We start from the raw sequence: 57671 nt of genomic DNA on the forward strand, positions 1-57671 counted from the left end.
GTAGATGTATATAATTTCTATAGCTCCGATGCCACTCATTGTGTAGCTCAAGGAAGGGATATAAACTTTGCTTGTTTAGGACCAGGAGTAGATGCATCCCATCATTACGAAAGAACTCATATCTTATCTATAGAAAATACGACAAATCTTTTGAAAAGCTATATGTTAAGTGATTAATAAATGATTCTAAGCCTGATAAGGTTCTTCTTAAATCAAAACTTTATCAGGTTTTTTATATTAATTATAAATAATAAATAAAGGTGTGAAGATTTATGATGTGGGGAGACAAGAGATATCTTTCATTAAATTATGAACTTAGGAAGACATTTGGAACAAAGGTGATAAAACTTTCATTAGATGGGGGATTTACCTGTCCTAATAGGGATGGAACTATTGGAAATAGGGGTTGTATATTTTGTGGAGAAGAAGGTTCTGGTGAATTTACTTCATCTAGGAAACTTTCTATAAAAGACCAAATAGAAAGTCAGAAGAGATTTCTATCTAAAAAATGGCCGGAAGGAAAGTATATTTCTTTTTTTCAAAACTTTACAAATACCTATTCAACGGTGAAAGATTTAAATAAGAAATACTCAGAGGCTATTTCCCAAAATGGAGTAGTAGGTTTAGCAATAGCTACAAGGCCAGATTGCTTATCGGAAGAAGTGCTAAAATTACTTGAAGAATTCAACAAAAAGACTTTTTTATGGGTGGAATTAGGACTTCAAACTATACATGGCGAAACTGCTAAGTTTATAAGGAGAGGTTATGAACTAGATTGTTATGAAAAAGCAATAATAGAGCTAAATAAAAGAAATATAAAAGTGGTAACTCATCTTATATTTGGACTTCCCAATGAAACAAATAAAGATATGTTGGATTCAGTTAAATACATCTCAAGTACCAATACCTGGGGTATTAAGTTTCACAATTTATATATACAGGAAGGAACAGATCTATATAATTATTATATAAAAAATCCGTTTCACATACTATCTATAGATGAGTATATATCACTAGTAGTAGATAGTATAGAGTTATTACCACAAAATATGGTTGTTCATAGACTTACAGGGGATGGAAAAAAAGAGTTATTAGTAGAGCCTAGATGGACACTTAATAAATTAAAAGTGCTTTCAAGTATAGATAAAGAACTTAAACAAAGAAACACATATCAAGGGATATACTATTAATTAAAACAATGTTTTTTTAACACTTAACCTTTTTTTACATAATATATATTGAAGAAAATTATAGTAAAGAAAGGTGGTTAAAATGAATAATTCTATTGATATGCAACAAAGATGTCCAGCAGGAAGTTTTCCTTATACAATAAGGTCAGGAGATACTCTTTACGAACTAGCTAGGAGAAATGGTACTACTGTTCAAGCAATAATGGCTATAAATCCAGGAATAAATCCAAATAATTTAAGAGTGGGTCAGATAATATGTATTCCAGGGGCAGTACCACCACAACCAGTACCATGTCCAAATGGATTTTATTATACAATAAGATCAGGAGATACTCTTTATAGTATAGGTCAGAGATATGGTGTATCTGTACAAGAATTAATGGCAGCAAACCCAGGAATAAATCCAAATAATTTAAGAATAGGTCAAACAATATGTATTCCAAGAGCTGTATCACCACAACCAGTACCATGTCCAAATGGATTTTATTATACAATAAGACAGGGAGATACTCTTTATAGTATAGGTCAGAGATATGGTGTATCTGTACAAAGCTTATTAGCAGCAAATCCAGGAATAGATCCAAATAATTTAAGAATAGGTCAATTGATATGTGTTCCAAGAATAATGTAAGATTATAAGTATGAAAACTTTAACACTTAGCCCTTTCTTTGCATAATATAATATTGAATAAAATTATAGCAAAGAAAGGTGGTTAAGATGTACGATTCTGTTGAAGGTAAAAAAACATGTCCTATGGGAAGTTTTCCCTATACAATAAGATCAGGAGATACCCTATATAAGTTAGCTAAAACGTACAATACTACAGTTGAAGCAATAATGGCTATAAACCCAGGAATAGATCCAAATAATCTACAAATAGGCCAGGTAATATGTATTCCGAGGGCAATGCCGCCAGGACCTCCCCCATGTCCAAATGGATTTTACTATACAATAAGATCAGGAGATACTCTTTATAATATAGGCCAAAGATATAATGTATCAGTAGAAGCATTGTTGAGAGCAAATCCAGGAATAGATCCAAATAATCTACAAATAGGTCAAGTAATATGTATTCCAATGGCAATGCCACCAGTACCTCCTCCATGTCCAAATGGATTTTACTATACAATAAGATCAGGAGATACTCTTTATAATATAGGCCAAAGATATAATGTATCAGTAGAAGCATTGTTGAGAGCAAATCCAGGAATAGATCCAAATAATCTACAAATAGGTCAAGTAATATGTATTCCAATGGCAATGCCACCAGTACCTCCTCCATGTCCAAATGGATTTTACTACACAATAAGATCAGGAGACACTCTTTACAATATAGGCCAAAGATATAACGTATCAGTAGAAGCATTGTTGAGAGCAAATCCAGGAATAGATCCAAATAATCTACAAATAGGTCAAATAATATGTATTCCAAGGCAAATGCCTCCAGGACCTCCCCCATGTAGAAATGGATTCTATTATGTTGTAAGACGAGGAGATACTTTTTATAGCATAGGCAGAAAGTATAATGTATCAGTGGAAGCGTTGATGAAAGCAAATCCAGGGGTAGATCCAAATAATCTACAAATAGGTCAAATAATATGTGTTCCAATAGCTAAGCCATTAAGTGAAGAGGAAGATAAATAAATATTTTTACCATAAAAAGCCTAGATTATCTAGGCTTTTTATGTTTGTTTTATCATAAAAGACAATATAAGGCTGAAACATATGAATATTAATATACTTATTTTCAAAGGTTTGTTAAATATTTTTTCCTTTGAAAATCTCTTTTTATTTTTTAGTTTTATATTATTTATACTTGCTAATTTATATATTAAAGAACATACGACTATTAAAGATAGTATAACTATTGTTCCAAAAAATAATAAATTTAACTCCTCTTTAGTGTCAGGTGCTGTGCTTTGAATTGGAATTATTAGATCCATAAGTATTGGAAAGCTGTTATTTATAAGATGTATTAGCATAGAAGAATATATGGAATTGGTACTATATACTAAAAAAGAAGCAACAATTCCAGCAACGAATGTATGGGAGAATTGGAAAGTATTTAAATGTAACATACCAAACATTAATCCATTTATTATAGAAGCAGTAAATATATTTTTATATCTATATCCATCTAATATGATTCCTCTCATAAAGACTTCTTCAATAATTGCCGGAGTAAAAGCTGTAAAGATAAAGGTAGAAATGAGATTATTAGTAGTTTCTTCAAAGATTATATTTGCAAGAGCATCCCCAAAAAGATAATTATATACTGTTATTATAAACAATGAAAGTGGAAGCATGAAAATCCATATGATAGGTATAAGTAATAAGCTTTGCTTATTTAATGGATTAAGTTTTAAAATTCTTTTTATATCTTTTTTATTTAAAATAAGATATATAGATACTGGAATTAATAAAGCTACATATTGATATAATTTATCATCAATAGGTAAGAATTGAGTAATTATTGCCCAAATAAGCGTAATTAAATAAAACAAATTAACTTTATATATGGACCTATTTTTTAAGGTTACTTTGTTTTCCATGTTTTACTCCTTTCAAATATATATTAGTAAATTATATCATAGTTATGACTTATGTAATAATGGTTCCTTAAATTCAATTATATAAAATTGAAGATATTATATCATCAGTCTTAGAAAGTTTTCGAAGATTTGTGGCATATATAATAAAATCAATGAGGATAGTATTGTTTAAAGTGCATATTAAAGGGATTGGATTCATATAGATGAGTATGATTTGAAAAAACTTATATTTTTCGTTATTTAAGCTATTTAACAGGGATTACTTTATTTGTTTATTGTAGAAAGTTGTGCTAGAATGTATATAAAGTTAAAGAAAATTGAGTAATGAGTATTGGTATTTGGCGGGAGTCATTTTACCAATTTTTTTGTATAAAGAAATATAAAGGGGGTAAATAGCCTGCTAAGGCTGTGTATCTATGAAAAAATTATACTTAGGATTAGATGTAGGTTCAACAACAGTCAAATTAGTGGTTTTAAACGAAAATTTTAAAATACTTTATAGTAATTATAAGAGACATTTTTCCGATATAAAGAGCAGTGTAAAAGGACTTATATTAGAAGCTTATAGTAAATTTAAGAATGAAAAAATTAGCATAATGGTAACTGGCTCAGGAGGGTTGTCTGTAAACAAATGGCTTCAAATTCCTTTTATTCAAGAAGTGGTAGCCTCTACAACTGCTATTAGAAAATTCATACCTAGAACTGATGTAGTTATAGAATTAGGTGGGGAAGATGCAAAGATAATATATTTTGATGGTGGAATAGATCAAAGGATGAATAGTATCTGTGCTGGAGGAACAGGAGCTTTTATTGATCAGATGGCTTCCTTACTTCAAACAGATGCAGGAGGATTAAATGAACTTTCTAAAGGTTATAAAGCTATATATCCAATAGCTTCTAGATGTGGAGTATTTGCAAAGACCGATGTTCAGGCTTTAATAAATCAGGGAGCTTCTAAAGAAGATATTGCAGCTAGTGTATTTCAATCTGTTGTAAATCAAACTATAACTACCCTTGCTTGTGGAAGACCTATAAAAGGAAATGTTGCTTTTCTAGGAGGACCATTACATTTTCTATCGGGACTTAGAGAAAGATTTATAGAGACCCTAAAGTTAAAAGATCATGAAATAATATATCCTGAAAATTCTCAACTATTTGTAGCTATAGGTGCTGCTATAGCTTCAGCAGATGAAGATAGTATTACATTTGAGGAGTTGAAGAATAGATTTGTACATTTAGATAGACCTATTGATACAGATGTAAAAAGAATCAGACCTTTATTTAAGAGTGAAGATGAGCTTATGGAGTTTAGAAAAAAACACAGGACTCATAAGCTTGTTGAAAAGGATATAAGGAATTTTAAAGGAAGATGTTTTCTAGGCATTGATGCAGGGTCAACTACTACTAAAGTAGTCCTTATTGATGAAAATAAAAATATACTGTATTCATATTATGGAAATAATAAAGGGAAACCTTTAGATTTAGTTGTACAAATTCTAGAGGAAATATATTCACTGCTACCTAAAGAAGCCACTATTAGTTATTCTGCTGCAACTGGATATGGTGAAGAACTTATAAAGGCAGCATTAAATGTAGATGAAGGAGAAGTTGAAACTATAGCCCACTATAAGGCTGCAGATTATTTCCTTCCTGGAGTAGATTTTATTCTTGATATTGGTGGCCAGGATATGAAATGTATGAGAATAAAAGATGGTGTTATAGAAAGTATACTGCTCAATGAAGCATGTTCCTCTGGATGTGGTTCTTTTATTGAAACCTTTGCCCATTCAGTAAATATGAGTGCTGAAGAATTTTTAAATGAAGGTCTTATGGCTGAAAATCCTGTAGATTTAGGTTCAAGATGTACAGTATTTATGAATTCAAAGGTAAAACAAGCTCAAAAAGAAAGTGCTACAGTTGGAGATATTGCAGCAGGACTTTCCTATTCAGTCATTAGAAATGCTTTACAAAAAGTAATTAAAATAAGGGATCCGGAAGAAATGGGAGAAAAAATAGTAGTTCAAGGAGGAACTTTTTATAGTGATGCTATTTTAAGAAGCTTTGAATTGGTTTCAGGTAGAGTTGCAGTAAGGCCAGATGAACCAGGGCTTATGGGAGCTTTAGGAGCAGCTTTAATAGCAAAAGAGCGTTTTGAGCCAAAATCTAAATCATCTTTGTTAAGTAGAGAAAATTTAAAGAGTTTTTCTTATGATACAAAGATGAGAAGGTGTGGTGGGTGCGGAAATAATTGTTTATTAACTATAAATATGTTTTCAGACGGAAATAGATATATTACAGGGAATAGATGTGAAAAAGGGGCAGGATTAACTAAAAAGAAAAAGGATATTCCTAATTTATATGATTATAAATATAAGAGAACATTTAATTATGAACCATTAACTAAGGATGAAGCAAGAAAAGGAACTATAGGGATTCCCAGAGTTCTTAATATGTATGAAAACTATCCATTTTGGTTTACATTTTTCACAAAATTAGGATATAGAGTAGAACTGTCAGATCATTCAACAAGAGAATTATATGAAAAAGGGATAGGAAGTATACCAAGTGAAACTGTTTGTTATCCTGCTAAACTAGTTCATGGTCACATTATGAATCTAATAAAAAAGGGAGTAAAAATTATATTTTATCCTAGTGTATTTTATGAGCAAAAGGAAGATCATGAGTCAAATAATCATCTAAACTGTCCAGTTGTAACTTCTTATCCAGAAGTTATTAAACATAATATAGATGAGATATATGAAGAAAATATTACTTTTTTAAATCCATTTTTAACTTTTGATGATAAAGAAGGACTTAAGAAAATTCTTAAAAAAGAGCTAAAATCTTTATCAATATCTAAAAAGGATATTGATAAAGCAGTTGAAAGTGCTTGGCATGAAAGAGAAAGATATAGGAAAGATATACAGAGAAAAGGTGAAGAGGTTATTCAATATCTAAAGAAGAATAATATGAAAGGAATAGTCCTTTCAGGACGTCCATACCATATTGATCCAGAAATAAATCATGGTATTCCAAATTTAGTTACTTCACTTGGAATGGCCGTCCTTACAGAAGATTCGATTTCACATCTTGAAGATGTAGAGAGGCCATTGCGAGTAGTAGATCAATGGACATACCACTCTAGGCTTTATAGGGCTGCTAGTTTTGTAGCTAAAAGTGAGAATTTAGAATTAGTACAGCTTAATTCATTTGGATGTGGTTTAGACGCGGTAACTACGGATCAAGTTCAGGAAATATTGGAAAACTATGAAAAAATATATACCGTTCTTAAGATAGACGAAGTAAGCAATCTTGGAGCAGCAAAGATAAGATTACGTTCTTTAAATGCAGCAATAGAAGAAAGAGAGAAGGTTAATTTTAAGCCTGTTAGAACAGGAGAACCTCTTGAAAGGATAGTATTTACAAAAGAAATGAGAGAAAACCATACTATTCTTGTTCCACAAATGGCACCAATCCATTTTAAACTTATAGAAGAAGCAGTAAATACTTGTGGATATAATATTGAAATATTACCTTCAGTAGATAAAGAAGCTATAAATGAAGGACTAAAGTATGTAAACAATGATGCTTGTTATCCCTCTATTATAGTAGTTGGACAATTTTTAAATGCATTAAAATCTGGAAAATATGATTTGAATAATACATCAGTTTTAATGAGCCAAACAGGAGGGGTTTGTAGGGCTTCAAATTATATAGGATTTATAAGAAAGGCATTTAAGGATGCAGGATTTGGACATATTCCAGTTATAAGTGTGAATCCTTATGGTATGGAATCAAATCCAGGCTTTACTTATTCTATGGAATTAGCTAGGAAGTCAATTATGGCCGTAATGTATGGAGATCTTCTTATGAGAGTTCTCTATAGAATTAGACCTTATGAAAAGATTAAAGGATCTACAAATATGTTATTTGAAAAATGGATGGATAAATGTATTGAGGCAGTAAAAGTTGGAGATAAGAAAGAATTTAAAGAAAATGTACAGGGAATAGTTAAAGATTTCGATGAGTTAGAAATAAAAGATGTAAAAAAACCAAAAGTAGGAATAGTAGGAGAAATACTTGTAAAATATCATCCTACAGCAAATAATGATATTGTAGAAGTGCTTGAAAGTGAAGGAGCAGAAGTAGTAGTATCAGATTTAACTGACTTCCTAATGTATTGTGCGTACAATGAAACATTTAAATTTAAACAATTATCAAAATCAAGATTGAATAAGTTCGTAGGAGATATGGCTATACTTTATATGGAACACTATAGAAAGCCATTGAAAAAAGCATTAAATAACAGTAAAAGGTTTAGTTCCCCACTGAAGGTTCAGAAATTGGCAGAGCTAGTTACTCCAATGATTTCAGTAGGAAACCAGGCAGGAGAAGGATGGTTATTAACTGCAGAGATGATAGAGTTAATAGAAAATGGAGCTGAAAATATAATATGTGTACAGCCTTTTGGTTGTCTTCCAAACCATGTTACTGGAAAAGGTATGATTAAATCAGTAAAAGAAAAATATCCAAAAGCAAATATTGTTGCAATAGATTATGACCCTGGTGCAAGCGAAGTAAATCAATTAAATAGGTTAAAACTAATGTTATCAGCAGCCTATGATAATCTTGAAGAAAAAGAAGGACAAGGAAAACAGTATGAAGAAATATTAGAGAGTTCTTTTGATTCAATTTAAAGTTTAATATATTTTTAAGACTGGAATGCTAAGATTTAGTATTCCAGTCTTAATTTTATTATTTCAAAAACTTTTTTACAATATTTAGTTTGTTACCATAAGGAGGGTATCTAAAATTAGGATCGATTATATTACTTTTTTCTAGAATGCTTTTATAATGGGTAAAAGTGTCAAAACTTTTTTTACCATGATAAGAACCCATACCACTTGTGCCTACTCCTCCAAAAGGAAGATATGGGCTTGAAAGGTGCATTATAGTATCATTTATACATCCGCCGCCAAATGAAATACCATTTATAATTTTTTCAGCATTTTCCTTATCATTAGAGAAAAAATAAAGGGCTAGTGGTTTTGGATGAGAATTTACTATGTCTATAACCTCGTTTAATTCTTCGTATTCTAAAATAGGGAGTATGGGACCAAATATTTCTTCACCCATTATTGGATCATCCCAATTTACATTGTTCATTAAAGTAGGAGAAATATAAAGAGAGTCTTTATCATAATCTCCTCCATATATTATTTTATTATTATCTAATAGTTTAATAAGTCTATTAAATTGTCTTTCGTTTATTATCTTTGTATATTCTTCGCTATGTAGTGGATTTTCTCCATAAAATGTTTTTATGTAGTAAATTATATTATTTATCATTTCGTTCTTAACATTTTTATGAATGAACATATAATCAGGAGCAACACAAGTTTGACCAGAATTCAAGAATTTCCCCCAAACAATTCTCTTTGCAGATAAATTTAAATTTGCTTTACCATCTACTATACATGGACTTTTTCCTCCTAATTCCAATGTAACAGGGGTCAAATATTTTGAGGCTTTTTTCATTACTATTTTTCCAACGGGAACACTTCCTGTATAGAAAATATAATCAAAATTTTCGTCTAAAAGCTTTTTTCCTCTTTCTCCAGTGATAACATGAATATAACCAGTATCAAAATTTTCATTTATAATTTCTTCTATTATTTTACTAGTATAATAAGAGGTGCTAGAAGGTTTAAGTATAACTGTATTACCTGCAGCTATACTCCCAATTAAAGGTACAATAGATAATTGAAAAGGGTAATTCCAAGGTGATAATATCAAAGTATTTCCATAGGGTTCAGGATATATATAGCTACTAGATTTAAAATTAGTTATGGGAGTTTTAACTTTTTTAGGTTTAGCCCACTTTTTTAAATGTTTAGTTATAAAGCTTATTTCGCTCAATACTATGCCTAATTCTGTTGAATAAGATTCAAAATTTGATTTGCCTAAATCTTTTTTCAATGCTTCCATTATATATTGTTCATTTTTTTCAATGTTTTTTTTCAATTTATTTAAATTTTCTATTCTAAATTTAATATCTTTAGTTTTTCCAGATTTGAAAAATTCTTTTTGTTTTTTTAAAGTATCTTTATTATAATACATAAAATTCACTCCTTAAGTTTATATACCTATTTTAATTATACCTTTAAATGAAAGTAATCAAAACTAATTTATAAAGTATAAGGGATTTTTTAACATAAAACCATTTTTGTAACTACTTTTAAAATAGTATTTGATATATTTATAATGAATTAAAAAATTAAAATGGTGCTAGAGTCCAATAAAAAACTAAAACGATGCAAAAAATTTCTATATAATGTATAATAAAGAAGGAATGAAATTATAAATAATGAAAGAGGTAATGGTATGAAAAAAAAGAAATATTTGTTTTTGATTCTTGGCTTAATAATAATAATATTTGTTTCCAGTTGTACCTCTAAAAATAGCATTGTAAGCAAAGAAGATTCTAGCGAAAAAACCAAAGAAGAGTTAAAAGAGTCTAAAAAAGAAAAGCAAGAAAAAGTTATGATAGAGTTTAAAGCTTTAATATCGGAGAATAAAGAACCTTATCAAGTTATAGAATTTATCGATGAAAACATTGAGAAAGTTTCCAAAAAAGAGTCAGTAGAAATGCTGGAAGATTTTGAAAAACTACAAGAAAGCTATATTGATTTATATACCGATGAATTAAGTAAAGAAAACAGACAAAATATTTTATCTCAAACATATTCAAATTCTGAAATTGATCCTAATAAAATAGAAGAGATAAAAGACGATGAGTTGAAAGAACTAGTTTCTAAGATAGTAAAGGGAAGATATAAATTGGTTGAAAAAGAGGGTTCTTATTGTCCAGTAATTAACTATGTAAGTTTTAAAGATTATGAAAAATTTCTATCAGATGAATTAAAAGAGTATTTGAATATTAAAATAATAGAATCTGAAGCACCTGCTATTTTAGATGGCAAAATAGCTATAACTTGGGATGAGTTAGGAAGTAGATTAATAAGAATAGAGAAATATTTAACAAAATATGAAGAAGGAATAAAGGATGAAGAATTAACAAGGTTATATAGTGAATATCTACTTATGTATATATCAGGTTCAAAAAATACTCCTATATACAATGATGAAAACAAGAAAATATCTAAGGAAATACTTGATGCTTATAAAAAAATGGCTTCTAACAATAAGAAGACAATTACAGGAGAAATTATAAGGGAATATTCACAGCTAATAGAGGATAATGATTATTTAGTAGATGATACGGTAACATCTAGATTGTTAGAAGTATACAATGAAGCTATAGGAAGACTTGAAGAAAATAAATAAGCCCACCACTGGCATAGTTCTGAAACCCCTTCAATAAATAGGAACTATGCCTATTTTATTGATATGGAACAATTTGATTAATCTGCAATACTATGGTATATAATAATTAAATAAGAATTTACAGTCCTAAATTTATACATAAAGAAATTTGGGATTTTTTTATAAAAATATGTTTAAAGGAGGGGTTTTTTTGAAAAAAGTATTGCTTATGTTAGCCGAAGGGTTTGAAGAGGTTGAAGCTCTTACAGTAGTAGATTATTTAAGAAGAAAAGATATAGAATGTGATACTTGTTCTATTACTGAGGAGAAGAAGGTAGAAGGTGCTCATAGAATAGTAGTAGAAGCTGACAAATGTTTAAAAGATATAAGTGATAAAGATTATGATGGAATAATTCTTCCAGGAGGACTTCCAGGGGCTACAAATTTAAGAGATGATGATAGGGTTATAGAACTAATAAAAGAGTTTAATAAAAGTAAAAAATTAATTGCAGCAATATGTGCAGCACCAATTGTGCTGGAAAGAGCTAAAGTTATAGGTGGGAAAGATGTAACTTCTTATCCGGGAACAGAAAATGAGCTCACAAGTGGAAATTATAAAGAGGATTTAGTGGTAAGAGATGGACATATTATAACAGCAAGAGGTCCTGCTGTAGCTGTATATTTTGCTCTAGAAATAGTATCTTATTTTTTAGGGGAAGATATAAAAGAGGATTTAGGGAAAGAAATACTACTAGATATGGTTGAAAATAAAGTAAAAAAATAATATAACAAAAAAGCGGATTTTTCCGCTTTTTTATCATATTGTAATAAATCTGTTAGAATAGAGCTTGTGAGTAAATACGGTGATTATCTGGGAGGCAAAAAATGAAATTAGATAGGAATTTTTATAATAGGGATACTTTAGTGGTTGCTAAAGAACTATTGGGAAAGATTTTAGTACATAAAATAAATGGAAAACTATTAAGTGGAATGATTGTAGAAACAGAAGCCTATTTAGGGGTTAATGATAAAGCTGCCCATGCATATGGTGGTAGGAGGACTAAAAGAGTAGAAACTATGTATGGCCCACCAGGTAGAGCTTATGTTTATATTATATATGGAATGTATAATTGTCTAAATACAATAACAAGGGAAGAAGGTGTTCCTCAAGGAGTTTTAATTAGAGGAATTGAACCTATCGAAGGGCTGGATTATATGGCATTAAATAGATTTAATAAACCATTAGAAGAATTGACAAAAAACCAAATAAAAAATTTAACCAATGGTCCAGGTAAGTTATGCCAGGCCATGATGATTGACAGATCATTAGATAAAGAGGATTTATGTGGTGAAAGACTTTATATAGAGAAAGGAATAGATAGAAATTTTGATATAGTTGAGGCTAAAAGAATAGGAATAGATTATGCAGAAGAGGCAAGGGATTTTTTATATAGATTCTATATTGAAGGGAATCCTAATGTATCCAAGTTTAAATAAGTATTTGAAAAAGAATTTTTATAGGAATATAATAAAAAAGAAGGAGGGATAGGAATATGGAAGTATTAGTAATTGTATTAAACAAGATAGATTTATTAGAGGATTTAATGGTGGAATTTAAGAACAATGACATAAGAGGGGCAACTATTATAGATAGTATGGGAATGATTAGGGTTCTTGCAGATGAACATCCAGAAGATTTACCACTATTTGGTTCTCTGAAAATGATGCTCAATGAAAATAGACCTTTTAACAAAACTATATTTACAGTATTAAATAGCGAAAAAATACCTATTGCAATGGATTGTGTTAAGAAAACTGTAGGGGATTTAAATAAAAATGGAGTAGGTATAATGTTTACTATTCCAGTAAATATAACAGAAGGAATATTAAAGTAAAGGGATGATTTTAGATGCACATGTTGTTTTATATAGCTATTGTACTATTTGCAGGAATGTTCTTTGCAAAGATTTTGGCAAAGTTTAAATTGCCTAATGTAACTGGATATTTAATTGCAGGCCTTATTATAGGACCTTCAATATTGGGAATTATACCAAAAGAAGGGGCTGATAAACTTTCCATTATTTCTGAGGCAGCTCTATCTTTTATAGCTTACAGCATTGGAAGTGAATTTAATATAGAAAACCTAAAAAACGTAGGCAAGGGGGTTATTGTTATAACCATTTTTGAAGCTTTAACAGTTGTAGCTTTAGTTGATATATCTATGATTTTTATATTTAAACAACCTGTTCCTTTTAGCCTGGTACTAGGAGCAATAGCTGCAGCAACAGCACCAGCAGCAACGCTAATGGTCATTAGACAGTATAAGGCAAAGGGACCAGTAGTAAATACACTATTGCCGGTAGTAGCTATGGATGATGCTGTAGGAATAATAGCTTTTGGCATTTCAACTACTATTGCAAAAGCTATATTAAATAATTCTACTAATATCTCAGTATTTAAGATAATATTTATTCCACTATTAGAAATATTTTTTGCATTGCTTCTAGGTTTTATAATGGGAATTATTTTAACTTATTTATCAAAAAAAGCAAGAGGAGAAGATAGTTTACTTTCCATTATTATAGCTGTACTTTTTGCTACAACAGGTATTGCTATAAGATTTGAACTTTCTTCATTACTTGCATGTATGATGGTAGGAGCTACTTTGATCAATATAGATCCAAATAATAAAAGGGCTTTTACAACTGTTGAAAGATTTACTCCACCTGTTCTTATTTCATTTTTTACTATAGCTGGAGTTCAATTAGATTTATCTATTCTTAAAGATGTAGGATTTTTAGGAATAGCCTATGTAATTATTAGGGTTGCAGGCAAGATGTTGGGAGCTTATTTAGGAGCTAGGATTTCAAAATTCCCAAGTACAGTTCAAAAATACTTGGGATATACATTAATTCCACAAGCAGGAGTGGCTATAGGACTTTCTATGGTAGCTCAAAATACATTACCAGACCCTTATGGGGTTCGAATAAGGACTATTGTTCTTGCAGGTACAGTTATATATGAACTTGTGGGGCCTATGATTACAAAAATGGCTTTAATAAAAGCAGGGGAAATTCAAGTAGGCAAATAGCCTACTTAGTTTGTTTTTTGGAATAATAAAAACAACAATAATATTTTTTTAATTGCAAAAAAATGTTTATTCTAGTATTATTTAATCTAAGTACTCTAACTTTGAGGTGAAATCATGAAGAAAAATTTTTTAAAAGCTTTTTTTATATCTTTAATTTGTTTTATTTTAGCTTATATTGGTATTGGGTATTTTATTTTAAATAATGGAATAAAAAGCCCTAGAGGAAAAGATAGCGCAAACAATAAAAATGAAATATTATTTTTACTTTTAGGAATAGATGCTCAAGACTTAACACAAGAAAAAGGTGCCAGAACTGATACTATGATGTTAGTTAAAGTAAACCTTTCTACTGAAGGAGTTGACATACTTTCAATTCCAAGAGATACAAGAGTAAATATTGATGGAAGAAAAGGTAGAAGCAAAATAAATGCAGCTCATGTCCATGGAGGACCTGAATTAGCAGTTAAAACTGTAAGGCAACTTTTAGGGCTAGAACTGGATTATTATGTAAAAGTGGATTATAAAATAGTTGAAGAAGCAGTAGATGCTATAGGTGGCGTTGAAGTGGAGGTTCCACAAGATATGTACTATGAGGATCCTTCAGCAGATCCACCTCTTATTATAGACTTAAAGGAAGGCAGGCAAGTCTTAGATGGACAGAAATCTCTTCAATTTTTAAGATTTAGAAAAGGTTACAAGGATGCGGATTTAGGAAGGATTAGAGCTCAACAGCAATTTATGAAAGCTTTTATAGAACAAGCATTAAGGCCTAAAAATTTATTTAAACTTCCTAGAATGGTACCTTCATATTATAGAAATGTAGATACTAATATACCTATGAGCACTTTAACGAAGATGGCATTAAGTGCTAGGAAGATAAATACAGATAATATTAATTTAAGTACTATCCCTGGCAATGGGAAGTGGATAGATGGAGTTAGTTATTATATATATGATGAGAACCAATTAAATATAATAGTAAGAGAAATGTTTGGGGATTATATCTATGATAATAGATAATAGAATAATTAAATTAATGTGAGGTTTTATTATGAAAAAGATTGAAGAATTTAATAGCCGAAAGAATAGGAAGATAGAGCATATAAAATTTTATTTAAAATCGGAACATGAAAACAGTACTTTATTTGAAGACATATATTTAGAACATAACGCTTTGCCAGAGTTAAGTTTTGAGGATATAAATACTAAAACTTTGTTTTTAAACAAAAAAGTAGATTATCCTATTATGATTAATGCCATTACTGGAGGTACAGACTTTTCTCAGGAGATAAATAGGCAACTTTCTTGTATAGCGTCAGAATTCAACATTCCTATAGCAGTAGGTTCTCAAACTATAGCATTATATGATGAAAAAAGTAGGGAGTCTTTTAAAGTTGTAAGAAAAATAATGAAAGATGGTGTAGTAATAGGGAATTTAGGCTCTACAGCTACAGTTGAGGAAGCTAAAGTTGCTATAGATATGATAGAAGCAGATGCTCTACAGCTTCACCTTAATGTAGCCCAAGAACTTATAATGAACGAAGGAGATAGAGATTTCAAAGGTATATTAAATAATATAGAGAATATAGTTAAAAATATAAATAAACCATTAATAGTAAAGGAAGTAGGGTTTGGCATATCAAAGGATGTAGCTAAAAGATTGAATGACATAGGGGTTTCATATATAGATATATCAGGATCTGGAGGAACCAATTTTATTGAAATAGAAGGAATAAGAAGAGATGATATAGATTTTACAGACCTCTATTCTTGGGGAATACCTACTGCTTTAAGTCTTATAAAATGTATAGCTGTAAATAAAAATTTGAATATTATTGCTAGTGGCGGAATAAAAAGTTCCCAAGATATAGTTAAATCTTTATGTATTGGGGCTAGTATGGTAGGAATAAGTGGGGAAATTTTAAAGAGGCTATTGGAAGGAGGATATGATTTAGCTTACAACTATATAGAAGGACTTACTCATAAATTAAAGATTTTAATGCTCCTCCTTGGAAAAAAAGATATTGAAGAATTAACAAAAACTCCATATAAGGTAAAAGGGGAATTAAAGGAGCTTATTTAAAATCCACCAGCTCCTCCACCACCAGCTCCAGTACCTCCACCTCCAGAAAAGCTTCCTCCACCACCAATACTACTATTATAATTCGATATAGGGTTGAAAGCTTCTTCCATACTTTCATGAAGTATATGTTTATTACCAGAAAAAAAGTACCAATAAATCCAGCTATTATTTATATAGTGTTTATTAGAAACTACACTTTTAAAATTATCTAATATATCTGTATTTAAGCCTAAAGCTATGGCATATATCAAGGTCATATCCAATGGATATATTAAATCTTCTTTATTAATATTTACTTTTTTAGTGTTTTTTATATATCTTATAAATTTTCTCCATTTTTTGTATTGTGCATGCCCTTCATCACTTTTCCTAGATAATAAGGTTAGACCATATATGAAAACAATAATAGAGATTATAAGCGGAAAAAGTCCATATATTACTCCATATGCTATAGTGGCTATGGAGATAATAAAGAATATAATAGAAAAAACAGTTAATATATATCCATACTTTTTAACTCTCAAATCCAAATAACCTTTATCTTCTGTTTCTTTTTTTACTAAGCCTTGCCATTTATTAAAGTCTTCTAAAAATTTATCATTATAATTTTCCCCATATTTATTTATGCTTTCAATGTCTACACTATTTCCTGTACCGATAGTATCTATGATCCATTGAATAAAAAAGCTTTCATGTTTCAACAATCCTTCATCTTGGTCTTTAATTTTTATAATATTTAGGTTGGTAGATTTTCCTTCTTCTTCATTGTTTTCTATTTTGAAATATCCTTTTCTTACTAAATCAAGAATTGTGGCTACTACAACTTCTGTATTACTAGATGAAAGGGTTAAGTAAGAGGCTACAGCAGGGCTACAGTCTTCTGGAATAATATTAGAACTTGTTTTTTCATAGATATTTATTTTCCTTTTCAATTTTGAAAGGAAAAATGCTAAAGTTATAATACCAATTCCACCAGCAATTAAGGAAGCATAGCTTAGTACTTTAGTTATTTTTTCTTTTTGCAGTTCTTTTTTTTCTATATCTTTAATAAGGGCTTTTTCCTCTTTTAAAATATTATTATAATTGCTTTTGTTTGACAAATTAGATGATTTGGGAATAAAATTGTTTGGGAAAAGAATTCTTCCCTCTACAAATGTATTTTTTGGTACATCTTCAACTTCCATGTGAATTAAGTTCTCATCTTTAAAATCAGTCATTCCATTTAAAGGTCCATGAGCAAATATTTTAACTTTATTATTTCTGTTTTGTGGTAGTTTAATATTAACTGAGAAAAACTCTATAGGTGTCTTATTTTCACTTCCTAAGAACTGATAATTCAATTCACCAGTATCATTATGTTTTATTGCTACATTTTTCACTGTATATTTAATTTTAAAAGTTTTCTTTTGGTCTTTTGAAGGAGAATATATAGTTATAGTTTTTGAGTTATTATTAGTATCTATGGTGAATACATTAGAATTACCCTTTTTTCCTTTATTGATATTATCGTATTTTATTTCTTCTCCATCTATTATTTCACCTACTTCTATATTTTTAACGCCACTAGTTTTTTCTAGAACTATTTCTCTAAAAACCCCATTAAATTTGCCTGAGAAATCAAAGGTTATATCTTCCTCAATATATAGATCTCCATTTTCTAGTAGTTCAGATTCGATTAACCATCTAGAAATAGATAGGGAGTCCTCAGCATAAGGTTTCAATGGAAAAGATAATACCATAATAAGTATTAAGAATATAATTGAAAATTTTCTAGTAGAATTTATTATTTTGCACATCTCCTTTCTATTTGTCTATTTAAATTATTTTACCATTATTTTGTATTTAGTGTCAAATTTTAAACAGAGTATGAAAAGTACATATAGTTATAATATCTTAGAATTTAAATATAAGATAGAGGGAAAAATTAATATATGAAGAATATATAGATTAAAGGATTAAATTATACCTAGTTAAAAAACAAGACATAGAAGGGGATTTTAATGAAAGAAGGAATATTAAAATTATTAAAAGAGAATAATGATGACTTTTTATCAGGAGAAAAAATCAGTGAATATTTTAATGTAAGTAGGGCTGCAATATGGAAACATATAAATACTCTAAAAGAAGAAGGCTATGAAATAGAATCAGTTCCAAGAAAAGGATATAGACTTATTTCTTCACCAGATATACTTACTTATGGAGAGATAGAGAAATATTTAGATACAGAATTTATTGGAAGAAAAATATATTATTTTGATACTATAGATTCAACAAATAAAAAAGCTAAGGAAATAGCTTTAGAAGAAGTTGAGGGGACCATAGTTATTTCAGAGGAACAGACTCTAGGCAGAGGAAGACTTGGAAGAGGTTGGGTTTCTCCAAAAGGAAAGGGTATATGGATGTCTATTATACTTAAACCACAGATAGATCCAATGAAGGTTGCAAAAATAACCCAAATAGGAGCAGCAGCAGTTTCGTTAGCACTAGAAGATTTAGATATTAAATCCTATATTAAATGGCCTAATGATATAGTCATAAATAGAAAAAAAGTATGTGGTATTCTTACCGAAATGAGCTGTGAATTGAATATGATCAATTATGTAATAATGGGTATTGGAATAAACGTAAATTTAGATAAACAAGATTTTAGAGGAGAAATAGAAAACGTTGGAACATCCCTTAAAGTAGAAACAGGTAAAAAAATAAGTAGAAAAAAACTTCTAGGACTATTTTTAAATAGATTTGAGGAATTATATACTTCTTTTATAAATAAAGATAATTTTGAAGACACATTAAAAATTTGCAGAAATAAATCAATACTTATAGGCAAAGAAGTAAGAATTATAAAGGGGAGAGATGAAAAATCAGGAAAAGTAGTAGGTATAAATGATGAAGGGGAATTGTTGGTGGATTATGGAGAAAATAAAGTGGAAAACATTATGTCTGGAGAGGTATCTGTGAGAGGGCTTTACGGATATGTATAGCCCTCATTAAAGATTTCTAAGCTTCTATCTATTATTCCATTTAAATAGGCTAACACTATTCCATAATTAGTTATGGGAATAGTGTTTCTAGCACATATTTTCATTCTATTTTCAATTTCCTTCCTATTTACCATACAGCCTCCGCAGTGTATAACAAGATCATAATTTTTAATGTTTTCGCTAAAATCAAATCCTGATTTAAAGTGAAAATTAAAGCTTTTATTTGTTTTCTCTTTAAGAAGCTTTGGAATTTTAATTCTCCCTATATCTTCATGACTAGTATTGTGTGTACAATTTTCAGCTATAAGTATATCTGCTCCACTTTCCAATTTTTCTATAGCTTTTATGCCTTTAATAAATTCTTTTAAATCACCTTTATGCCTAGCAAATAGAATAGAGAAAGAAGTAAGCTTAATTTCTTTAGGAACTGTATTGTCTACTTTTTTAAATATTTGAGAATCGGTTATTATTAAATCGATATCATTTAAGTCCTTTAGAGCAGATTCAAGCTCTGTATCTCTTACAATATAGGATTTAATTCCATGGTCTAAACAATCCCTTATAACCTGTGCTTGTGGAAGAATAAGTCTTCCCTTTGGGGCTTGTTTGTCAATAGGGATTACAAGTACTACTTTTCCATTATAAGGGACTAAATCTCCTACAATAGGCAATTCTTTTTCTGTATCTTTAATTGTATCGATTAATATATTTTTAAGTATATCTATATTTATCTTCTCAGTAGAAGAAATAAATATGGCTTCAGGATATCTAGATTTGATTATTTCAAGAAATTTATTATTGACAGTATCTATTTTATTTATTACAAGAATATAGGGTATATTATATTTTTTGAACAATAATTCCATATGTTTAATAGAATTATTATCTATATCGTTTATATCTACAATATGTAGGGCTATATTAGTTCTTCTCATAATATCTATACTTTTTTCTATTCTTAAATTACCCAATTCAGTATCATCATCAATTCCAGCTGTGTCTATAAAAAGGACTGGACCTATAGGGTTTAGTTCCATAGCTTTTTTAACAGGATCAGTAGTAGTACCTTTTACAGGGCTTACTATAGATATTTCTTGATTTGTTAAGGTATTAAGTAATGAAGATTTACCTGCATTTCTTTTTCCAAAAATAGATATAACTATCCTATTTGAATTTGGTGTATTATTCATGTTTTCACCTCTTATAAATATATATCTCGTATACCTTTTTCAATAAGCTCTAGTTTTTCCTCAATATCATTTTTTTTCTTTAAACTTTTTTCCCCTATTTTTTCAAGTTCTCTTTGAATTAATCTTTCTCCAGAATTTTTAGTTGTAGTTGAAGCATAGTCTAAAAGGTACTCTTTAAATGTGAGTATTCCATTGGCTTCACAGTAGTTTTGTATATTTCCAAGTTTAGCTACACACATAAAGTCTTTTCCTGTCCTTTTAGATCTATAGCAGGCTGTACAGAAAGAAGTGAGAAAACCGCAATCATTCATTTCATTTATAACTTCATCTAAGGAGCGATTGTCTCCTAGTTGGAATTGTTCTTTTTCAGGCATATGATCTTCTAATGTATATCCACCTATTCCAATATTTGAACCTGCATCTATTTGTGATATTCCAAGAGGAATTATTTCTCTTCTTACTTGAGAAGTCTCTCTAGCAGTTAAAATCATTCCAGTATAGGGAACAGATAGGCGCAGTATGGCAACAATTTTTTTAAAATCTTTATCAGAAACCCTATACTTAGTTTGATTGTAAAATTTAGTATCTATAGCAGGTTCTATTCTAGGAAAAGAAATGGTATGTGGTCCTACTCCGAATTTTTCTTCTAAATGTATAGTATGTTTTAAGAGTCCCATAACTTCAAATTTCCAGTTATAAAGTCCAAACAGTGCACCTATTCCTACATCATCAATACCTGCTTCCATAGCTCTATCCAAACCGTATAGTCTCCAAGTATAATCTCCTTTTAAATCTGTTGGAGGGTGTAGTTTTTCATAGGTTTCATGATGATAAGTTTCTTGAAATATTTGAAAAGTGCCTATTCCCGCTTTTTTAAGTATTTTATATCCTTCAATATCTAAAGGTGCAGCATTTATATTTACTCGTCTAATTTCTCCCTTATTTTCTTTTGTACTATAGACAGTGTTCATAGTATCTGCTATGAACTCTGCATCATAGTCAGGATGCTCTCCATATACTAATATAAGTCTTTTATGCCCTTTATTTTCAAGGATCCTTACTTGCTCTTTAAGTTCTTCTTTGGTTAGAGTTTTACGTACTATAGAGTTGTTAGATCTTCTAAATCCACAATATAGACAGTTATTTATACATTTATTACCTATATATAGAGGAGCAAAGAATACTATTCTATCACCATATATGTCTTGTTTTATTTTTCTAGCAGCTTCAAATATATCTTCTAATAATTTTTCATCTTCAACTTGGAGCAGTTTAGCAGTTTCTTCTGGTTCTAGACGAGTTTTACTTAAAGATTTAGCTATAATCTCTTTAATTTCAGCTTCATCTGATTTTTTTCCATTTTCAAGAAGCTGAAAAATTTCATCATCGTTGATAAAATCTTCTCTATACATTTTTATTCCCCCTAAAATTTAGATTATCTCCTCTTTCCATATCTACAATGAAACCAATTTTTTTAGCTCTTTTTCTAAAAATATCTAGTTCTTTAGCATCTTTAGTTTCTTTATTTTTATAAATTTCATATTTTTTTCTAACGTAATTGGGAGATATATTTAGCATGATTACATTACCACCAGCTAAAACTCCACTTTCAAAACCATATTTATAAATGGTATTTAGTGCAGTAGTTACTGGAATTAAGGCTTCAGGAAGAAGTAGTCTTGTAAGGGCAATAAGTATAATAGTCTTTTCTGGAGATCCTATTTTTTCTTTTTTGAGAGGTGTATTGGGATGGGGTATTAAAGGACCTATTCCAACCATAGCAGGTTCTAATTCTTTTAAAAAAAGTAAATCTTCGGCTAATACTTTGTTAGTTTGTTCAGGCAGTCCTACAATAAATCCAGCACCTGTTTGATATCCAATTTTTTTTAAATCATAAAGGGACCCTTTTCTTCTATTCCAATCCATGTCTGGATGAATATTATTGTAGATTGTTGAATTTGCAGTTTCATGTCTAAGTAGAAATCTATCGGTTCCAGCTTTAAAAAGTTTTTCATAAGACTTAAAACTTCTTTCTCCAATAGATAATGTAAGGGCAATTTCTGGATATTTGAGTTTTATTTCTTTTATTAAGTCTTCAAGGTATTCATCAGTATAATATATATCTTCTCCGCTTTGCAGTACAAATGTATTATATCCTAATCTACTACTTTCACTAAGTGATGAAAGTATTTCTTTCTTACTTAGCCTATACCTATCTACATTTTTATTATCTTTTCTTATACCGCAATAGATACAATTATTTCTACAGTAGTTAGAAAACTCTAAAAGACCTCTTACAAAAACCCTATTTCCATAGGTCCTAAATAAGGTTTTTCTAGCTAGTTTAAAGAGATAAGATTCCCACTTACTATTTATATTATCTAATATAAAAATTATTTCTTCTTTATTTAAATAATTATCCTTATAAAGCTTGTCGAGAGTATTTTTCATAACATGATTTTTAAAAAGAATCCTCCTTTCAGATTCTAGCTATATACCTAACTCGATTACTTTTAAACAATAGCTTTGATAATATTTTAACAATTGCTAATAACAAAGTCAATAAGAAGGGAAAATAATGACAAAAACTTCATTTTTAAATAAAAAATAGATATCTGGAAATCCAGATATCTATTTTTTATGCTTCTTTTGTGGCTAATGGAACTATCTTTGTAGCCACGTAGCTTGAAACAAAACATTTTAAAATATCCCCCGGTAGGAAAATAATACATCCAGTTTTTAGTGCTGTTATAAAAGAAATTTCTTTTACAAGTACCTTATTTAAAATAAAATACATATAAGGAACTCCAAAAGCATAAATAACCAAAGTTCCAGCTAGAGTAGCTAAAAACATCTTTTTAAATGTAAAATCTTTGTTTCTATGAGATATAAATCCAACAATATAAGATGCAAATATAAATCCTATCAAAAATCCAAAGCTAGGGCTAAAAATCGATTGTGGTCCTCCTGAAAAACCTGCAAATATTTTAACACCAGCAAGTCCCAATATTACATAGATAAGCTGAGATAAACTGCCAAGCTTAGCACCTAATATAAGTCCAGAAAGTATAGTAAATAAACTTTGAAGTGATATAGGAACATTCCCTAGTGGAATACTTAAAAAAGCCCCTATAGCTGTTAAAGCTGTAAATAAAGATACTAAAACCATATCTCTAGTACTTATTTTCATGAAATCCTCTCCTTTCCATATGTAAAGCATAAAACATAAAATGGTTTACAATACTAATATACTTTATTTGAAAGAGATTGTCAACGAATAAAATAAATAGGTTAACAATTACATGAAATAGAAAATATATTGACAAATATATTAACTGTGTTTATACTGTGTATAAACAACATACACAGTATAAACACAGTTAAATTAGAATAGGGGAGATGAAAATGAGAATACTTATTTCAAATTCCTCAAATGAGCCTATATATGAGCAAATATCTAGTCAAATAAAAGCTATGATACTTAAGGGAGATTTAAAAGAAGGGGATATGCTTCCTTCTATAAGGGGACTTGCTAAGGATCTTCAAATAAGTGTCATAACTACAAAGAGGGCTTATGATGAATTAGAAAGGGAAGGATTTATTGAATCAGTTCAAGGGAAGGGTTCTTTTGTTGCCAGTCAAAACAAGGAACTGATGAGAGAAATGAAACTAAAAATAATAGAAGAAAAATTGCAAGAAGTGGTCAAGGAAAGCAATATATTAGGACTTTCTTATAGTGAAGTAAGTGAAATGCTAAGAATTTTATTTGAGGAGGTTTAATCATGAATTATATTTTAGAAGTTAATAACTTAAGAAAAGAATTTAAAAATTTCACATTGAATGATATCAGTTTCAAGCTGGAACCAGGATATATTATGGGATTTATTGGACCTAATGGAGCAGGCAAAAGTACTACTATTAAATTGATAATGAATCTAATTAATAAAAGTGGTGGGGAAATAAAAGTATTTGGACTGGACCATATTGAACATGAAAAAGAAATAAAGGACAGGATAGGTTTTGTATATGATGAAAGCCATTATTATGAAAATTTAACTATAAAACAAATGAAAAGTATAGTATCAGGATTTTATTCAAAATGGGATGATAATATTTTTAATAGGTATATGAGAGAATTTAACTTAAATCCAAAGTCTAAAATTAAGACTTTATCTAAAGGTATGAAGACGAAGTTTTCATTAGCAGTGGCACTTTCTCATAATGCAGATTTAATAATAATGGACGAACCTACTTCAGGATTGGATCCTATATTTAGACGGGAAATACTAGATATTTTACATAATATAATTCAAGATGAGCATAAAAGTATATTTTTTTCTACCCATATAACTACAGATTTAGAAAAAGTAGCAGACTATATTACCTTTATAAATAATGGAAAAATGGTATTTTCCAGACCTAAAGATGAGATATTAGATAATTATGCAATGGTTAAAGGAGGAACAGATCTTCTTAACAGTGATACAAGAAATCAATTTATAGGATTAAGAGAGACATCAGTAGGATTTGAAGGGCTTACGGACAATATTGATAATATTAAGAAGATATTTAAGGATGAAGTATTGATAGAAAGAGCAACTCTTGAAGATATAATGTTTTATATAGTAAGGAGGTAATGTGATGTTGAAACTACTGAAGAGGGATTTAAAACTTATGTTTTTTAGCAATTTTAATAAAGTGGTTTTTTTATTATTTATACCTTTATTATTTATAATATGTAAACCTTGTGAGCAAAAATGGAGGTATTTTATTATAGTATACACCTATACCTATACTATATTTACAGAGCCATTTTTATATGATATATCGAGTCCTATTGTAAATTCTCTACCCATCAGTAGAAAGGAGATAGTGATATATAAATATGTATCTACATTTGTTTATTTTTTAATAGCAATTGTGTGGACTGGGGTTTACTTGTGGATAATTAATGTTTTAGGAATAGCAGATGTGGATTATTTTAATTTAGAGATGCTAAGAGCGGTCCTACCTATGATACTTATTGTTTTATCTATATTATATCTAGTATATTTTGATTTTGGGTCTAGTGTAGCTTCAAGTGCATATGCAGTTATGTTTATAGTTTCTTTTAATAGAGTGATGATGTTAGGGAGTTCAGGTGAAAAATCTTTATTAGGAAGGTTAATTCTTTCAGGTGATGGTAAATATATTTCAATTATGGCTATTATTCTATATCTATTATCACTATTTATGTCAATGAATTTGTACAAAACAAAAGATATATAGATTTAACTATTCTATATTTTAGTTTAAATAGGGGTGATATAATGTTTAATTTACTTAAAAAGGATTTTATATTGTTATCTGGAGTAAGCATTTTTATAGTAATTTGTGCATATATTGATTCGATAATAGGTTTTATTCTTCTGAAGGCTAACAACATAAATATAGCATATACATTTGGCATTATTGGGATAGTATTTATTTTAATAGTTTCTTGTATTGAACATGATGGTAGGAATAAAAGTCAAGTGATTTTAAATAGTTTCCCTATTAAAAGAAGTGATATTGTGAAGGAAAAATACATAATTTTAATAGTATTTATATTAATCAGTTCAATCTTATTTTTTTTACTTACAAATATAATTAAGGTAGTAAGTCATAAGACAGATGGAAGGGCTATAGGTATTTTAGATATTATTGTAGCTATAGATATATTACTTATATTTTATTCAATATATTTCCCTTTGTTCTTTAAGTTTGATAGTAACAATGTGTTTAACTCAATATTATTTATATTAGTACTTATTGCACCTAAGATACTTGTAAAAGTGTTTGATAGATTTGAGGTAGAAAGAATATTAGATATGGTAGAGAGCCTAAATTCCTATAAAGTAAGCATAGTTATATTCATATTTTCTATAGCAATATATTGTATTTCGCTTCAAGTATCTAAACATATATACCTAAAGAGAGAATTTTAGAAGGGCAAATTGCCCTTCCTTTATTCAATATACTTTCCTATTTTATAATACTCATTCATTATATCTTTAGGTATTAGACTTCCTCCTGTTGCCCAACAAATATGGGTTATATTATTTTTTTGATCTATTAAATTTTGTTTTTTAATATATTCTAATCCCTCACTGCTAGATAAAAATATAGGTCCCATAAATCCAGCTAGGGCGGAAGGTTCTAAATATATATTTTCTTCATTCACTAATGCAGTTAAAAATCTATAAAGTTTGCTGTCATCAATAGTATAGGCACCACTTAATAGATTTTCCATTGTTTTTCCTACAAAACTAGAAGGTCTACCTACTGCTAATCCATCAGCTTCAGTTTTATTATCTATTCCAAAATCTTGGACACAGATTTTACTATGTAGTCCAGTTATAAGTCCAAGTAACATTGCTGGGGAATGGGTTGGTTCTGCAAAAAAACAGTGAACATTATCTCCGTAGACTAATTTAAGACCATAGGCAACACCACCGGGACCACCACCAACTCCACAAGGTAAATATACGAACAATGGATGTCTTTCATCAACTAATATATTCATTTTTTCAAGTTGTTTTTGAAGCCTAAAACCTGCTACTGCATATCCAGTAAATAAATCTCTAGAATTTTCATCATCTATGAAATAACTATTTGGGTCTATATCTGAAAGCTTTCTTCCCTCTTCTACTGCTTTTGAATAATCAGATGAATATTCTACAACTTCTACGCCTTTGCTTCTTAGGAGATCTTTTTTCCACTGTTTTGCATCGGAAGACATATGCACTTTTACTTTAAATCCTAACTTTGCACTAATTATCCCTATACTTAAACCAAGGTTCCCAGTACTGCCTACTTGGATAGTATATTTAGAATAGAAGTTTCTAAATGTATCACTATTAATTTTTGAATAATTATCATTTTTAGAAAGAAGTCCTTCATTGAGAGCAAGATTTTCAGCATGTTTAAGTACTTCATATATGCCTCCCCTTGCCTTTATGGAACCAGCTATAGGTAAATTGCTATCAAGTTTAACTAATAGATTACCAAATATTTTAGTTTCTAAATCTTTTTCCATATATTTTTTCATATTAGGAATTCTAGATATAGGGGATTCTATAATACCATTTAGTTTGTTTGTTTCAGGAAAAGTACTTTTTATATATGGAGCAAATCTATTTAATCTATCTTCTGCATCTTTTACATCTTTTTCTGAAATTTGAAGTTTGTCTTTTATAGTTTCAAAGCTTTCATATTTAGGATTTATCCAAAAAACTTCATTTAAATCCTTTATTTTTTTAATAAGAGGAAAATCTTTTTCTAAGGAATAGAAATTTGTGTCATCCATTTTTAAAGCCCCCTTTTATATTATATAAATATATTTTATCACAAATAAACTTATATAAATAATTGTATATTTGATTCTAATGCATCTTTTAAGTATTCTTCAGCAGTAATTATTTTTACTTCAGAAAGCAATTCTTCTTCTTTGAATCCCATTACTTCTAGGGATAGTTTACAACCACACATATTTACATCTTTTTTTATAGCACCATTTAAGAAATCTTTTAAAGTAGGAGTTTCATTTTCTTCCATCATATCTCTAAGCATCTTTTTTCCAATACCACCAATATTCATCTTAGAAAGGGGAAGTTCTTCTATACCTCTAGGAGTTAAATTAGCAAACATTTTTTCATAGGTAGTTTTATCCTCGTCAGTCATTTTTTGCGGATCCCTAACAAGACAAAGTCCCCAAAAGGCAAAGAACATAGTTACATCCATCTCCATTGTTTTTGCTGCATTAGCTAAGATAAGGGCTGCTAACGCTTTGTCATATTCCCCGCTAAACATTAGAATATTCATTTTTTTATCCATAAAAAAACCTCCTTTTTCTTTAGTTTTAGAAAAAAGGAGGTTTTCTATACTTATTATTATATTTTTCTATATTTACTGCAATATCTTCAAGGAGTTTCATAAAGATATTTATTTCTTCAAAATTATTATAAATGCCAAAACTAATTCTAACCATACCAGGACGAGGAAGAGTTGGATCTTTTCTGTATTTTTCCATATCCTCTGTATTTACTTTAAGTAGTTTTTGTATATATGGTTGTGCACAAAAACATCCGCTTCTTACTGCAATTCCACCTTCAGCAGCAAGTATTTCAGCTACTTTTTCATGATGTATTCCCTTGATATTGAAAGGAATTATAGAAACCCTATTATATATAGTAGAGTCGCAATATAGATTGATATTAGGTATATTTTTTATTTTTTCAAGTGCATATCCAGCTAAAAGCTTTTCGTGTTCATCAATATTTTCCATACCTATGTTTTTTAATATTTTTATACTATGTACCAATGCCACCACACCTAAAAGGTTTGGAGTTCCAGCTTCTTCTTTATTAGGTGGGTCTTCCCATAGTACAAAGTCAGGAGTTACTATATTAGCAGTTCCACCACCCATAAATTCTGGATCTCCTTTTTTGAAAGTTTCCTTTGGTCCAATAAGTACACCGGTACCAAAAGGAGCATACATTTTATGAGCAGAAAAGGCTAGATAATCTATATGTTCACTAGAGTTAAAAGGCTTCATATCTACTGGATAGTGAGGTACTAGTTGGGCTCCATCTACTAATATTTTTGCACCATGCTTATGAGATATTTCAGCAATTTCATGGATAGGATTTATATATCCTGTTACATTAGAAGCTCCTGTAACTGTTACTAATTTGACTTTGCCCTTGTGTTTTTTTAGTTTATATTCTAAATCATCTAAAGACAGTCTACCAGATGAATCTATATCTACATAGTCTACATTATATTTGTTTCGCCAAGGTAAATCATTTGAATGATGCTCCATAAATGTAGATAAAACAATACTATTTTTATTATCTTCAAGCAATCTATAAGATAGTTTATTTATTGCTTCTGTTGTATTTTTAACAAATATTAATTCATGATATCTAGGATCTCCTTTAACAAAGTCTAAAACAATTTCTCTAGCATTATCATAGAAATTAGATGAAACTATAGACTTATATCCTGTACCCCTATGGATAGAAGAATACAAAGAAGAAAAATGATTAATTCCATCAATGACAGAACAAAATGGAGGGGTTGTAGCCCCATTATCAAAGTTTATATAAGGTACTTTTTTATCATTTGTAATTGGCACCAATGTATTTACTCCAAAAACTAAATTTCTATACATTATTCATCACCTAAAGTTCATTTTGATATTATTATATTTAATAGAACAAAAAATGTTACTTACAAAAGTTGAATAAAACTTTAAAACCTTTGTTTTAACTATAATTTTATAATATAATGAAAATGGTGAATTGGATAAAAAAAGGAGGAGGGAGTAAATGGAGGAAACAAATAAGAGGACAAGTTTATTTGCAGATTTATCATTATTATTAGTAGCTATTATATGGGGAAGTACTTTTGTAGTTGTAAAAAATGCATTAGAACATGTAACTCCTATGTATATGATTGCTATTAGATTTGGAATCTCTTCTATTCTTATGATTTTAGTTTTCTTTAAAAGATTTAAGAAAACTAAATGGTCAGATGTAAAAGCAGGTTTTACTATAGGAATATTTTTATTTGTAGCTTATATGGCCCAAACTATAGGTCTCCAGTATACTACTGCAGGTAAACAAGCTTTTATTACAGGAACCAATGTAGTTATGGTACCATTTTTATATTGGGCAATAAATAAAACAAGGCCTGATAAATATGAAATTATAGCAGCTTTTCTCTGTTTTTTAGGTATAGGCTTTTTAACTTTTGAGAAAAATTTATCTATGGGACTTGGAGATGGATTAACCCTTTTATGTGCATTATTTTTCGCTTCTCATATAGTTTCTATAGGATATTTTGCAGAAAAACATGATCCTGTATTATTGACTATATACCAATTTTTACTTACGGCAATCCTTTCCCTTATATCTGCAAGTATTTTCGAACCTAAAATAACAGGATTTACAAAAGAAGCTATATTTCCTATACTATATTTAGCTGTTTTTGGAACATTGGTTGCTTATTTTATTCAGAATATGGCACAAAAGTATACAAAATCTACTCATGCGGCTATTATCTTAAGTATGGAGTCTGTTTTTGGTAGTTTATTTTCTGTTTTAATATTAAAAGAGCCTTTTACTTTAAAGTTTTTTATTGGATGTAGTGCAATATTAATTTCCATAATTACAGCAGAAACAAAGTGGGATTTTTTAAAAAGAGAATAATTTTACATAAAAATATAATGTGAAAAAAGAAGGTGTTGTACTAATTAGTATACATCTTCCTTTTTATTTTTCGTTAAAATAATATCATTATTTCACTTATATATTTACAAATGATATAATAATTACATATTATATTTAAATGACACAGTTTAAGGTGATACAATGGACAAGAAAAAAAGGTTTATTTTAACTATTTTTGCAGTAGGTTTGTCCTCACAACTCTATATAAATTTTTACATATCAAATTTTAAGTTTTCTTTTGCAGGTATAGTTTTTCCTATATTTTTATTTATGTATGACGAGATTAACCCAATTTTATTAGGAACATTTTCAGGATTGTCGTTATATATTTTTAGAGTTATTTTAGGAGGGAGCATTTCTGATGTAGGTGTATTTTGGTATTTTCCAGAGACTATTTTTTATATAATTTATGGTGTTGTTTTCTTTTTATTTAAAAACTATTTATTCTCTATTACATTGAATCAAATGTTCATTATCTCTTTTATAAGTGATTTACTAGGCAATTTTTTAGAAGCTTATATTAGGATAGGGAATAGTATTTTTTTAGATAATATTAAGCTAATTAAAAGCTTAATATTAGTAGCTTTTTTAAGAGCAGGATTTGTATGGTTAATACTTAATGCTCTTAAGTACTATAGGATGTTTTTAATTAAAAAAGAGCATGAAGAGAGATATATTAAACTCCTTTGGCTAACATCCAGATTAAAGACAGAAGTTTATTGGATGGAAAAGAACATGGAAAATATTGAATCTGTAATGTCCAATGCGTATGAGTTGTTTTTTAAAATTAAGAATGAAGAAGAAATAGAAAGCTGGGAAAATAGAGCCTTAGAAATATCCAAAGACGTTCATGAAATAAAAAAAGAATATGGACTAGTAGTTAAAGGTATAGAAGATATGATTTCTAATAAACTTGATGATAATGGAATGCACTTTCATGAATTAGGATTAATACTTAAGGAAAGCATGGAAACAGAAATCAAATATAGGAAGAAAAGAATTACCTTAGACTTCCAATTAGGAAAGGATTTTTATACAGAAAAACATTATTATTTAATGTCTATATTAAGAAATATTATAATGAATTCTATTGATTCTATTGAAGATAGGGGCAAAATTATTTTTATTCATGAAAGTGAAGATGAAAAACATATTTTTATAATTAAAGATACTGGCTGTGGGATACCAAAAGAAGATTTGGCTTATATTTTTTCTCCAGGTTATTCCACAAAGATAAATTATGTTACAGGAGAAATAAATAGAGGTTTAGGATTAAGTCTTGTTAAAAATATAGTTGAAATTCATTTAAAAGGGGATATTTCTATAGATTCTAAAGAAGCTAAAGGGACTAAGTTTGAAATATCTATTCCAATTATAGAATTGGAGGGTAATAACATATGAGAATATTTATTTTGGATGACGATGCAAATGTTATTAGAATACTAGAAAAAATTATTCATGATAGAAGCCTAGGAACTGTTGTAGGAAAAGCTATGGATGGAAAAGAAGGATATGAAAAAATTGAATCTCTTAAACCAGATTTAATTCTCATAGATCTTTTAATGCCAGGTGAAGACGGTATATCTATTGTAAGAAAATTAAAATCTGTTTATTCAAATATGGAATTTATAATGATATCTCAAGTATCATCTAAAGATATGGTTGAAAAAGCTTATAAACATGGTGTTGAGTATTATATTTACAAACCAATAAATGCATTAGAAGTAGAAATAATCATAAAAAAAGTTAAAGAGAGAATGCAGATTGATAAAACTCTTATGAAAATCCAAGAATTATTTAGTGATAAAGAAGTTTCTATTGAAAATAGAGACGAAAAAGATTCTTGTGAACAATGTATCAAAAATATATTAAAGAAACTAGGGATTATGGGCGAAAAAGGAAGTTATGACATTATTAAGGTTTGTGAGTATATAATTAATAATAATGTGGATATATCTAATATGACTATACGAAATCTTTGCAATAATTTTTCCGAAAATCCAAAGTCTATGGAGCAAAGGATGAGGAGGACCATTGCTGTAGCCATGTCAAATATAGCTAGCTTAGGTATTGAAGATTATATGAATGATATATTTGTGGAGTATTCTAGCAGCTTATTTAATTTCGAGCAGGTTAAGAAGGAAATGGACTTTATAAGAGGTAAAAATCAGAGAGGTGGTTCTGTAAATACGAAAAAATTTATAGCTGGACTGATAACACATTGTGAAAATAAAAACAATTAGAAATTTTCAGAATATATTTCTGTAGTGATTTGTAGTTTATTGATTCCCCTAATGTATACTTTATTTAAGTTTAAATTAGGGGGTTTTTTATATGGATATGTTTCATGCAATCGTTTCCCAAGGAGTACAATTTGCTTGGGGACCTGTAACTATTATTCTATTAGTAGGTATAGGTATTTATTTAAGTATTGCTACTAGGTTTATCCAATTTAGAAAAATGAAGACTAGTCTTAAATTACTTACTTCTAGTTCAGATGATGGAGAAGGTGATTTAACTCCATTTCAAGCACTGATGACATCTATGGCAGCAACTATTGGAACAGGTAATATTGCAGGAGTAGCTTCTGCAATAGTAATGGGAGGACCAGGAGCAGTATTTTGGATGTGGGTAAGTGGTCTTTTCGGTGGGGCTACTAAATATGCTGAAGGTCTTCTTGCAGTAAAATATAGAATAACAAATGAAGATGGAGAAAAATCTGGTGGGCCAATGTATTATATAAGTAGAGGTATAAAAGAACAATATGGGATTAACGCTGGATGGCTTGGATGGTTATTTGCACTATTTGGACTCATAGCTTCCCTTGGTACTGGAAATATGACTCAAGCTAATGCTGTTTCTGATTCACTAAATGTTGTTCTTGGAATAAATCCTTATATATCAGGAGGAGTTATAGCAGCATTAACAGCTTTAGTAATAATTGGAGGAGTTAAAAATATAGGAAAAATAACTGGGAAAATAGTACCTGTCATGTCAGTAGCCTATATAGTTGGTTCTATTATAGCTATATTAAGTAATGCATCTATGGTTCCAGCAGTTTTCAAGATGATATTTACAAATGCACTTACAGCAAAAGCATTAGCAGGAGGTACATTAGGTACTGTTATTAGAATAGGTATATCTAGAGGGATGTTTTCAAATGAAGCTGGACTTGGAAGCGCACCAATTGCTCATGCTTCATCTAAAAATGATGATCCTGTAGCTCAAGGAATTATAGCTTCACTTGATTCATTTTTTACTACGATAATAATATGTACTATGACTGCAATAGTTATTTTGACTTCTGGATTAGTAACTATTAATGGAAATGGAGTCATGGCAATTGAAGGAAATTTAAATGGTGCTACATTAACTACAGTAGCCTTTGATAGACTAATACCAGGTATAGGAGGCTATATAGTAACATTTGGATTAATATTCTTTGCATTCTCAACTATTATTGGATGGTATTATTATGGAGCTAAGTGTATAGAATATATTGCTGGACTAAAAGCTGTAAATATATATAAATGGGTTTGGGTTGCTCTTTCCTTTGTAGGAGCAGTTGTACCTTTAGAAATAGTTTGGAATCTATCCGATATGTTTAATGGACTTATGGCAATACCAAATATAATAGGACTTATAGCTCTTAGCCCAGTAGTATTTAATATGACAAAAGAATATGATAAGAAAGTTAAGATTGAAAAGGGAAAAGTGAGAGAACAATTAACAGATCCTATAGGATAATTCAATAACAAGTATATGTAAATAAAAAGCTTCTTTGGCTTAAATAACGTTATTTAAGCCAAAGAAGCTTTTTTTATGTAGAAATGTTGTTAACACAAGATTATTTAACAAGAATAATTCTTATAAGGATACTAATTGTGAATCATATATCAAGAACATGCTAATAGTATAGAAAATTACGTATAAAAAAATTTATATCTAATTAACTAGATTAGAAAAAAATATATGTAATAAAGTCAATATAGTGGCTAAACATAGTTTAATAATAGAATTAAAATTCAAACAAAAATTGTGAAAATGTAAACAAAGTATTGTGAAAATAAAAACGATTTTAAATTTTCAGAAAACAACTTGAATCTTAAACATAAGCTGTAGTATAATGTAGTAAAGTGAAGCTTAATAAATTCATTAATAATATAAATTAGGAGGTATATATATGAACTTCTTTCAAAGCTTTATCTCAAAAGCTGCTGAAGTAGTTTGGGGACCTGCTACTGTTGCACTATTAGTAGGTACTGGTATATATTTGAGCTTTGGGACTAAATTTATTCAGTTTAGAAAAATGAAATCTGCTATTAAATCTCTTTTTTCTAAAGAAGATGTTGGCGATGGAGACATTACTCCGTTTCAAGCACTTATGACATCTATGGCAGCGACTATTGGAACAGGAAATATTGTTGGAGTTGCATCTGCCATAACTTTTGGAGGGCCAGGAGCAGTATTTTGGATGTGGGTAAGTGGTGCCTTTGGTGGAGCTACTAAATTTGCAGAAGCTTTCTTAGCAATAAAATATAGAATAACAAATGAAGATGGAGAAAAATCTGGTGGGCCAATGTATTATATAAGCAGAGGATTTAAGGAGCAATATGGAGTCAATGCTGAATGGCTTGGTTGGTTATTTGCATTTTTTGGATTTGTAGCATCTTTTGGTATTGGAAATATGACTCAAGCTAACTCTGTTTCTGAATCTGTGGAAGCTACATTTGGATTAAGTCCTTTTATAACTGGAATAATTATTGCTGTACTTACAGGGTTAGTAATAATTGGTGGTATTAAAAATATAGGCCGTGTTACTGAAAAATTAGTACCTGGAATGGCAATAATATATATAATAGGTTCGCTTATAGCAATATTTAGTAATGTATCCATGATTCCAACAGTTTTCAAAATGATATTTACAAATGCTTTTACAGCTCAAGCAGTAGGTGGTGGACTTCTTGGTACAGTTATAAGATTTGGAATTGCAAGAGGGGTATTTTCAAATGAAGCTGGTCTTGGAAGCGCTCCAATAGCCCATGCAGCTTCTAAAAATGAAGATCCAATGGTTGAAGGTATTAATGCTTCACTAGGTGTTTTTATTGATACTATTATAATTTGTACAATGACAGCTCTTGTTATTTTAACTTCAGGATTGGTAAGTATAGAATCAAATGGTGCTATGGTAATTGAAGGTAATTTAAAAGGAGCTACTTTAACTACAGCTGCTTTCCATACATTGCTTCCTGGAGTAGGTGGTTATATTATATCTGTTGGATTAATATTTTTCGCATTTTCAACTATTCTTGGCTGGTATTATTATGGTTCTAAATGTGTTGAATATATTGCTGGTTTAAAAGCTGTAAATTATTATAGCTGGGCTTGGATAATTTTAACTTTTGTAGGAGCTACTACATCATTAGAAACAGTATGGAATTTATCAGATGTATTTAATGGTTTGATGATAATACCAAATGTTATAGGTATTATAGGCTTAAGTCCACTTATACTAAAAACTACAAAAGATTATGATAGAAAGATTAAAGTCGAAAAGGGAAAAGTAAGAGAACAATTGACCACTCCTTAAATAAAATAAAAAGCCTAATTTTAGGCTTTTTATTTTTCTTTTTTTATTCTGTATTGATCCATTATGTCGGAGAAAACTTCTCCACTTGAAGGCGGGGTATAAGTAATAGCATTGGCACCAGCTTCAATGGTTTCTAATATAGATTCATCTGTAGGTCCACCTGTAGCTATTATTGGAAGTTCTTTTCCATAGTCTTCTCTTATATTTCTAACTATTTCGGCAGTTTTTGGCCCTCCTGATATATTTAAAATTCTAGCACCGGCGTCTAACTTAGCCTTATAATCGTCACAATCAGATGCTATGGTTGCAATTATAGGTATATCTATCCTCTTATACATTTTACTTATTACTTCTTTGCTAGTAGGAGCGTTAACTACTACACCATAAGCCCCCATAAGTTCTGCTTGAAGAGCAATATCTACAGATCTTTTTCCTGTAGTGAGTCCACCACCTACTCCGACAAAAACGGGTACTGGGGCTACTTCTAAAATTGCTTGAGTAATAGAAAGTTGAGGAGTAAAGGGATATACTGCTATTATTGAATTAGCATTAGTATTTTTTATTACGGCTACATCTGTAGAAAAAAGCAGTGATTTAATTCTAGTTCCTAATACTTTTATTCCAGTAGCTTTATATATAACTGGTGGTACTTCTATTATTCTACTTCTAAGCTTGGATTTTACTTCCGGAATATACCTTTCCATTTTATATACCTCCAATCTTTATAGATTTAGATAAAATATTATCCATATCTTTATACTTATATAATTATGTTTACCCTAAGATAAGTAAATAAATTCTTTTCAACTATAGTGGTATATTTTATATATAATATCAAATATGATATAATTCTATTTAATGTGAAAAAATTAAATATCATTTCGAGTTTATTTCCTATCTTTGTATATCTTTTACTATTTTAATTATTATAATTGTGTAAGTCAAGGGGATTTAGCAAGATTTTCAGAATTATTTTATAAAAATAACAATATTTCTGGTTTAATTTAAAATAATAAATAAGGAGGATGTTATAATGAAGAATTTAGAGGGGCTAAGAGCATTATGGGAAACAGCAAGAAGTGTTATTCCTATATCAGCTTTCCTTCTCTTGTTTCAAATTTTAATTCTTAAGAAGCCTATAGAAAATGTAAAAGATTTTGTATTAGGATTTTTATTAAGTGTACTTGGATTACACTTTTTCCTAAAGGGAGTCTCTATATCTTTAATTCCATTAGGGGATTCAGTAGGAAAAAACTTAATATATCTTGATCATAGATGGATAATCATAGTTTTTGCATTTGTTCTAGGCTATTTTGCTACTTTAGTAGAACCAGGCTTAAAGGCTTTAGCTTTAGAGGTAGAGGAAATATCTATAGGAGCTATTCCCAATAAAGTTCTTATTCAGACTGTAGCTATAGGATTTGGAGGAGGGATGGCATTGGGAATATTTAAGATATTGAATAATATACCTAATACTAAGATAATAATGCCTATACTCTTTATAATACTTATACTTGTTTATTTTGCACCAGATGAATTTGTAGCTATAGCAATGGATTCAGCAAGTTCTACTACAGGGCCTGTAAATATTCCTTTAAATATGGCAGTAGCAATTGGACTTTCAAAAATAATAGAAAATTCAGATCCTCTTCTTAATGGATTTGGTATTGTAGGATTGACATCTTTGGGTGCTGTCATTTCTGTTTTAACTTTAGGAATACTGGCTAAATTTTAAGAAAGGAGTATATATTATGGAAGAAAAGATATGTATTATTGCGATAGTGGAAAGAGGCAAAGCAGATAAAATAGTGGATAAAGCAAAGGTGGCAGGAGCAAAAGGTGCTACAATTTTATATGGAAGAGGAACAGGAGAAAGTGAAATAAAAAAATTTTTAAATATACACATAGAAGCTTCAAAGGAAGTGATTCTTATAGTAAGTGAAGAATCAAAATATGAGAAGATATATGATACTATGGTAGAAGTAGGAAACCTTAAAAAGCCAGGGACAGGAATTATATTTACTATGCATATATCTAATTTATTGGGATTGCGCCATAGGAAAGAATTTTAACTTAATAATATTTTATGTGGTTAATTATATAAAGATAGAAAAATAAAAGATGTGAAAAATCACATCTTTTATTTTAAATATTTATTTAGGCATTATCAAGAATATATAAGTCATTGATGATATACAAAGACCAAGCCAAGTACATCCACCTAGCATTATAGGTTTTATACCTTTTGTAAATAAATCTTTAAAATTAATCTTAAATCCTACACCAGCAAGGGCTGTTGTTACTAAAAATTTAGATAATTTTTTAATAAAAGGAGCAGTACTTTCAGGAAATACTCCTATTGTATTTAGAAGAGCCATTATTATAAAGATTAATATAAACCATGGAAATACTCTAAGTACTACTTTACCTACCGATTCATTACTTTCATGATTTATTGATGATGAACCGTTATTTCCTTGAGCAACTAAACTTTTTCTTTTCTTATTAATAGTAACAAAAGTAAAAATTATAGCTAAAACAACCAACATAGTTGTACGTGTTAATTTTACTATTACAGCTAAGTTACCTCCAGTTAATCCACTGGTTGACATTGATAAATCACCTAATAATTTATCAAAAGTATCGGCTGCAGCTACTACACTAGATGTATCATTTATAGCCGTTCCTGCTAATACACCAAATTGTTCTGGAGATAAAGCTAATGCTCTTCCTAAATAAGGGAAACCTAGAGCAGCTATAATATCAAATAAAAATATTGCTGTAAGCGCATAAGCCATTTCTTCTTCTTTTGCTTCTATTATAGATGCTAGAGTAGCTATGGCAGTACCACCACATATAGAAGTTCCTCCTCCTACTAGGGTTCTTGTATTCTTGCTTACTCCTAGTTTTCCACCTATTAAGTAAGCGATTCCAAGAGCAAGAGCTATGTTAAATATTATAAGAGGTAGTGCACTAGCTCCAAATCCTACAATTTCCTTAAAACTTAAAGTTGCTCCCGTAACTATAATTCCTAGGTTTAAAAATTTCTTAGCGGCGAAAGTTGTTCCATTTTTAAAATCGCCTTCTGGTGGTTTAATATTGGCCACTAACATTCCAATAAAAAGGCCAATCATAGGACCGCCAATTATACGTTGTAGTCCTCCTAAGTAAGTTGCTAAAAAAGCTATAATTACACATACTCCTATACCTAATAACATATATAAGTTCGCCTCCCTTTTATAATAATAAATAAGAAATTATAAAATATTAAATTCTTCTAAACTATAAAGAGCTCTAAATTAAAAGAAAATTTAAGAAATTTAAAATAAAAACATGGATTTAAGAATTTTTATGTATTGATTTATATTATTGTATTTAGTGAGAAGTGGACAGTTTAGTATAGAAAAAATTTCTAGTATTTAAAATGTTTTTGGTATCTAATTATAGTTTAGAGTTTTAAAGTTATCCTATTGACAATAACTTGTTAAAATAGTAACATTTGATTATATAGTAAGTACTTAATTACAATTATACACAAAGTAGACAAGTATTAGTGATGAATTCTACTTATAGTACATAAGAATAATTAATATCAAATACTTATAGCTATATATTATTGGAAAACGTTTCGAAAGGGGGATACTGTGAATATATATAATTTAATGTCTTTTATCGAGATAATAGAAGAAAATAGCATATCAAAGGCTGCAAAAAAGCTACATCTTACTCAATCTGCACTAAGCCAACAATTAAAATCTATAGAAAAAGCTTTAGATTGTAGACTTCTAGATAGGAGTAATAAGGGGGTCGTGCCAACAGAGGAAGGGGAGATTGTATTTAAGTATGCAGAAATATTCTCAAGCCTATATAATAATATGATTGAGGAAATAGAAGAGTGTCATAATGATAAAATAAAAGAAATAAGGATTGCTTCATCTGGTAGTGTAAGTGAGTATCTAATACCTTGTACACTTTATACTTATAAAGAAAAAAACAAGACTATAAGATTTTCTACCAAAAGCGATTATACAAAAAATGTAGTGGATTTAATATTAAGTCGTAGTGCAGATGTAGGTTTTGTAACTGTTCCTATATATAAGAAAGGCATAGAATGTATAAGACTTTGTAAAAGTGATTTAGTATTTATATATTCACCTAAAAATAAAGATATATTGGATACAAATGAAAGTATAAGCCTTAAAGAAATAGCTTCTCTTCCTTTTGTAATTGGTCCAGAAGAAAGTGGTATAAGAAAAACTATAGAAAATATGTTCAACGAAAATTCTATTTCCTTTAATGATTTAAATGTGCATATGGAATTAGGTAGTGTAGAATCCATAAAGACATCAGTTATAGAAAATCATGGTGTATCTATTGTTCCTTATATATCTGTTAAAAAAGAATTGTATACAGAGACTTTAAAAAGTAAATTTATAAAAGAAGTGGATGTAGAATGTCATATATGTATGATATACCAAAAGGAACAGCTACAAGAAGAACATATAAAGAAATTCATTAATTATATGAAGAAGTTTGGTAGAGATACTTTTTGTTAGTTATAGTTTTTTTATAGTTATCTTCCAAATTCCTGGCATTTCTTCTTCATCCTCTATTATACATTTTTCATCTTTAAAAGCAGATCTTATATTAGATGTAGCACAACTAAGGTCTGTTATTATAGTAAATTTCTCCCCATTTTTTATTTTTTTATATTCCTGTTCAGCTTTAAGTAAAGGTATTGGACAAAAATCACCAAGACAGTCGATTTTTTTACTCATTTTATTACCTCCAATTTTGTTATTTAATATGATTATACTATAAAAAGTTTAATGTTTCATATTGTATATTCAAAAATGAAAAGAAGATGAATTAATGTTATGATATAGATATAGTATAAATCTTATAAAATACATGGCAAGAGATAATGGAGGTTTTTATAAATGGGGTAGATCATAATATATTTGAAAAAGAAAATGTAGGAAAACTTTTAATGAAGTTCTCAATTCCAGCTATAGTATCTTTACTTGTAGCAGAATTATATAATATGGTAGATACAGTATTTGTAGGAAGGGTTATAGGAGGCAATGCTATAGGAGCATTAGTAGTAGTATTTCCTATTCAGAGAATTATAGTTGCTATTAGCATGATGATAGCTATAGGATCTTCTACAGCTATTGCAAGAAATAATGGGAAAAAAGATAATGAAGGCATTAAGGCAGTTATAAAAAATGCACTAAGTCTTATATTTTTAACTATGATTCCTATGACTATTTTGATTTTTATATTTAGAGATAATGTTTTGAATATGCTGGGTACTAGTAAGCAAATATTGCCTTATGCTCATGATTATCTGTCTATAATAATATTTGGCAGTATATTTCAATGTTTAACTATTTCTATAGGCTATATTATGATGTCTTTAGGAGATAGAAAGACTGCATTGAAAAGTACTATTACAGGTGCAGTAACCAATACTATTGTAGATTATTTTTTAGTAGTTAAACTGTCCTATGGTGTTAAAGGTGCAGCTTTTGCTACTATATTTTCTCAATTTATATCATTTATATATGCTTATTTACATTTTAGAGATATAAAAAAAGAATATAAATTAAAGTTTGGATTTGAAATCAAGGGTTATATTTTAATTTCTATAATTACTGTAGGTTTTTCGGCTTTTATTGTAGAAGCCGAAGACGGGATACTTCTTGCAGTGCTAAATAATTTACTTTTAAATCATGTAGGAGATATTGGAGTTATAATACTTGGCGTAATATCTAAGCTTTCTATGTTCATGTTTATAACTATGCTTGGAATAAGTTCAGCTATGCAACCTATAGCAGCCTATAACTTAGGAGCAAAAAACTATAGAAAGCTAAAGGAAGTAGTTAAAAAAACGGTTATTTTTGCTTTGATGACTTCAGCTATTCTTTGGATAATTGGTTTATTATTTGCAGAACAACTTATATCTGTATTTGTTAAAGAAAGAGAGATTATAGTTGAAGCAGCCAAAGCTTTTAGAATAATGATAGCAGTATTTCCTATGATAAGTATATACTATGTATCAATTTATTATTTCCAAGCATTAGGTAAAGCGAGAACTTCATTTATCGTATCTATATTTAGACAAATTATCATACTTCTTCCAGTATCAATATTGTTAATAAAGATATTAGATTTAGGAGCAATAGGAGCCTGGGTATCTTATCCTATATCTGATTTTACAGCAAGTGTTACATCGATTATATTGATGAAAATAGAATCTGAAAAATTAGATGTTAATATTGAAAAATCTAAATCAAAGAAGATTAAAGAGAAAGATTATAAAGTAAATGAACATAAAAGTAAAAAAATTCAAGATGATTTGATTCAATAAAAAGCTGTCTTTTTAGACGGTTTTTTATTTTATATTGAAAAAGTGTTTTAAAAGTATTATTATATATATAAGTACAATTTTAATATATCACATAGTGTACCCATACATATGTGAAAGGAGTTGACATATATGAAAAATCAAAATTTGAAAGAAATGACTAGATATGCTGTTATGATTGCTCTTACCACTGTAATGACTATGGTTGTGCACATACCAACTCCAGGTACAAAAGGATATCTAAATTTGGGAGATATGGTTGTGTTTTTAGCTGCAGTTATGTTTGGTAAAAAAGGTGGATTTATAGTAGGAGGTTTAGGATCTGGATTAGCCGATGTATTACTTGGATATACTCATTATGCTCCTATTACTTTTATTGTTAAAGGACTTGAAGGATTTATAGCAGGTAGTTTATTAGAAACTAATTTAGGAGAAAAGGCTCAAATTATTCCTATGGCATTAGGAGGAGTTTGGATGGCTTTTGGCTATTATATAGCAGAAATATTTATGTATGGAGCTAAAGCAGCATTAGCATCTATGCCGGGAAATATAGTACAAGGATTGTTTGGGGCTGTAGTAGCTACAGCATTAAGCATGGCCTTAAAAAAGACAGGAATATTCGATATACATTAATAAAAAATCACAGGGAATTTAATCTGATTAAATTCCCTGTGATTTTTTATTTGTAAGCTATTATTTTATATACAATGTAATTTATAAAAAGGAAATGAATCACTTTAATTTCATGGATTTTACAGCTAATTTATTTATATCTGTATTATCTAAGTGTTTTGAAAATAAATTAGCATTTGGACCATAGGCTTTGACAGGTACATCAACCCCTGTGTGAGCAGTGGTAGTCCAACCTGTATTTGATCTTGTATTTATTGTATTAACAAGAGCTCTTGAAAGATTATCTTTATTATTTTTTTTCAATGCAAGAACTATATCTAACTCTTCCTTTTTAGTTAAATTATTTATACCTAACTCTTCTCTAATTATTGTTTTATAATTGGATGTTGTAAGTATATCTAATAAATATTCAACTGATTTGTTTTGTTTTTTTAATATTTCAGGATGGTATTCATATTTGCCATTAGCACCAATAGAAATACCTCCAGTTTCATGATCTGCTGTGACTATTACAAGAGTTTGTTTATCTTTCTTAGCAAATTCATAGGCAACTTTCACAGCTTCATCGAAATCCAATACTTCATTGGTCATGGTAGCTGGATCATTATTATGAGCAGCATGGTCTATTCTTCCACCTTCAACCATTAGGAAAAAGCCTCTATTATTCTTACTCAATATATTTATAGCTTTGTCTGTCATTTCGCTAAGGCTTGGTTCTACTGTAAGATTCCTATCTAATGTATAACTTATGTGGGAATTATTAAATAAACCCAAAATTTTTTCATCATTTACTTTCTTTAGATTTTCCCTTGTATCTACATATTTATAACCTTTGCCCTTTGCTTCTTCTATAAGATTTCTCCCATCTTCTCTTTTACCATTATTATTTTTATCGAGGAAATTAGCTTTTCCTCCTCCTAAAATTACGTCTACTCCATGTTCAATAATATCTTCTGCTATTTCATTTTCATTATCTCTATGAATATTATGGGAAGCAAAGCAAGCCGGTGTTGCATGGGTTACTCTAGTAGTAGTTACGATTCCTGTTGATTTCTTGTTTTTTTGAGCTTTTTCAAGTATTGTCTCAATAGGTTTTTGATTTAAGTCTACGCTTATGGCACCATCATAGGTTTTTACTCCAGTAGCCAAGGCTGTACCTGCTGCGGCAGAGTCAGTCACCCATTTATTTTTAGGATCTGCTGAATAAGTGGAAGCTATGCCTGTATAGTCAAATTCGTCCATATAGAGCTTATTATTTTTATAAATTCTTCCTAAATTAACTTGTTCAGTGCCCATTCCATCTCCAATAAGTAATATTACATTTTTAACTTTACTCGTTTGAGCAAAAGATGGTATATAAGAAGCTAAAATTAAAGATAAAACTAATAATGAGGTTAAAAATAAACTTAATTTTTTATTCTTAAAAATTTTCATAAAAAACCTCCCTTGAGTATAGTTTTAGTTTAATCATATGGGAGGTTTATCAAAAATATGTTAAATTAAAAAAATTAAAATGCCCAATTTCCATCTTTAAATATCTGGAGCTTTTCCCCTTCATCAGTTTCTCCAACTATATCTAAATCTTTTGAACCTATCATGAAATCCACATGAACAAGGGAAGAATTCACTCCATGAGCTTCTTTTTCTTTTTCATTCATTTTACTTCCACCTTCAATACAAGTAGGATATGCCATGCCAAAAGCTAAATGGCAAGAAGCATTTTCATCAAATAATGTATTGTAAAATAGTATATTAGAATTGGATATAGGTGAATCATATGGAACTAGTGCTACTTCTCCTAGGTATCTTGCTCCTTCATCAGTATCTAAAAGGTTTTTAAGAGTTTCATAACCTTTTTCTGCTTCAAAATCTACAACTTTTCCATCTTTAAAAGTAAGTTTGAAATTATCTATTAAATTCCCACTATAATTCAATGGTTTAGTACTCACAACTGTTCCATTGATACCAGTTTTTTTAGGTAGAGTAAATACTTCTTCAGTAGGCATATTCGCTACAAAGAATACATCCTTTGTATTATAATCTCCACCACCTGACCATATATGTCCTTTAGGTAGCTCAATTATTAAATCAGTACCGTTTGAAGAAGTGTAGTGTAGATTTTTAAATTCCTTTTCATTTAGGAATTCTAATTTTTCATCTAGATTATTCAAATGTTCATTCCATGCTTCTATAGGATCTTCTTTGTCTATTCTTACAGTTTTAAAAATAGCTTCCCAAAGTTTTTCTACGGCTTCCTCTTTAGGTATATCAGGAAATACCTTCATTGCCCAATCACTTGTAGGTATTGAGATTACACACCAAGATACATGATTGTTCATAGTATATTCTCTAAATTTTTCCATAGCTTTAGAGCTAGATTTATTATTTGCAGCAACCTTTTTAGGATCTACACCTTTTAAAAGTTCAGGATTTGATGCTGATATTGAAAGAAAACCTGCTCCATCTTCCGCAAATTGTTCAAATCCATCGGCTTTCCATTTTGGAAAGTTTTCAAATACCTCTATAGGTGCATGGTCATATTTCATTCTAGTTAAATCCTCGTTATGCCATTCTACATGAACTTCTTTTGCACCTTCTTCGTAGGCATATTTTGCAACAAGTTTTACAAAGTCTGAACATTCTATAGGAGAGTTTATTACTAGAGTTTGTCCTTTTTGAATATTTATTCCTGTCTTTACTGCAAGTTGGGCATACTCTTCTAACATTTGTTCAAAATTTTTCATACAAATCACCCCGTATATTTGTTGTTTATTATAGTGTATATTAAAAAAAGAAAATTGTAAATATTTACTACTTAAAATTGGGGAATTGTAAAAGATTAACTAATTCAATATATTATATACAAAAAAAGATAAGGGTTTATCCCCTATCTAAATAGTAACCATTAGCGATATCTTTGAAATTTATAGAAGCAAGCTTATTTATTAGTGTTTCTTGTACACTATACAGTGCGTTATGGATTAAACATTTTTTCGGCCCTTCATTATTGCACTGTTCAGGATCTAATAGACATCTATTTAAATGGATAGGTCCTTCGATAGCTTCTATAACATCTTTTAAGGAAATATCTTTAGGCTCCCTTTTAAGAGCATATCCACCATTTACTCCCATAAACGATTCTACTATATCTGCTTTTTTAAGCTTTTGTAATAGTTTTAGGAGAAATCTTAGGGGGATATTTTGATCTTCAGCTACAATATTGGCACTAACCTTAGTACCAGGGTTTAAACTTGAAAAATAAAGTACTACTCTTAAAGCATAATCCGACTCTTGTGTTATTCTCATAATAAGCTCCTTTTTCCAAAAATATATACTAAACTAGTCGTCTTTACTATATTATAACAGAGAAATCTTGTCAATATACTTTGATAAATAAGTATCATAAAAATAATTATAAATAAAATATCTAATCAATATATGACATTATAATTAGTTTTAATTTGTATAAATAATATATTAATATGATATAAATGAGATATATTATAGTATATATATTTATTTTTGAACAAAAAGTTACTTTTTAAAAGAAAACAGATAAAAACAACTATAAAGAACAATATAAATTGTTAAAAACATGCCAATACAAAATTTATAATTAAATTTTTATAGAATTATTTATATATATATGATATTATAAAAATGAAAACTGCATAGAAAAAGTTTTAGGTTCATTATGATTAAAAGGGAAATTGGTGAAAATCCAATGCAACCCCCGTTACTGTAAGTGGGTACGAAATCAACAATATGCCACTAAATATTTTAAATATTTTGGGAAGGCGTTGAAAGTAGAATGATCCATAAGTCAGGAGACCTGCCTATTATTTTTCAAGTAAACCTTCGGTGGGAAGAGGTTACTTATTATTTATAGTCAAAATAATTTGTAAAAAAAATCCAGCCGAAAAGGCTGGATTTTTTAATATTTTATGTGAGGTGATATTTTATGAGAGAAAAGAAAAAAGCTTTTATTTTTGTATTATTATTATTATGCATTACTCCTAGTATTTCTAATGCAATGCATATTATGGAAGGATTTTTACCAGTTAAATGGGCTATATTTTGGGCAATTATAACTCTACCATTTTTAGTAGTAGGAATTAAAAGAGTGAATAAGATATTTACAGAGGAGACCAATAAGAAAGTATTGTTAGGTTTGGCAGGAGGATTTGTGTTTGTATTATCAGCATTGAAAATTCCTTCTGTTACAGGTAGCTGTTCCCACCCAACAGGAGTAGGTTTAGGTGCTATATTATTTGGACCAACCACTATGACTGTAGTTGGAATAATAGTACTATTATTCCAAGCATTATTACTTGCTCATGGAGGACTTACTACTTTAGGGGCAAATACTTTTTCTATGGCAGTTATAGGACCTTTAGTATCCTATGGATTATTTAAATTTTTCAAAAAAAGAGGAGCTAAAACATCAGTAGCTGTATTTATAGCAGCTTGTTTAGGAGATTTAGCAACATATGTTGTAACATCTATTCAATTATCTCTAGCTTTTCCAGATCCAGTAGCAGGATTTGCAGGTTCTATGGCTAAATTTTTAAGTGTATTTGCAGTAACACAAATACCTCTTGCTATTGTAGAAGGTATTTTAACAAGTATTGTGTATAATTTATTAATTGACTATGATAGGGAAGGAGTGTTAGGCAATGAAATCATCAAGTAAAAAGAATATATTACTCCTTATATTAGCATTGATAATTGTTATAACTCCTTTAATATTTAAGGGAGGTTCAGAGTTTGCAGGGGCAGATGATCAAGCAGAAGGTGTTATAGAAGAAATAAATCCAGATTATGAACCTTGGTTTGAAAGTCTTTGGGAACCACCAAGTGGAGAAATTGAAAGTTTGTTGTTCTCTGTTCAAGTAGCAATTGGAGCAGGAGTTATTGGATATATATTAGGAAATATGAAAGGGAAGAAACAAGTTGCTTCTGATAGATAGATATGCATATACTAATAAATTAAAAGATTTCAATCCTATGGCAAAGTTTATATTTGCCATAGGTGCTCTTTTTGTAGCCGTAGGCTTCAATAACTTATATATTAATTTTGTAATTTTCCTAATGATGGTATTCTTAACAACTATAGTTGCTGGAATACCCAGTAAAAATTATTTCAAAATCTATTTAGTACCATTTTTATTTCTTTTTATAAGTATTTTAACTATAATAATAAGTAGAGCTAATGAAGATATATTTTTATGGTCATTTAAAATAGGAAAAAGCTATTTTGGAATAAAAGAAGAATCTTTAACTAGTTCTATTGTTTTAATCTTTAGAGTTTTGGCTTGTCTTTCTTCTACTTTTTTTATAGCTTTAACTACACCTATAAACCATCTGATTAAAATATTTAAGAAGTTAAAACTTCCACCTACAATTATTGAACTTATCATTTTAATATATCGATTTATATTTGTGTTTTTAGAAGAAAGCAAAGAAATCAGCTTTGCTCAGGAGATGAGGTTTGGATACATTGGTATAAAAAATACCTATAGATCTATTGGACTTCTTATGAAATGTCTATTTATAAGGGTTTTATTAAAGTATGAGGATATGATAAACTCTTTAGATGCTAAACTATATAATGGAGATTTTAAAATAGGGTGATAAAATGTTAGAAGTAAAAAACTTAACTTATTCATATGAGGATGGAACAAAAGCTTTAGAAAATGTCAATATAGATTTAAAAAAAGGTAAAAAAATAGGTATAATAGGAGCCAATGGTTCTGGTAAATCCACCCTATTTCTTAATATGGTAGGGATTTTAAAACCTAAAAGAGGAAATATACTATTTAATGGAGAACATATAAAATATAGTAAGAAATATTTGAGGGAATATAGGAAAAAAGTAAATATAGTTTTCCAAGATCCTGATAAACAAATATTTTATTCTAATGTATATGATGATATAGCTTTTGCACTAAGAAATATAGGATATGATGAAGAAGAAATAAAAAGTAGGGTAAATAAAGTTTTAAAAAGGGTAGGAGCTTATGATTTTAAGGATAAACCAGTCCATTTTTTAAGCTATGGTCAAAAAAAGAGGGTTGCTATAGCAGGCATATTAGTTATGGATGGTGATGTAATATTATTTGATGAGCCAACAAGCGGATTAGATCCATTAATGACAAGAGAAATTGTAAATATAATAGAAGATATTAGCAAAGATAAGAACATAATAATATCTAGCCATGATATGAATTTAATATATGAAATTTGTGATTATATCTATGTTCTTGAAAAAGGAAAGGTTATAAAAGAAGGATTAGTAAATGAGGTATTTACAGAGAAAGAAATTTTAGAAAGAGCAGGCTTGGAAGAACCGTGGCTTGTTAAAATAAACAAAAGATTAGGCTTACCACTTTTTAAAGATGAAGAAGAATTTTTTAGCTATTGGAGGGAGAAATATGGATCTGGCATTGATTGGAGTTAATCACAATATATCTCCTATTGAAGTAAGAGAAAAGGTTTCTTTTACTGAGTCTATGAAAATAGATGGATGTAATGGACTTTTAGATAAATATATTGATGAGGTAGTAATTCTGTCTACCTGTAATAGGAGTGAAATATATATAGCCAGTAACAACATAGAAACTTCTATTGAAGAAGTAAAATCTTTTTATAGAGATTTTTTTAATTTTCCTCAAATAGAAGAATATTTATTCATTAAAAAAGGCAAAGAAGTTGTAACTCATCTGTATATGGTTACATCTGGATTAGATTCATTAGTTTTAGGAGAAGATCAAATATTAGGACAAGTAAAAGAAGCAATGATATTTTCTATGGAGTTAGGGTTTAGTGGAAAAGTTTTGAATAGGCTATTTATGGAAGCTATAGGAGAAGGAAAAAAAATAAGGACAAATGTAAGAATATCTGAGATTCCATTATCAACAAGTTATATTGGAATCAAACTTTTAAGAAAAGAAATGGGATGTCTTGAGGGTAAAAAAGCCCTTGTAATTGGAGCAGGAAAGATAAGTAGACTTTCATTAAAATATTTATGTGAAGAAGGATTAGATAAGATATATCTTACCAACAGAACTCATGTAAGAGTGAAGGATATATTTAAAGAATTTCCTTGTTTGATACCAGTAGAATATGATGAACGGTATAGTTTGTTAAATAATATAGATATAGTTATAAGTGCCACAGCGGCACCTCATACAATAATTTCTTATGAGGACATGCCTAAGATTGAAAAAGAGCTATATATATTAGATTTAGCCCTTCCTAGAGATGTAGATTCTAAGGTTAAAGATATTGAAAATGTAGTTTTATATTATATCGATGATCTTAGAAAGGTATCTGAAGGCAATCAACAAAAAAGGGAAAAGCTATCAAAGGAAGCTATGGACATAATAGAAAAAGATGTGAACGAATTTTTGGAATGGATGGGAAGTATAAGGGTAGACCCAGTTTTGAAATCACTAAATGAAAGATGTTCAGATATAAAATCTGATACAATGGAGTATATAAATAGGAAGTTAGATTTAGATCAAAGAGAGAAAAAGATTATAGATAAAATGCTTAGCTCAGCACTTAAGAGGGTTGTACGAGAGCCTATAAAGAATTTAAAAGCTTTAGAAGAAGAAAATATGGATAACTATATTGAAATGTTAAATAATTTATTTGAATTTTAGGAGTGTAAATATGTTCTATCCCATAATGTTAGATATTGAAGATAAAAAAATTGTAGTTATAGGTGGCGGAAATGTTGGATATAGGAAAGCCAAAAATTTTCTAGAATTTGAAGGAAAGGTAATAGTAATAAGTTCACATTTTTCCGATAAATTCTGTGAATTAAAAGACAAATACGGAAAAAACATTATTTTAATTGAAGATAATTATAAAAAGGAGTACATCAGCAATGGATTTTTAGTAGTAGCAGCTACTTCTTCAGAGCATATAAATAGACAAATTGCCATAGATTGTAATGATGAAGGTATACTGTGCAATATAGTAGATAGTTTAGAGAGTTCAGAATTTATATGTCCTTCATTTATAAATAAAGGAGATCTTGTGCTATCTATATCTACTATGGGAAAATGTCCTTTTTTAAGTAAAAGGATAAGATTGGATTTAGAGAAGAAGTATTCAAATATAAATAGTGAATATATAAATCTATTAGGAGAAATACGAAATATTATTATTTCAGATTATAGCTATAAAAAGGAAGAGCTTTTAGATCGTTGTTTAAAGCTTGGCAACGAAGAACTAGAAGATTTCTATAAACAGCTTAAGGGGGAATAAAAGGTATGAAAGTAGTAGTTGGAGCTAGAGGAAGCAAACTTTCAATAACTCAAACTAATTTGATAATAGATATGATAAAAAAAGCACACCCTTATTTAGAAATAGAATTAAAGACAATTAAAACTAAAGGGGATATTTTAAGGGAAGCTTCATTATATAAAATTGGTGGAAAGGGAGTATTTGTAAAAGAAATTGAAAAGGAGCTTTTAAATGGGGAAATAGATATGGCAGTTCATAGCATGAAGGATATGCCTGGAGTACTTCCTGAAGGATTGAAACTATCTTATGTACCTGAAAGAGAGGATTATAGAGATGTTCTAGTTCTTAGAGAGGGCTTAAATAGCTTAGATGAGTTACCTATTGGAGCAAAAATTGGAACAGGAAGCAAGAGAAGAAAATATCAACTTCTTAGATATAGAAAGGATTTAAATATAATAGAAATAAGGGGAAATATAGATACTAGGATTAAAAAAATAGAATCAGAAAAATTAGACGGAGTAGTATTAGCAGCAGCAGGAATTAAAAGACTAGGTCTTGATAAAACTTTGAAGGATAGGCTTGTATATTTAGATAAAGAAATAGTTTTACCTTCTCCTTGTCAAGGAATACTTGCTATTGAAATAAGAAAAGATGATAAGAAAATGGAAGAAATCTTAAAGAGTATTTCTCATGAAAAAACAGAAATACAAGCCAAAGTGGAGCGAGGATTTCTAACGGGAGCAGGTGGGAGCTGTAAAGTCCCTATAGGAGCTTATTGTGAAATCTATGATGAAAAAGTAGTTTTAGAAGGGTTTTTAGGAACAGAAGATGGTAGTGTACTTATTAATAAAAGAATGGAAGGAAGTAAAGATTCTCTAGAAAAATTAGGTTATGACCTGGCAAATACAATGATTAGGGAGAGGGATAGCAGATGAAGGGAAAAGTATATTTAATAGGAGCTGGCCCAGGAGATTCTAGTTTAATAACTGTAAAAGGGCTAAAATGTATAAAGAATGCAGATGTAATAGTATATGATAGGTTGGCAAATGACAGCTTATTGGAAGAAGCAAGGGAAAACTGTAAATTTATATATGTGGGAAAAGAAGCAAAAAATCATGCTAAAACTCAAGACGAAATAAATGAAATAATATATAGAGAAGCTTTAGATGGCAATATTGTTGCAAGGCTTAAAGGAGGAGACCCTTATGTATTTGGAAGAGGAGGAGAAGAAGGGGAATATTTAATTAAGAGAGATATTCCTTTTGAAACTGTACCAGGGGTTACTTCTCCCATTGGAGGATTAGCTTATGCTGGAATACCTATAACCCATAGAGACTACGCTTCATCTTTCCATGTCATAACTGGACATTTGAAAGATGAAAACGAAGAACTGAATTGGAGTTCATTAGCAAAATTAAAAGGTACTCTTGTGTTTTTAATGGGAGTTTCAAATTTGAAAAAGATATGTGAAAATCTTATTGAAAATGGTAAACCTGAAGATACACCTGTAGCCATAATAAATTGGGCTACAACACCTTATCAAAGGGTAGTTGAAGGTAATCTTTCAAATATATATGAAAAAGCATTGGAAGAAAAAATAACTCCACCAAGTCTTATAGCGGTAGGAGAAGTAGTTAAATTAAGAAAAAACCTTAACTTTTTTGATAAGAAACCGTTATTTGGCAAAATTGTAGTTATAACTAGGGCTAAATCGCAAAAAAAAGAGTCTGTTAGTCAACTTAAAGAACTTGGAGCTATAACCTATGAATTTCCAACTATTAAAATAGATGAAATATCTCCTAATTTAGAATTGGATGAAGCCATTGAAAATATAGATAGATATACTTATATTGTATTAACTAGTAAAAACGGAGTAGATATATTTTTCAATAAAATGTTTTCTCTTGGTTATGATTCCAGAAGATTAGGAGGTATAAAGATTGGAGTAATTGGTCCTAAAACAGGAAAGGCTATAGAAAAGTATGGAATAAAACCAGATATTATTCCAAATGAATATGTAGCTGAGGCTTTAGTAGAAGAATTGAAAAATGTTTTAAATGACAAAGATAGGGTTCTAATTCCAAGAGCTAAGAGTGCAAGACCTTATTTAGTGGAAGAGCTTTCAAAACTATGCAAAGTGGATGAAGTTAAGATTTATGATACTTTAAAAGAGCAGTGTAATCCTAATGAGCTAATGGAGTTTTTAAATGATAAAGAAGAAATTTACTTTACTTTCACAAGTCCTTCAACTTTTAATAATTTTGTAGAGATATTAGGTGATAGAAGTAAAGATATCTTAAGTAAAGGTAGAATAATATCCATTGGTCCTATTACATCAAAGACTATAAAGCAAAATGGATATAAAGTATATAGTGAAGCAGAGAAATATACAGTAGATGGGATAATGGACATATTGTTAAAGGAAGGAGAAGCATAATGGAAATATTAAATAGGCCTAGAAGGCTTAGAAAAAATGAAACTATTAGAAGTCTAATAAGAGAGACTAAACTTTCTATTGAAGATTTTATTTATCCAATATTTGTTCAAGAAGGTACAGGAATTAAGGAAGAAATATTTTCTATGGAAGGAATCTATCGTTATTCAGTGGACAAGGTGCTGAAGGAGATAGAAGAAGTAGAAAGTTTAGGAATAAAAGCTATTTTGTTATTTGGAATTCCAGAGAATAAGGATGAATTTGGTACGGAAGGTTATACCGAAGATGGAATTATACAAAGGGCTGTAAGAGAAATTAAAAAAGTTTTTCCTCAAATGTATGTTATAACAGATGTATGTATGTGTGAATATACTTCTCATGGTCATTGTGGAATTCTTTTGGAAAATGGATATGTAGATAATGATAAAACACTAGAATATCTAGGCAAAATAGCTTTAAGCCACGCCAGAGCAGGAGCGGATATGGTAGCTCCTTCTGATATGATGGATGGTAGAATAGAATACATTAGAAATTGTTTAGATGAAAATGGATTTGAAACTATTCCTATAATGGCCTATAGTGCTAAATATGCTTCTTCTTTTTATGGTCCATTTAGAGATGCAGCAGATTCATCACCGGCTTTTGGAGACAGAAAATCCTATCAAATGGATCCGGCTAATACAGACGAGGCTATTAGAGAGATTGAATTGGATATAATGGAAGGAGCAGATATAATAATGGTAAAACCAGCCCTTTCCTATCTAGATATTATAAGAAGATCAAAGGATAATTTTAATATGCCTTTAGCCGCTTATAATGTGAGTGGAGAGTATTCAATGCTTAAGTTAGCTGTAAAAGAAGGGCTTCTAGATGAAACAGCTATATTGGAATCTTTACTTTCAATTAAGAGGGCAGGAGCAGATATTATTATTTCATATTTTGCTAAAGATGTAGCTAAAATGTTAAAATAGCTAAAAGGAGTTGATAATGTGAATTTTGATAAGTCAAAAAAAGTATATGAAGAAGCTGTAAAATATATTCCAGGAGGAGTAAATAGTCCTGTTAGAGCCTTTAAATCTGTTGGAGCTGACCCAGTATTTGTTAAAAGTGGACTTGGAAGTAAAATAGAAGATGAGGACGGAAATACTTATATTGACTATATTTGCTCATGGGGTCCCTTAATACTTGGACATTCTAATGAGAAGTTATTAGAAGATATAGAAGACATTTTAAAAAGTGGAATAAGTTTTGGATTACCTACAAAAATAGAAGTAGATATGGCAAAACATATTGTAGATTCATATAATGCTGTAGAAATGGTTAGGATGGTAAACTCCGGTACAGAGGCTACTATGAGCGCCATAAGAGTAGCTAGAGGATATACTGGTAGAGATAAAATAATAAAATTTGAAGGTTGCTATCATGGACATAATGACTGTTTGCTTGTAAAATCAGGTTCAGGAGCTATAACCTATGGAGTACCTACTAGTAGTGGGGTTCCTGCAGATATTGTAAAGAACACTATAGTTTGTAGATATAATGATTTAGAAGATGTTAAGAAGGTTTTTGAAAAATTTGGAGATGATATAGCAGCTATAATAATAGAGCCTATAGCTGGAAATATGGGGTTAGTTCCGGCAAAGAAAGAATTTTTAGAAGGTCTTAGGAATGTAACCAAAGAAAATGGTTCAATACTTATATTTGATGAAGTAATAACAGGATTTAGGGTAAGCTATGGTGGAGCTAGTGAAGTATATGGAATTGAACCAGATATGGCTTGTTTTGGTAAAATAATTGGTGGAGGTTTCCCAGTTGGTGCTTACGGCGGAAAAAGAGAGATAATGGAAATGGTATCTCCAACAGGTCCAGTATATCAAGCAGGTACCCTTTCTGGAAACCCACTAGCTATGCATGTAGGTTATAAAAACCTTAAAACTTTAAGTGAAAATAAAGACATATATAGTGAATTAGAAAAAAAGGCGATTATGCTAGAAGAAGGAATTAAGAAAAATATAGAAGAATTAAATATAGATGCAACCATTGTAAGATTTAAGAGTATGCTAACCCTTTTCTTTGGAAAAGGACCTTTTGAAAACTTTGATGATGTTCAATCCTGCGATACTGAAGTATATGCTAAATATTTTAATGAAATGTTAAGTCGTGGAATAATGCTTCCACCAGCTCAATTTGAATGTATGTTTTTATCTACTGCTCTTACTGATGAAGATATAGAATATACTATTAAAGCAAACTATGAAGCATTAAAAGCTATTAAATAATGAAAAGAGGGATAAAATGAAAAAAGGTATACTTGTAGTTAGCTTTGGAACAACTTATGAAAATACTAGAAAATTATGCATAGAAAGCACTGAAAATAGAATAAAAGAGAAATTTAAAGACTATGAAGTAAAAAGGGCCTTTACTTCCCAAATGGTAATAGAAAGACTAAAAAAGAGGGATGGAATAAAAATAAATAATGTAGAAGAAGCTTTAGAAAATATGATAAATGAGGGATTTGAAGAAATATACATTCAGTCTCTACATATAATTCCAGGACATGAATATGAAAAGATGCATAGACAAATAGATAGTTTTAAAGAAAAATATAATTTTAAGAACATAAAAGTTGGAAAGCCCCTATTATCTGATGAAGAAGATTATGCAGAAGTAGTAGAAGCAGTAGATATTAAAGATTTAAAAGAAAGTGAAGCGATCATTTTTATGGGACATGGAACAGATCATGTTTCTGATAATTGTTATAGTAGGTTAGAAGATAAATTTGGTGAGAAAGGTTTTAAGAATGTATATGTGGCAACAGTAGAAGGAAATGAAACTATTGAAGATATAATTCCTTTGTTGAAAGAGAGAAAAATAGAAAAAGTAAAACTAATGCCTTTCATGTTAGTGGCAGGAGATCATGCAATAAATGATATGGCAGGAAATGAGGAAGATTCTTGGAAAAATAGACTTTTAAAAGAAAGTTTTAAAGTAGAAACTTATGTAAAAGGTCTTGGAGAAAATGAAAAGATAAGGGATATATTCGTATCTCATTTAGATAGTATAATTAAATAAAATTAGGCTTATTTTTAAATTAAAAGAACTTAGATTTTTCTGGGTTCTTTTCTTATTAATAGGTTACATTGTATATTTTAAATACAAATTAGTCTATGATATAATATAGTATTAAATAATAAATTTAATTGGTTTTGTTCTAATTAAATTATACTAATAGAGGTGTATTATGCTAAGTATAGATGATGAGTTTTTATTAGAAAGATCGGGAGATTATAAGTCTTATATAAGGGGAAAACAATATTATTATAACAACAGGGTTATAAATGTGAGATGTGACAAAGATTTAAAATATATTCAAGGAATAGTTGAAGGCAGTCAAAAATACAGGGTAGAACTTTATTTTAATGAATACCATAGTTTAGTTTCTTCTTATTGTACATGTCCTGCATATAAAAAATATTCTGGTGACTGTAAACATATTATCGCTCTTCTTTCCTATATACAAAATTCAAATATATTTAATAGATTCCAAAGAGACAATGAAGAAAACATAAAAAATATAATCGATTACTATAGATTTAACAATGAAAAGGAAGCTATACCTGTAAATGTAGAGTTTAATTATGAATTTAATTTTAATGAATTTGCAGGTATGGATGAAAGTTCTTTTTTAAACTTAAGAATGGGAGAAAAGAAACTATAT

The 57671-nt window shown here is 29.4% G+C and carries 55 protein-coding genes and 1 riboswitch (2 of these 56 cut by a window edge); of the genes, 39 read left to right on the plus strand and 16 right to left on the minus strand.

Annotation, left to right across the window (positions count from 1 at the left end; all coding sequences use genetic code 11):
* The 4 genes from FYJ27_RS03380 to FYJ27_RS03395 all read left to right on the plus strand — a co-directional run.
* On the plus strand, window positions 1-177 hold the 3' portion of the coding sequence (locus FYJ27_RS03380) for a M42 family metallopeptidase (RefSeq protein WP_154483127.1). The gene continues 861 nt to the left of window position 1, outside the view; the window shows 177 of its 1038 coding nt (coding positions 862-1038); its start codon lies off the left edge, out of view; it ends in the stop codon at window positions 175-177.
* Window positions 178-272: 95 nt separating this feature from the next.
* A complete protein-coding gene (locus FYJ27_RS03385) occupies window positions 273-1190 on the plus strand; it encodes a TIGR01212 family radical SAM protein (RefSeq protein ID WP_229775459.1) in 918 nt (305 codons plus the stop codon).
* A gap of 82 nt (window positions 1191-1272) precedes the next feature.
* Entirely contained in the window at window positions 1273-1821 is a 549-nt protein-coding gene (locus FYJ27_RS03390; protein ID WP_154483130.1) for a lytic transglycosylase, read from the plus strand.
* Window positions 1822-1908: 87 nt separating this feature from the next.
* The gene (locus FYJ27_RS03395; RefSeq protein WP_154483133.1) at window positions 1909-2835 is read left to right on the plus strand and encodes a lytic transglycosylase; all 927 of its coding nucleotides are present in this window, start codon (window positions 1909-1911) and stop codon (window positions 2833-2835) included.
* Between the two features lie 38 nt (window positions 2836-2873).
* Here FYJ27_RS03395 and FYJ27_RS03400 read toward each other — a convergent pair whose 3' ends face one another.
* Window positions 2874-3743: a CPBP family intramembrane glutamic endopeptidase gene (locus FYJ27_RS03400; protein WP_154483136.1), complete on the minus strand. Its 870-nt coding sequence runs from the start codon at window positions 3741-3743 to the stop codon at window positions 2874-2876.
* Window positions 3744-4159: 416 nt separating this feature from the next.
* Here FYJ27_RS03400 and FYJ27_RS03405 point away from each other — a divergent pair, with 416 nt between their 5' ends.
* Complete coding sequence (locus tag FYJ27_RS03405) at window positions 4160-8440, plus strand: 2-hydroxyacyl-CoA dehydratase (protein WP_154483139.1); 4281 nt, start codon at window positions 4160-4162, stop codon at window positions 8438-8440.
* Between the two features lie 58 nt (window positions 8441-8498).
* On the opposite strand, the gene FYJ27_RS03410 is transcribed toward FYJ27_RS03405, so the two are convergent.
* Window positions 8499-9863: an aldehyde dehydrogenase gene (locus FYJ27_RS03410; RefSeq protein ID WP_154483142.1), complete on the minus strand. Its 1365-nt coding sequence runs from the start codon at window positions 9861-9863 to the stop codon at window positions 8499-8501.
* Window positions 9864-10127: 264 nt separating this feature from the next.
* Between FYJ27_RS03410 and FYJ27_RS03415 the strand changes: the two genes are divergently transcribed.
* The 7 genes from FYJ27_RS03415 (at window position 10128) to fni (ending at window position 16243) form a co-directional block, all read left to right on the plus strand.
* The gene (locus tag FYJ27_RS03415) at window positions 10128-11090 is read left to right on the plus strand and encodes a hypothetical protein (protein ID WP_154483145.1); all 963 of its coding nucleotides are present in this window, start codon (window positions 10128-10130) and stop codon (window positions 11088-11090) included.
* A 190-nt stretch (window positions 11091-11280) separates the two neighbouring features.
* On the plus strand, window positions 11281-11853 hold the full coding sequence (locus FYJ27_RS03420) for a DJ-1 family glyoxalase III (RefSeq protein ID WP_154483148.1): 573 nt from the start codon (window positions 11281-11283) through the stop codon (window positions 11851-11853).
* Window positions 11854-11954: 101 nt separating this feature from the next.
* Window positions 11955-12566: a DNA-3-methyladenine glycosylase gene (locus tag FYJ27_RS03425; RefSeq protein WP_154483151.1), complete on the plus strand. Its 612-nt coding sequence runs from the start codon at window positions 11955-11957 to the stop codon at window positions 12564-12566.
* Window positions 12567-12622: 56 nt separating this feature from the next.
* Complete coding sequence (locus tag FYJ27_RS03430; RefSeq protein ID WP_154483154.1) at window positions 12623-12964, plus strand: hypothetical protein; 342 nt, start codon at window positions 12623-12625, stop codon at window positions 12962-12964.
* Window positions 12965-12978: 14 nt separating this feature from the next.
* A complete protein-coding gene (locus tag FYJ27_RS03435) occupies window positions 12979-14160 on the plus strand; it encodes a cation:proton antiporter (RefSeq protein ID WP_154483157.1) in 1182 nt (393 codons plus the stop codon).
* Window positions 14161-14274: 114 nt separating this feature from the next.
* Window positions 14275-15180: an LCP family protein gene (locus FYJ27_RS03440; protein ID WP_154483160.1), complete on the plus strand. Its 906-nt coding sequence runs from the start codon at window positions 14275-14277 to the stop codon at window positions 15178-15180.
* A 31-nt stretch (window positions 15181-15211) separates the two neighbouring features.
* Window positions 15212-16243: a type 2 isopentenyl-diphosphate Delta-isomerase gene (fni, locus tag FYJ27_RS03445; protein ID WP_154483163.1), complete on the plus strand. Its 1032-nt coding sequence runs from the start codon at window positions 15212-15214 to the stop codon at window positions 16241-16243.
* Here fni and FYJ27_RS03450 read toward each other — a convergent pair.
* On the minus strand, window positions 16240-18039 hold the full coding sequence (locus tag FYJ27_RS03450) for a DUF2207 domain-containing protein (protein WP_154483166.1): 1800 nt from the start codon (window positions 18037-18039) through the stop codon (window positions 16240-16242). The two genes, fni and FYJ27_RS03450, sit on opposite strands and share 4 nt — an antisense overlap.
* Window positions 18040-18243: 204 nt before the next feature.
* Between FYJ27_RS03450 and FYJ27_RS03455 the strand changes: the two genes are divergently transcribed.
* Entirely contained in the window at window positions 18244-19227 is a 984-nt protein-coding gene (locus FYJ27_RS03455; RefSeq protein ID WP_154483169.1) for a biotin--[acetyl-CoA-carboxylase] ligase, read from the plus strand.
* Here FYJ27_RS03455 and hydF read toward each other — a convergent pair.
* The 4 genes from hydF to FYJ27_RS03475 all read right to left on the minus strand — a co-directional run bounded on the left by hydF (window position 19212) and on the right by FYJ27_RS03475 (window position 23607).
* Window positions 19212-20417: a [FeFe] hydrogenase H-cluster maturation GTPase HydF gene (gene hydF / locus FYJ27_RS03460; protein ID WP_154483172.1), complete on the minus strand. Its 1206-nt coding sequence runs from the start codon at window positions 20415-20417 to the stop codon at window positions 19212-19214. The two genes, FYJ27_RS03455 and hydF, sit on opposite strands and share 16 nt — an antisense overlap.
* Before the next feature lie 11 nt (window positions 20418-20428).
* Window positions 20429-21829, minus strand: a complete 1401-nt coding sequence (gene hydG / locus FYJ27_RS03465) for a [FeFe] hydrogenase H-cluster radical SAM maturase HydG (protein ID WP_154483175.1) — start codon at window positions 21827-21829, stop codon at window positions 20429-20431.
* Window positions 21822-22868, minus strand: a complete 1047-nt coding sequence (gene hydE, locus FYJ27_RS03470) for a [FeFe] hydrogenase H-cluster radical SAM maturase HydE (RefSeq protein WP_154483178.1) — start codon at window positions 22866-22868, stop codon at window positions 21822-21824. The genes hydG and hydE overlap by 8 nt, the downstream gene beginning before the upstream one ends.
* A 187-nt stretch (window positions 22869-23055) precedes the next feature.
* Window positions 23056-23607 (minus strand): biotin transporter BioY, encoded by a 552-nt coding sequence (locus tag FYJ27_RS03475; RefSeq protein ID WP_154483181.1) that lies wholly within the window; start codon window positions 23605-23607, stop codon window positions 23056-23058.
* Between the two features lie 215 nt (window positions 23608-23822).
* On the opposite strand from FYJ27_RS03475, the gene FYJ27_RS03480 reads away from it, so the two are divergent.
* From FYJ27_RS03480 to FYJ27_RS03495, 4 genes are read left to right on the plus strand one after another with little or no spacing between them, the layout of a single operon-like run.
* Entirely contained in the window at window positions 23823-24197 is a 375-nt protein-coding gene (locus FYJ27_RS03480) for a GntR family transcriptional regulator (protein ID WP_154483184.1), read from the plus strand.
* 2 nt (window positions 24198-24199) lie between these two features.
* Window positions 24200-25054 (plus strand): ABC transporter ATP-binding protein, encoded by an 855-nt coding sequence (locus FYJ27_RS03485; protein WP_154483187.1) that lies wholly within the window; start codon window positions 24200-24202, stop codon window positions 25052-25054.
* Between the two features lie 4 nt (window positions 25055-25058).
* Complete coding sequence (locus tag FYJ27_RS03490) at window positions 25059-25685, plus strand: ABC-2 transporter permease (RefSeq protein ID WP_154483190.1); 627 nt, start codon at window positions 25059-25061, stop codon at window positions 25683-25685.
* A 41-nt stretch (window positions 25686-25726) separates the two neighbouring features.
* Window positions 25727-26383, plus strand: a complete 657-nt coding sequence (locus FYJ27_RS03495) for an ABC-2 transporter permease (protein ID WP_154483193.1) — start codon at window positions 25727-25729, stop codon at window positions 26381-26383.
* 20 nt (window positions 26384-26403) lie between these two features.
* On the opposite strand, the gene FYJ27_RS03500 is transcribed toward FYJ27_RS03495, so the two are convergent.
* The 3 genes from FYJ27_RS03500 to FYJ27_RS03510 are packed head-to-tail and all read right to left on the minus strand — an operon-like array spanning window position 26404 to window position 29610.
* A complete protein-coding gene (locus tag FYJ27_RS03500; RefSeq protein WP_154483196.1) occupies window positions 26404-27744 on the minus strand; it encodes a D-serine ammonia-lyase in 1341 nt (446 codons plus the stop codon).
* Between the two features lie 50 nt (window positions 27745-27794).
* A complete protein-coding gene (locus FYJ27_RS03505) occupies window positions 27795-28271 on the minus strand; it encodes a DsrE/DsrF/DrsH-like family protein (RefSeq protein ID WP_154483199.1) in 477 nt (158 codons plus the stop codon).
* Between the two features lie 25 nt (window positions 28272-28296).
* Window positions 28297-29610 (minus strand): aminotransferase class V-fold PLP-dependent enzyme, encoded by a 1314-nt coding sequence (locus tag FYJ27_RS03510; RefSeq protein WP_154483202.1) that lies wholly within the window; start codon window positions 29608-29610, stop codon window positions 28297-28299.
* Window positions 29611-29767: 157 nt separating this feature from the next.
* On the opposite strand from FYJ27_RS03510, the gene FYJ27_RS03515 reads away from it, so the two are divergent.
* From FYJ27_RS03515 to FYJ27_RS03535, 5 genes are all read left to right on the plus strand, one after another.
* Window positions 29768-30649, plus strand: coding sequence for a DMT family transporter (locus FYJ27_RS03515; protein ID WP_154483204.1), 882 nt, complete (start codon window positions 29768-29770; stop codon window positions 30647-30649).
* A 162-nt stretch (window positions 30650-30811) separates the two neighbouring features.
* A complete protein-coding gene (locus FYJ27_RS03520) occupies window positions 30812-32071 on the plus strand; it encodes an ATP-binding protein (RefSeq protein WP_154483207.1) in 1260 nt (419 codons plus the stop codon).
* A complete protein-coding gene (locus FYJ27_RS03525) occupies window positions 32068-32913 on the plus strand; it encodes a response regulator (RefSeq protein WP_154483210.1) in 846 nt (281 codons plus the stop codon). Before FYJ27_RS03520 ends, FYJ27_RS03525 begins: the two co-directional genes overlap by 4 nt.
* A 91-nt stretch (window positions 32914-33004) precedes the next feature.
* Complete coding sequence (locus FYJ27_RS03530; RefSeq protein ID WP_154483213.1) at window positions 33005-34417, plus strand: alanine/glycine:cation symporter family protein; 1413 nt, start codon at window positions 33005-33007, stop codon at window positions 34415-34417.
* Between the two features lie 436 nt (window positions 34418-34853).
* Window positions 34854-36260: an alanine/glycine:cation symporter family protein gene (locus FYJ27_RS03535; RefSeq protein ID WP_154483216.1), complete on the plus strand. Its 1407-nt coding sequence runs from the start codon at window positions 34854-34856 to the stop codon at window positions 36258-36260.
* Between the two features lie 29 nt (window positions 36261-36289).
* Here FYJ27_RS03535 and FYJ27_RS03540 read toward each other — a convergent pair whose 3' ends face one another.
* Entirely contained in the window at window positions 36290-36964 is a 675-nt protein-coding gene (locus FYJ27_RS03540) for a hydrolase (protein WP_154483219.1), read from the minus strand.
* A 329-nt stretch (window positions 36965-37293) separates the two neighbouring features.
* On the opposite strand from FYJ27_RS03540, the gene FYJ27_RS03545 reads away from it, so the two are divergent.
* On the plus strand, window positions 37294-37995 hold the full coding sequence (locus FYJ27_RS03545) for a DUF1538 domain-containing protein (protein WP_154483222.1): 702 nt from the start codon (window positions 37294-37296) through the stop codon (window positions 37993-37995).
* Between the two features lie 16 nt (window positions 37996-38011).
* Window positions 38012-38332 carry a P-II family nitrogen regulator gene (locus FYJ27_RS03550; protein ID WP_154483225.1) on the plus strand — a complete coding sequence of 107 codons (321 nt, stop codon included), beginning with the start codon at window positions 38012-38014 and terminating at the stop codon, window positions 38330-38332.
* Between the two features lie 81 nt (window positions 38333-38413).
* Here FYJ27_RS03550 and FYJ27_RS03555 read toward each other — a convergent pair whose 3' ends face one another.
* Entirely contained in the window at window positions 38414-39478 is a 1065-nt protein-coding gene (locus FYJ27_RS03555) for a YeiH family protein (protein ID WP_154483228.1), read from the minus strand.
* 426 nt (window positions 39479-39904) lie between these two features.
* Between FYJ27_RS03555 and FYJ27_RS03560 the strand changes: the two genes are divergently transcribed.
* Window positions 39905-40816 carry a LysR substrate-binding domain-containing protein gene (locus FYJ27_RS03560; RefSeq protein ID WP_154483231.1) on the plus strand — a complete coding sequence of 304 codons (912 nt, stop codon included), beginning with the start codon at window positions 39905-39907 and terminating at the stop codon, window positions 40814-40816.
* Here the strand turns inward: FYJ27_RS03560 and FYJ27_RS03565 are convergent, their stop codons facing one another.
* The gene (locus FYJ27_RS03565) at window positions 40817-41038 is read right to left on the minus strand and encodes a sulfurtransferase TusA family protein (protein ID WP_154483234.1); all 222 of its coding nucleotides are present in this window, start codon (window positions 41036-41038) and stop codon (window positions 40817-40819) included. It abuts the gene before it with no gap.
* A 146-nt stretch (window positions 41039-41184) separates the two neighbouring features.
* Between FYJ27_RS03565 and FYJ27_RS03570 the strand changes: the two genes are divergently transcribed.
* Entirely contained in the window at window positions 41185-42633 is a 1449-nt protein-coding gene (locus FYJ27_RS03570) for an MATE family efflux transporter (protein WP_154483237.1), read from the plus strand.
* Between the two features lie 129 nt (window positions 42634-42762).
* Complete coding sequence (locus FYJ27_RS03575; protein WP_154483240.1) at window positions 42763-43263, plus strand: ECF transporter S component; 501 nt, start codon at window positions 42763-42765, stop codon at window positions 43261-43263.
* A gap of 99 nt (window positions 43264-43362) precedes the next feature.
* Here the strand turns inward: FYJ27_RS03575 and FYJ27_RS03580 are convergent, their stop codons facing one another.
* The 3 genes from FYJ27_RS03580 to FYJ27_RS03590 form a co-directional block, all read right to left on the minus strand.
* On the minus strand, window positions 43363-44697 hold the full coding sequence (locus FYJ27_RS03580; protein ID WP_154483243.1) for an alkaline phosphatase: 1335 nt from the start codon (window positions 44695-44697) through the stop codon (window positions 43363-43365).
* 74 nt (window positions 44698-44771) lie between these two features.
* Entirely contained in the window at window positions 44772-46007 is a 1236-nt protein-coding gene (locus tag FYJ27_RS03585; RefSeq protein WP_154483246.1) for an aminopeptidase, read from the minus strand.
* 136 nt (window positions 46008-46143) lie between these two features.
* Entirely contained in the window at window positions 46144-46569 is a 426-nt protein-coding gene (locus tag FYJ27_RS03590) for an RrF2 family transcriptional regulator (protein WP_154483249.1), read from the minus strand.
* A 362-nt stretch (window positions 46570-46931) separates the two neighbouring features.
* A riboswitch (cobalamin riboswitch) is annotated at window positions 46932-47117 on the plus strand.
* A gap of 107 nt (window positions 47118-47224) precedes the next feature.
* Between FYJ27_RS03590 and FYJ27_RS03595 the strand changes: the two genes are divergently transcribed.
* The 12 genes from FYJ27_RS03595 to FYJ27_RS03650 form a co-directional block, all read left to right on the plus strand.
* Window positions 47225-47956, plus strand: a complete 732-nt coding sequence (locus tag FYJ27_RS03595) for an energy-coupling factor ABC transporter permease (protein ID WP_154483252.1) — start codon at window positions 47225-47227, stop codon at window positions 47954-47956.
* Window positions 47940-48233, plus strand: a complete 294-nt coding sequence (locus tag FYJ27_RS03600) for an energy-coupling factor ABC transporter substrate-binding protein (protein ID WP_154483255.1) — start codon at window positions 47940-47942, stop codon at window positions 48231-48233. Before FYJ27_RS03595 ends, FYJ27_RS03600 begins: the two co-directional genes overlap by 17 nt.
* Window positions 48217-48897, plus strand: coding sequence for a cobalt ECF transporter T component CbiQ (cbiQ, locus tag FYJ27_RS03605; protein ID WP_154483258.1), 681 nt, complete (start codon window positions 48217-48219; stop codon window positions 48895-48897). Before FYJ27_RS03600 ends, cbiQ begins: the two co-directional genes overlap by 17 nt.
* Window positions 48898-48901: 4 nt before the next feature.
* A complete protein-coding gene (locus FYJ27_RS03610; RefSeq protein ID WP_154483261.1) occupies window positions 48902-49723 on the plus strand; it encodes an energy-coupling factor ABC transporter ATP-binding protein in 822 nt (273 codons plus the stop codon).
* A complete protein-coding gene (gene hemA / locus FYJ27_RS03615; protein ID WP_154483264.1) occupies window positions 49698-50930 on the plus strand; it encodes a glutamyl-tRNA reductase in 1233 nt (410 codons plus the stop codon). The genes FYJ27_RS03610 and hemA overlap by 26 nt, the downstream gene beginning before the upstream one ends.
* A 10-nt stretch (window positions 50931-50940) precedes the next feature.
* Window positions 50941-51540 (plus strand): precorrin-2 dehydrogenase/sirohydrochlorin ferrochelatase family protein, encoded by a 600-nt coding sequence (locus tag FYJ27_RS03620; RefSeq protein WP_154483267.1) that lies wholly within the window; start codon window positions 50941-50943, stop codon window positions 51538-51540.
* A 5-nt stretch (window positions 51541-51545) separates the two neighbouring features.
* Entirely contained in the window at window positions 51546-52454 is a 909-nt protein-coding gene (gene hemC, locus FYJ27_RS03625) for a hydroxymethylbilane synthase (protein ID WP_154483270.1), read from the plus strand.
* Entirely contained in the window at window positions 52451-53956 is a 1506-nt protein-coding gene (gene cobA / locus FYJ27_RS03630) for a uroporphyrinogen-III C-methyltransferase (RefSeq protein ID WP_154483273.1), read from the plus strand. The genes hemC and cobA overlap by 4 nt, the downstream gene beginning before the upstream one ends.
* Complete coding sequence (hemB, locus tag FYJ27_RS03635) at window positions 53956-54924, plus strand: porphobilinogen synthase (protein ID WP_154483276.1); 969 nt, start codon at window positions 53956-53958, stop codon at window positions 54922-54924. The genes cobA and hemB overlap by 1 nt, the downstream gene beginning before the upstream one ends.
* Before the next feature lie 18 nt (window positions 54925-54942).
* Window positions 54943-56232, plus strand: coding sequence for a glutamate-1-semialdehyde 2,1-aminomutase (gene hemL / locus FYJ27_RS03640; RefSeq protein ID WP_326831029.1), 1290 nt, complete (start codon window positions 54943-54945; stop codon window positions 56230-56232).
* Between the two features lie 16 nt (window positions 56233-56248).
* A complete protein-coding gene (locus FYJ27_RS03645; RefSeq protein WP_154483279.1) occupies window positions 56249-57025 on the plus strand; it encodes a sirohydrochlorin cobaltochelatase in 777 nt (258 codons plus the stop codon).
* Between the two features lie 169 nt (window positions 57026-57194).
* Window positions 57195-57671, plus strand: the beginning of a protein-coding gene (locus FYJ27_RS03650) for a DEAD/DEAH box helicase (protein ID WP_154483282.1). It continues 2751 nt past the right edge of the window; only the first 477 of its 3228 coding nucleotides appear in the window; it begins with the start codon at window positions 57195-57197; the stop codon falls past the right edge of the window.

The sequence above is a fragment of the Anaerosalibacter bizertensis genome (genome assembly GCF_009696605.1).
Classification (GTDB): Bacteria; Bacillota; Clostridia; order Tissierellales; family Sporanaerobacteraceae; genus Anaerosalibacter; species Anaerosalibacter bizertensis.

Excerpts from the sequence above, each read along its gene's own strand:
- FYJ27_RS03645 (WP_154483279.1), top strand. The coding sequence starts at position 56,249 with ATGAAAAAAGGTATACTTGTAGTTAGCTTTGGAACAACTTATGAAAAT.
- FYJ27_RS03610 (WP_154483261.1), top strand. The coding sequence starts at position 48,902 with ATGTTAGAAGTAAAAAACTTAACTTATTCATATGAGGATGGAACAAAA.
- FYJ27_RS03485 (WP_154483187.1), top strand. The coding sequence starts at position 24,200 with ATGAATTATATTTTAGAAGTTAATAACTTAAGAAAAGAATTTAAAAAT.
- FYJ27_RS03595 (WP_154483252.1), top strand. The coding sequence starts at position 47,225 with ATGAGAGAAAAGAAAAAAGCTTTTATTTTTGTATTATTATTATTATGC.
- FYJ27_RS03435 (WP_154483157.1), top strand. The coding sequence starts at position 12,979 with ATGCACATGTTGTTTTATATAGCTATTGTACTATTTGCAGGAATGTTC.
- FYJ27_RS03550 (WP_154483225.1), top strand. The coding sequence starts at position 38,012 with ATGGAAGAAAAGATATGTATTATTGCGATAGTGGAAAGAGGCAAAGCA.
- FYJ27_RS03510 (WP_154483202.1), bottom strand. The coding sequence starts at position 29,610 with ATGTATAGAAATTTAGTTTTTGGAGTAAATACATTGGTGCCAATTACA.
- FYJ27_RS03385 (WP_229775459.1), top strand. The coding sequence starts at position 273 with ATGATGTGGGGAGACAAGAGATATCTTTCATTAAATTATGAACTTAGG.
- hemB (WP_154483276.1), top strand. The coding sequence starts at position 53,956 with ATGGAAATATTAAATAGGCCTAGAAGGCTTAGAAAAAATGAAACTATT.
- hemA (WP_154483264.1), top strand. The coding sequence starts at position 49,698 with ATGGATCTGGCATTGATTGGAGTTAATCACAATATATCTCCTATTGAA.
- FYJ27_RS03475 (WP_154483181.1), bottom strand. The coding sequence starts at position 23,607 with ATGAAAATAAGTACTAGAGATATGGTTTTAGTATCTTTATTTACAGCT.
- FYJ27_RS03505 (WP_154483199.1), bottom strand. The coding sequence starts at position 28,271 with ATGGATAAAAAAATGAATATTCTAATGTTTAGCGGGGAATATGACAAA.
- FYJ27_RS03580 (WP_154483243.1), bottom strand. The coding sequence starts at position 44,697 with ATGAAAATTTTTAAGAATAAAAAATTAAGTTTATTTTTAACCTCATTA.
- FYJ27_RS03600 (WP_154483255.1), top strand. The coding sequence starts at position 47,940 with ATGAAATCATCAAGTAAAAAGAATATATTACTCCTTATATTAGCATTG.
- FYJ27_RS03400 (WP_154483136.1), bottom strand. The coding sequence starts at position 3,743 with ATGGAAAACAAAGTAACCTTAAAAAATAGGTCCATATATAAAGTTAAT.
- FYJ27_RS03520 (WP_154483207.1), top strand. The coding sequence starts at position 30,812 with ATGGACAAGAAAAAAAGGTTTATTTTAACTATTTTTGCAGTAGGTTTG.
- FYJ27_RS03395 (WP_154483133.1), top strand. The coding sequence starts at position 1,909 with ATGTACGATTCTGTTGAAGGTAAAAAAACATGTCCTATGGGAAGTTTT.
- FYJ27_RS03570 (WP_154483237.1), top strand. The coding sequence starts at position 41,185 with ATGGAGGTTTTTATAAATGGGGTAGATCATAATATATTTGAAAAAGAA.
- FYJ27_RS03480 (WP_154483184.1), top strand. The coding sequence starts at position 23,823 with ATGAGAATACTTATTTCAAATTCCTCAAATGAGCCTATATATGAGCAA.
- hemC (WP_154483270.1), top strand. The coding sequence starts at position 51,546 with ATGAAAGTAGTAGTTGGAGCTAGAGGAAGCAAACTTTCAATAACTCAA.
- FYJ27_RS03390 (WP_154483130.1), top strand. The coding sequence starts at position 1,273 with ATGAATAATTCTATTGATATGCAACAAAGATGTCCAGCAGGAAGTTTT.
- fni (WP_154483163.1), top strand. The coding sequence starts at position 15,212 with ATGAAAAAGATTGAAGAATTTAATAGCCGAAAGAATAGGAAGATAGAG.
- FYJ27_RS03590 (WP_154483249.1), bottom strand. The coding sequence starts at position 46,569 with ATGAGAATAACACAAGAGTCGGATTATGCTTTAAGAGTAGTACTTTAT.
- hydF (WP_154483172.1), bottom strand. The coding sequence starts at position 20,417 with ATGAATAATACACCAAATTCAAATAGGATAGTTATATCTATTTTTGGA.
- FYJ27_RS03565 (WP_154483234.1), bottom strand. The coding sequence starts at position 41,038 with ATGAGTAAAAAAATCGACTGTCTTGGTGATTTTTGTCCAATACCTTTA.
- FYJ27_RS03515 (WP_154483204.1), top strand. The coding sequence starts at position 29,768 with ATGGAGGAAACAAATAAGAGGACAAGTTTATTTGCAGATTTATCATTA.
- hydE (WP_154483178.1), bottom strand. The coding sequence starts at position 22,868 with ATGAAAAATACTCTCGACAAGCTTTATAAGGATAATTATTTAAATAAA.
- FYJ27_RS03530 (WP_154483213.1), top strand. The coding sequence starts at position 33,005 with ATGGATATGTTTCATGCAATCGTTTCCCAAGGAGTACAATTTGCTTGG.
- FYJ27_RS03575 (WP_154483240.1), top strand. The coding sequence starts at position 42,763 with ATGAAAAATCAAAATTTGAAAGAAATGACTAGATATGCTGTTATGATT.
- FYJ27_RS03535 (WP_154483216.1), top strand. The coding sequence starts at position 34,854 with ATGAACTTCTTTCAAAGCTTTATCTCAAAAGCTGCTGAAGTAGTTTGG.
- FYJ27_RS03415 (WP_154483145.1), top strand. The coding sequence starts at position 10,128 with ATGAAAAAAAAGAAATATTTGTTTTTGATTCTTGGCTTAATAATAATA.
- FYJ27_RS03525 (WP_154483210.1), top strand. The coding sequence starts at position 32,068 with ATGAGAATATTTATTTTGGATGACGATGCAAATGTTATTAGAATACTA.
- FYJ27_RS03545 (WP_154483222.1), top strand. The coding sequence starts at position 37,294 with ATGAAGAATTTAGAGGGGCTAAGAGCATTATGGGAAACAGCAAGAAGT.
- FYJ27_RS03490 (WP_154483190.1), top strand. The coding sequence starts at position 25,059 with ATGTTGAAACTACTGAAGAGGGATTTAAAACTTATGTTTTTTAGCAAT.
- FYJ27_RS03455 (WP_154483169.1), top strand. The coding sequence starts at position 18,244 with ATGAAAGAAGGAATATTAAAATTATTAAAAGAGAATAATGATGACTTT.
- hydG (WP_154483175.1), bottom strand. The coding sequence starts at position 21,829 with ATGTATAGAGAAGATTTTATCAACGATGATGAAATTTTTCAGCTTCTT.
- FYJ27_RS03425 (WP_154483151.1), top strand. The coding sequence starts at position 11,955 with ATGAAATTAGATAGGAATTTTTATAATAGGGATACTTTAGTGGTTGCT.
- FYJ27_RS03500 (WP_154483196.1), bottom strand. The coding sequence starts at position 27,744 with ATGGATGACACAAATTTCTATTCCTTAGAAAAAGATTTTCCTCTTATT.
- cobA (WP_154483273.1), top strand. The coding sequence starts at position 52,451 with ATGAAGGGAAAAGTATATTTAATAGGAGCTGGCCCAGGAGATTCTAGT.
- FYJ27_RS03620 (WP_154483267.1), top strand. The coding sequence starts at position 50,941 with ATGTTCTATCCCATAATGTTAGATATTGAAGATAAAAAAATTGTAGTT.
- FYJ27_RS03555 (WP_154483228.1), bottom strand. The coding sequence starts at position 39,478 with ATGTTATTAGGTATAGGAGTATGTGTAATTATAGCTTTTTTAGCAACT.
- FYJ27_RS03410 (WP_154483142.1), bottom strand. The coding sequence starts at position 9,863 with ATGTATTATAATAAAGATACTTTAAAAAAACAAAAAGAATTTTTCAAA.
- FYJ27_RS03405 (WP_154483139.1), top strand. The coding sequence starts at position 4,160 with ATGAAAAAATTATACTTAGGATTAGATGTAGGTTCAACAACAGTCAAA.
- FYJ27_RS03540 (WP_154483219.1), bottom strand. The coding sequence starts at position 36,964 with ATGGAAAGGTATATTCCGGAAGTAAAATCCAAGCTTAGAAGTAGAATA.
- FYJ27_RS03585 (WP_154483246.1), bottom strand. The coding sequence starts at position 46,007 with ATGAAAAATTTTGAACAAATGTTAGAAGAGTATGCCCAACTTGCAGTA.
- FYJ27_RS03430 (WP_154483154.1), top strand. The coding sequence starts at position 12,623 with ATGGAAGTATTAGTAATTGTATTAAACAAGATAGATTTATTAGAGGAT.
- FYJ27_RS03450 (WP_154483166.1), bottom strand. The coding sequence starts at position 18,039 with ATGTGCAAAATAATAAATTCTACTAGAAAATTTTCAATTATATTCTTA.
- FYJ27_RS03440 (WP_154483160.1), top strand. The coding sequence starts at position 14,275 with ATGAAGAAAAATTTTTTAAAAGCTTTTTTTATATCTTTAATTTGTTTT.
- FYJ27_RS03495 (WP_154483193.1), top strand. The coding sequence starts at position 25,727 with ATGTTTAATTTACTTAAAAAGGATTTTATATTGTTATCTGGAGTAAGC.